At 59.4% G+C, this 55,931-nt stretch carries 55 protein-coding genes, 1 other RNA gene and 1 riboswitch (1 of these 57 cut by a window edge); of the genes, 31 read left to right on the forward strand and 25 right to left on the reverse strand.

All coding sequences use genetic code 11. The annotated features are described in order from the left end of the window. Positions 1–104: 104 nt before the first annotated feature. On the forward strand, positions 105–647 hold the full coding sequence (locus AC2TEL_RS16600; protein WP_480841449.1) for an NADPH-dependent FMN reductase: 543 nt from the start codon (positions 105–107) through the stop codon (positions 645–647). Between the two features lie 43 nt (positions 648–690). After that, positions 691–1,497, forward strand: coding sequence for an HTD2 family dehydratase (locus AC2TEL_RS16605; RefSeq protein WP_480841191.1), 807 nt, complete (start codon positions 691–693; stop codon positions 1,495–1,497). Here AC2TEL_RS16605 and AC2TEL_RS16610 read toward each other — a convergent pair. Then, positions 1,489–2,523, reverse strand: coding sequence for an NAD(P)/FAD-dependent oxidoreductase (locus AC2TEL_RS16610; RefSeq protein WP_480905457.1), 1,035 nt, complete (start codon positions 2,521–2,523; stop codon positions 1,489–1,491). The two genes, AC2TEL_RS16605 and AC2TEL_RS16610, sit on opposite strands and share 9 nt — an antisense overlap. Before the next feature lie 55 nt (positions 2,524–2,578). On the opposite strand from AC2TEL_RS16610, the gene mnmC2 reads away from it, so the two are divergent. Both mnmC2 and AC2TEL_RS16620 read left to right on the forward strand, forming a co-directional pair. Beyond that, complete coding sequence (mnmC2, locus tag AC2TEL_RS16615) at positions 2,579–3,244, forward strand: tRNA (5-methylaminomethyl-2-thiouridine)(34)-methyltransferase MnmC2 (protein WP_480841188.1); 666 nt, start codon at positions 2,579–2,581, stop codon at positions 3,242–3,244. Continuing rightward, entirely contained in the window at positions 3,241–4,110 is an 870-nt protein-coding gene (locus AC2TEL_RS16620; RefSeq protein WP_480905460.1) for a DMT family transporter, read from the forward strand. The genes mnmC2 and AC2TEL_RS16620 overlap by 4 nt, the downstream gene beginning before the upstream one ends. Here AC2TEL_RS16620 and AC2TEL_RS16625 read toward each other — a convergent pair. Continuing rightward, positions 4,084–6,057: a lytic transglycosylase domain-containing protein gene (locus AC2TEL_RS16625; protein WP_480905462.1), complete on the reverse strand. Its 1,974-nt coding sequence runs from the start codon at positions 6,055–6,057 to the stop codon at positions 4,084–4,086. The two genes, AC2TEL_RS16620 and AC2TEL_RS16625, sit on opposite strands and share 27 nt — an antisense overlap. Positions 6,058–6,191: 134 nt before the next feature. On the opposite strand from AC2TEL_RS16625, the gene dapA reads away from it, so the two are divergent. Then, positions 6,192–7,064 (forward strand): 4-hydroxy-tetrahydrodipicolinate synthase, encoded by an 873-nt coding sequence (dapA, locus tag AC2TEL_RS16630; RefSeq protein WP_480905465.1) that lies wholly within the window; start codon positions 6,192–6,194, stop codon positions 7,062–7,064. 35 nt (positions 7,065–7,099) lie between these two features. Here dapA and AC2TEL_RS16635 read toward each other — a convergent pair whose 3' ends face one another. The 7 genes from AC2TEL_RS16635 to pdxR form a co-directional block, all read right to left on the reverse strand. Next, the gene (locus AC2TEL_RS16635; RefSeq protein WP_480841180.1) at positions 7,100–7,981 is read right to left on the reverse strand and encodes a sigma-70 family RNA polymerase sigma factor; all 882 of its coding nucleotides are present in this window, start codon (positions 7,979–7,981) and stop codon (positions 7,100–7,102) included. After that, positions 7,978–8,439 carry a carboxymuconolactone decarboxylase family protein gene (locus AC2TEL_RS16640; RefSeq protein ID WP_480841178.1) on the reverse strand — a complete coding sequence of 154 codons (462 nt, stop codon included), beginning with the start codon at positions 8,437–8,439 and terminating at the stop codon, positions 7,978–7,980. Before AC2TEL_RS16640 ends, AC2TEL_RS16635 begins: the two co-directional genes overlap by 4 nt. 107 nt (positions 8,440–8,546) lie before the next feature. Beyond that, complete coding sequence (locus tag AC2TEL_RS16645; RefSeq protein WP_480905468.1) at positions 8,547–9,419, reverse strand: dimethyl sulfoxide reductase anchor subunit family protein; 873 nt, start codon at positions 9,417–9,419, stop codon at positions 8,547–8,549. After that, a complete protein-coding gene (locus tag AC2TEL_RS16650) occupies positions 9,419–10,168 on the reverse strand; it encodes a 4Fe-4S dicluster domain-containing protein (RefSeq protein ID WP_480905471.1) in 750 nt (249 codons plus the stop codon). Before AC2TEL_RS16650 ends, AC2TEL_RS16645 begins: the two co-directional genes overlap by 1 nt. 102 nt (positions 10,169–10,270) lie before the next feature. Beyond that, complete coding sequence (locus AC2TEL_RS16655; protein WP_480905473.1) at positions 10,271–13,087, reverse strand: molybdopterin oxidoreductase family protein; 2,817 nt, start codon at positions 13,085–13,087, stop codon at positions 10,271–10,273. A gap of 167 nt (positions 13,088–13,254) precedes the next feature. Further along, the gene (xsc, locus tag AC2TEL_RS16660; protein ID WP_480905476.1) at positions 13,255–15,024 is read right to left on the reverse strand and encodes a sulfoacetaldehyde acetyltransferase; all 1,770 of its coding nucleotides are present in this window, start codon (positions 15,022–15,024) and stop codon (positions 13,255–13,257) included. A 122-nt stretch (positions 15,025–15,146) separates the two neighbouring features. Continuing rightward, a complete protein-coding gene (gene pdxR, locus AC2TEL_RS16665) occupies positions 15,147–16,607 on the reverse strand; it encodes a MocR-like pyridoxine biosynthesis transcription factor PdxR (protein ID WP_480841168.1) in 1,461 nt (486 codons plus the stop codon). 133 nt (positions 16,608–16,740) lie between these two features. Here pdxR and AC2TEL_RS16670 point away from each other — a divergent pair, with 133 nt between their 5' ends. Both AC2TEL_RS16670 and AC2TEL_RS16675 read left to right on the forward strand, forming a co-directional pair. After that, complete coding sequence (locus AC2TEL_RS16670; RefSeq protein WP_480841166.1) at positions 16,741–17,049, forward strand: ArsR/SmtB family transcription factor; 309 nt, start codon at positions 16,741–16,743, stop codon at positions 17,047–17,049. Then, positions 17,042–18,073, forward strand: coding sequence for a permease (locus AC2TEL_RS16675; RefSeq protein ID WP_480841164.1), 1,032 nt, complete (start codon positions 17,042–17,044; stop codon positions 18,071–18,073). Before AC2TEL_RS16670 ends, AC2TEL_RS16675 begins: the two co-directional genes overlap by 8 nt. 57 nt (positions 18,074–18,130) lie before the next feature. Here the strand turns inward: AC2TEL_RS16675 and AC2TEL_RS16680 are convergent, their stop codons facing one another. Next, on the reverse strand, positions 18,131–18,520 hold the full coding sequence (locus AC2TEL_RS16680) for a hypothetical protein (RefSeq protein WP_480841162.1): 390 nt from the start codon (positions 18,518–18,520) through the stop codon (positions 18,131–18,133). A 52-nt stretch (positions 18,521–18,572) separates the two neighbouring features. Continuing rightward, positions 18,573–19,334 carry a DUF1013 domain-containing protein gene (locus AC2TEL_RS16685; protein ID WP_480841160.1) on the reverse strand — a complete coding sequence of 254 codons (762 nt, stop codon included), beginning with the start codon at positions 19,332–19,334 and terminating at the stop codon, positions 18,573–18,575. A gap of 130 nt (positions 19,335–19,464) precedes the next feature. On the opposite strand from AC2TEL_RS16685, the gene AC2TEL_RS16690 reads away from it, so the two are divergent. Next, positions 19,465–20,106 (forward strand): ribonuclease T2 family protein, encoded by a 642-nt coding sequence (locus AC2TEL_RS16690; RefSeq protein ID WP_480905479.1) that lies wholly within the window; start codon positions 19,465–19,467, stop codon positions 20,104–20,106. On the opposite strand, the gene AC2TEL_RS16695 is transcribed toward AC2TEL_RS16690, so the two are convergent. The 5 genes from AC2TEL_RS16695 to AC2TEL_RS16715 form a co-directional block, all read right to left on the reverse strand. Further along, positions 20,103–20,591 carry a hypothetical protein gene (locus AC2TEL_RS16695; protein ID WP_480905481.1) on the reverse strand — a complete coding sequence of 163 codons (489 nt, stop codon included), beginning with the start codon at positions 20,589–20,591 and terminating at the stop codon, positions 20,103–20,105. The two genes, AC2TEL_RS16690 and AC2TEL_RS16695, sit on opposite strands and share 4 nt — an antisense overlap. A gap of 576 nt (positions 20,592–21,167) precedes the next feature. After that, complete coding sequence (gene recR / locus AC2TEL_RS16700; protein WP_480841154.1) at positions 21,168–21,761, reverse strand: recombination mediator RecR; 594 nt, start codon at positions 21,759–21,761, stop codon at positions 21,168–21,170. A 65-nt stretch (positions 21,762–21,826) separates the two neighbouring features. Further along, entirely contained in the window at positions 21,827–22,171 is a 345-nt protein-coding gene (locus AC2TEL_RS16705; protein ID WP_480905483.1) for a YbaB/EbfC family nucleoid-associated protein, read from the reverse strand. Positions 22,172–22,400: 229 nt separating this feature from the next. Beyond that, positions 22,401–23,270, reverse strand: coding sequence for a TauD/TfdA dioxygenase family protein (locus tag AC2TEL_RS16710; RefSeq protein WP_480905485.1), 870 nt, complete (start codon positions 23,268–23,270; stop codon positions 22,401–22,403). An 89-nt stretch (positions 23,271–23,359) separates the two neighbouring features. Continuing rightward, positions 23,360–25,117, reverse strand: a complete 1,758-nt coding sequence (locus tag AC2TEL_RS16715; protein ID WP_480905488.1) for a DNA polymerase III subunit gamma/tau — start codon at positions 25,115–25,117, stop codon at positions 23,360–23,362. 138 nt (positions 25,118–25,255) lie between these two features. On the opposite strand from AC2TEL_RS16715, the gene AC2TEL_RS16720 reads away from it, so the two are divergent. Then, complete coding sequence (locus AC2TEL_RS16720) at positions 25,256–25,759, forward strand: protein-tyrosine phosphatase family protein (RefSeq protein ID WP_480841146.1); 504 nt, start codon at positions 25,256–25,258, stop codon at positions 25,757–25,759. Position 25,760: 1 nt separating this feature from the next. Here AC2TEL_RS16720 and AC2TEL_RS16725 read toward each other — a convergent pair whose 3' ends face one another. Beyond that, positions 25,761–26,168 (reverse strand): hypothetical protein, encoded by a 408-nt coding sequence (locus AC2TEL_RS16725; protein WP_480841145.1) that lies wholly within the window; start codon positions 26,166–26,168, stop codon positions 25,761–25,763. A 91-nt stretch (positions 26,169–26,259) separates the two neighbouring features. Further along, a riboswitch (cobalamin riboswitch) is annotated at positions 26,260–26,482 on the reverse strand. Positions 26,483–26,647: 165 nt separating this feature from the next. On the opposite strand from AC2TEL_RS16725, the gene AC2TEL_RS16730 reads away from it, so the two are divergent. Next, entirely contained in the window at positions 26,648–27,508 is an 861-nt protein-coding gene (locus AC2TEL_RS16730; RefSeq protein WP_480841143.1) for an alpha/beta hydrolase family protein, read from the forward strand. A gap of 29 nt (positions 27,509–27,537) precedes the next feature. Here the strand turns inward: AC2TEL_RS16730 and rsgA are convergent, their stop codons facing one another. The 3 genes from rsgA to AC2TEL_RS16745 form a co-directional block, all read right to left on the reverse strand. Further along, the gene (gene rsgA, locus AC2TEL_RS16735; protein ID WP_480905491.1) at positions 27,538–28,566 is read right to left on the reverse strand and encodes a ribosome small subunit-dependent GTPase A; all 1,029 of its coding nucleotides are present in this window, start codon (positions 28,564–28,566) and stop codon (positions 27,538–27,540) included. 161 nt (positions 28,567–28,727) lie between these two features. Then, positions 28,728–28,826, reverse strand: an RNA gene (gene ffs / locus AC2TEL_RS16740) — signal recognition particle sRNA small type. 39 nt (positions 28,827–28,865) lie between these two features. Next, entirely contained in the window at positions 28,866–30,746 is a 1,881-nt protein-coding gene (locus AC2TEL_RS16745) for a bifunctional 2',3'-cyclic-nucleotide 2'-phosphodiesterase/3'-nucleotidase (protein ID WP_480905494.1), read from the reverse strand. Positions 30,747–30,924: 178 nt separating this feature from the next. On the opposite strand from AC2TEL_RS16745, the gene nudC reads away from it, so the two are divergent. The 3 genes from nudC to AC2TEL_RS16760 are packed head-to-tail and all read left to right on the forward strand — an operon-like array spanning position 30,925 to position 32,911. After that, positions 30,925–31,908, forward strand: a complete 984-nt coding sequence (gene nudC, locus AC2TEL_RS16750) for an NAD(+) diphosphatase (protein WP_480841137.1) — start codon at positions 30,925–30,927, stop codon at positions 31,906–31,908. Between the two features lie 42 nt (positions 31,909–31,950). Further along, positions 31,951–32,418 carry an SRPBCC family protein gene (locus AC2TEL_RS16755; RefSeq protein WP_480841135.1) on the forward strand — a complete coding sequence of 156 codons (468 nt, stop codon included), beginning with the start codon at positions 31,951–31,953 and terminating at the stop codon, positions 32,416–32,418. A gap of 22 nt (positions 32,419–32,440) precedes the next feature. After that, positions 32,441–32,911 carry an N-acetyltransferase family protein gene (locus AC2TEL_RS16760; protein WP_480905497.1) on the forward strand — a complete coding sequence of 157 codons (471 nt, stop codon included), beginning with the start codon at positions 32,441–32,443 and terminating at the stop codon, positions 32,909–32,911. A gap of 9 nt (positions 32,912–32,920) precedes the next feature. Here AC2TEL_RS16760 and AC2TEL_RS16765 read toward each other — a convergent pair whose 3' ends face one another. Then, a complete protein-coding gene (locus AC2TEL_RS16765; RefSeq protein ID WP_480905499.1) occupies positions 32,921–33,754 on the reverse strand; it encodes a prephenate dehydratase in 834 nt (277 codons plus the stop codon). Positions 33,755–33,873: 119 nt separating this feature from the next. Here AC2TEL_RS16765 and AC2TEL_RS16770 point away from each other — a divergent pair, with 119 nt between their 5' ends. The 5 genes from AC2TEL_RS16770 (at position 33,874) to AC2TEL_RS16790 (ending at position 40,241) form a co-directional block, all read left to right on the forward strand. Then, a complete protein-coding gene (locus tag AC2TEL_RS16770) occupies positions 33,874–34,383 on the forward strand; it encodes a c-type cytochrome (protein ID WP_480841447.1) in 510 nt (169 codons plus the stop codon). Between the two features lie 170 nt (positions 34,384–34,553). After that, positions 34,554–36,464, forward strand: a complete 1,911-nt coding sequence (locus AC2TEL_RS16775) for an extracellular solute-binding protein (protein WP_480905502.1) — start codon at positions 34,554–34,556, stop codon at positions 36,462–36,464. Between the two features lies 1 nt (position 36,465). After that, positions 36,466–37,560 (forward strand): microcin C ABC transporter permease YejB, encoded by a 1,095-nt coding sequence (locus AC2TEL_RS16780; protein ID WP_480841128.1) that lies wholly within the window; start codon positions 36,466–36,468, stop codon positions 37,558–37,560. Further along, positions 37,561–38,667, forward strand: coding sequence for an ABC transporter permease (locus tag AC2TEL_RS16785; protein WP_480905505.1), 1,107 nt, complete (start codon positions 37,561–37,563; stop codon positions 38,665–38,667). Beyond that, entirely contained in the window at positions 38,664–40,241 is a 1,578-nt protein-coding gene (locus AC2TEL_RS16790) for an ABC transporter ATP-binding protein (protein ID WP_480905508.1), read from the forward strand. The genes AC2TEL_RS16785 and AC2TEL_RS16790 overlap by 4 nt, the downstream gene beginning before the upstream one ends. A gap of 24 nt (positions 40,242–40,265) precedes the next feature. Here the strand turns inward: AC2TEL_RS16790 and AC2TEL_RS16795 are convergent, their stop codons facing one another. Continuing rightward, positions 40,266–42,191 carry an elongation factor G gene (locus AC2TEL_RS16795; RefSeq protein WP_480905511.1) on the reverse strand — a complete coding sequence of 642 codons (1,926 nt, stop codon included), beginning with the start codon at positions 42,189–42,191 and terminating at the stop codon, positions 40,266–40,268. Between the two features lie 215 nt (positions 42,192–42,406). Then, positions 42,407–43,762, reverse strand: a complete 1,356-nt coding sequence (gene hemN, locus AC2TEL_RS16800) for an oxygen-independent coproporphyrinogen III oxidase (protein WP_480905514.1) — start codon at positions 43,760–43,762, stop codon at positions 42,407–42,409. 61 nt (positions 43,763–43,823) lie between these two features. Between hemN and fnrL the strand changes: the two genes are divergently transcribed. After that, entirely contained in the window at positions 43,824–44,567 is a 744-nt protein-coding gene (fnrL, locus tag AC2TEL_RS16805) for a transcriptional regulator FnrL (protein ID WP_480841118.1), read from the forward strand. A gap of 45 nt (positions 44,568–44,612) precedes the next feature. After that, positions 44,613–44,867, forward strand: a complete 255-nt coding sequence (locus AC2TEL_RS16810) for a GlsB/YeaQ/YmgE family stress response membrane protein (protein WP_480841116.1) — start codon at positions 44,613–44,615, stop codon at positions 44,865–44,867. A 50-nt stretch (positions 44,868–44,917) separates the two neighbouring features. On the opposite strand, the gene AC2TEL_RS16815 is transcribed toward AC2TEL_RS16810, so the two are convergent. Beyond that, positions 44,918–45,757, reverse strand: coding sequence for a universal stress protein (locus AC2TEL_RS16815; protein ID WP_480905517.1), 840 nt, complete (start codon positions 45,755–45,757; stop codon positions 44,918–44,920). 195 nt (positions 45,758–45,952) lie between these two features. Between AC2TEL_RS16815 and ccoN the strand changes: the two genes are divergently transcribed. From ccoN to ccoP, 4 genes are read left to right on the forward strand one after another with little or no spacing between them, the layout of a single operon-like run. Then, positions 45,953–47,560, forward strand: a complete 1,608-nt coding sequence (gene ccoN / locus AC2TEL_RS16820; RefSeq protein ID WP_480841112.1) for a cytochrome-c oxidase, cbb3-type subunit I — start codon at positions 45,953–45,955, stop codon at positions 47,558–47,560. Between the two features lie 14 nt (positions 47,561–47,574). Continuing rightward, the gene (ccoO, locus tag AC2TEL_RS16825; RefSeq protein WP_480841109.1) at positions 47,575–48,303 is read left to right on the forward strand and encodes a cytochrome-c oxidase, cbb3-type subunit II; all 729 of its coding nucleotides are present in this window, start codon (positions 47,575–47,577) and stop codon (positions 48,301–48,303) included. A 10-nt stretch (positions 48,304–48,313) separates the two neighbouring features. Then, positions 48,314–48,499 (forward strand): cbb3-type cytochrome oxidase subunit 3, encoded by a 186-nt coding sequence (locus AC2TEL_RS16830; protein ID WP_480841107.1) that lies wholly within the window; start codon positions 48,314–48,316, stop codon positions 48,497–48,499. Continuing rightward, positions 48,496–49,359, forward strand: coding sequence for a cytochrome-c oxidase, cbb3-type subunit III (gene ccoP, locus AC2TEL_RS16835; protein ID WP_480841105.1), 864 nt, complete (start codon positions 48,496–48,498; stop codon positions 49,357–49,359). The genes AC2TEL_RS16830 and ccoP overlap by 4 nt, the downstream gene beginning before the upstream one ends. 146 nt (positions 49,360–49,505) lie before the next feature. Here the strand turns inward: ccoP and AC2TEL_RS16840 are convergent, their stop codons facing one another. Beyond that, positions 49,506–49,664, reverse strand: coding sequence for a hypothetical protein (locus tag AC2TEL_RS16840; RefSeq protein WP_480905520.1), 159 nt, complete (start codon positions 49,662–49,664; stop codon positions 49,506–49,508). Positions 49,665–49,764: 100 nt separating this feature from the next. On the opposite strand from AC2TEL_RS16840, the gene AC2TEL_RS16845 reads away from it, so the two are divergent. The 7 genes from AC2TEL_RS16845 to nusG all read left to right on the forward strand — a co-directional run. After that, positions 49,765–50,640, forward strand: a complete 876-nt coding sequence (locus AC2TEL_RS16845; RefSeq protein WP_480905522.1) for a LysR family transcriptional regulator — start codon at positions 49,765–49,767, stop codon at positions 50,638–50,640. Between the two features lie 100 nt (positions 50,641–50,740). Continuing rightward, positions 50,741–52,168, forward strand: a complete 1,428-nt coding sequence (ccoG, locus tag AC2TEL_RS16850; protein ID WP_480905525.1) for a cytochrome c oxidase accessory protein CcoG — start codon at positions 50,741–50,743, stop codon at positions 52,166–52,168. Between the two features lie 2 nt (positions 52,169–52,170). After that, the gene (locus tag AC2TEL_RS16855; protein WP_480905528.1) at positions 52,171–52,629 is read left to right on the forward strand and encodes a FixH family protein; all 459 of its coding nucleotides are present in this window, start codon (positions 52,171–52,173) and stop codon (positions 52,627–52,629) included. Between the two features lie 4 nt (positions 52,630–52,633). After that, entirely contained in the window at positions 52,634–54,811 is a 2,178-nt protein-coding gene (locus tag AC2TEL_RS16860; RefSeq protein ID WP_480905530.1) for a heavy metal translocating P-type ATPase, read from the forward strand. A 5-nt stretch (positions 54,812–54,816) separates the two neighbouring features. Continuing rightward, on the forward strand, positions 54,817–54,975 hold the full coding sequence (gene ccoS, locus AC2TEL_RS16865; RefSeq protein WP_170335604.1) for a cbb3-type cytochrome oxidase assembly protein CcoS: 159 nt from the start codon (positions 54,817–54,819) through the stop codon (positions 54,973–54,975). Positions 54,976–55,055: 80 nt separating this feature from the next. Beyond that, positions 55,056–55,253, forward strand: coding sequence for a preprotein translocase subunit SecE (gene secE / locus AC2TEL_RS16870; RefSeq protein ID WP_480841093.1), 198 nt, complete (start codon positions 55,056–55,058; stop codon positions 55,251–55,253). 188 nt (positions 55,254–55,441) lie between these two features. Further along, positions 55,442–55,931 carry the 5' portion of a transcription termination/antitermination protein NusG gene (gene nusG / locus AC2TEL_RS16875; RefSeq protein WP_039539910.1) on the forward strand. 44 nt of this gene lie beyond the right edge of the window, so 490 of the gene's 534 nt are visible here — the first part of the coding sequence; it begins with the start codon at positions 55,442–55,444; its stop codon lies beyond the right edge, outside the window.

The raw sequence follows: 55,931 nt of genomic DNA on the forward strand, positions 1-55,931 counted from the left end.
CATCGACGGCCCCTTTTTTGCACATTGACTGCGCGTCAGGCGGGCTATGGTTTCGTTCCGAATTCGGTAAATTGACCCTGATCTGAATGACGGAGTTTTCCCTGATGTCCGAACCGATCCTTCTGGCCCTGTCGGGTTCGCTGCGCCAAAACGCGACCAACCGCAAACTGCTGCGCGAGGCTGCGCGGCTGTTCGACCCCGGCACCTTCATCGAGGCCGATCTGAACCTGCCTCTGTATGATGGGGATCTGGAAGATGGTGAGGGTATTCCGGAAAAAGTGCAGGCGCTGGCAGATCAGATTGCGCGGGCGCATGCGGTGATCATCTCGACGCCGGAATACAACAAAGGGCCATCGGGCGTTTTGAAGAACGCGCTGGATTGGGTCAGCCGCACCGAGGGGCGCCCCTGGGCCGACAAGCCGGTCGCTGTGATGTCGGCTGCGGCAGGCCGGGCCGGTGGCGAACGTGCTCAGATGGTGTTGCGGGCTTACATGGTGCCGTTCCAGCCGCGCATTCTGCAAGGCCCCGAGATCCATCTGGCCAACAGTTCCAACGAGTTCGACGATCAGGGCCGTTTGGCGAGTGCCCGCTACGAAGCAGCCCTGCAAACCCTGATGCAGAAACTGCGGACCGAGGCGGGGTATTGAAAGCCAGCTTGTTCCTGCGCTTCGGCGGCCATAGGCTGCCGGGATGAAGCAGGAAACTCAGGTCGATATTCAAACTGACATGATGGACCCGGCGCGCGCTGCTGCATGGCAAACGGCGCTGGGGCACGAACAGACGATTACAGGTGGGTCGGACCTGCCGCCGTTTTTCCATCAGCTCTATTTCTGGTCGCCGCAGCCACCGGATGGATTGGGGCGCGACGGACATCCCTTGGTTGGCAAAGGTCTTATCCCGGATATGGGGCTGCCGCGCCGGATGTGGGCCGGTGGGCGGTTGGAGTTTCACGCGCCATTGATCGCCGGTCAGGACGCAGAGCGCCGATCGTTCCGCGAGACGGCAACCGCCAAGGCCGGGCGCACCGGACCGCTGGCCTTTGTCACCCTGCGCCATGAAATCTGGCAAAACGGCGCGTTGTGTCTGACCGAATGGCAGGATCTGGTCTATCGCGAAGACCCCTCGCCGGATGCCATCGCGCCAACACCTCCAACAGCCCGAACCGATGAGACCGACCTGCGTGAGGCCCGGTTCGATACAACGTTGCTGTTCCGTTATTCCGCGCTGACCTTCAATGGCCACCGTATCCATTATGATCTGGACTATGCACGCGATGTCGAAGGCTACGAGGGGCTTGTCGTGCACGGCCCCTTGCTGGCGCAACACTTGATGTTGATGGCTGAAGACTTGATCGGGCCGCTGACGCAGTTTTCCTTTCGGGCCTCATCGCCGCTTATGCATTTCGAGACGGCAATCCTGTGCCGGAACGGTCAGGATCTGTGGGTGCGCGGACCGGACGGGCGGCAGTGCATGCAGGCCGTTGCCGTGTCAAAGTGAAGCTTCGGGTCGGAAATCGTCGGGGATCAAGTCGCGCCCATCCAGAACCAGATCGGCCATAACCTCGGCCACTTTCGGGGCCATGCCGAAGCCGATCTTGAACCCGCCATTGGCGATGAACTGTCCCTTGTGCAAGGGATGCTTGCCCAGCATCGGCGCGCGGCTCTTGCTGCGGGGGCGGACACCGGCCCAACGCTCGATCACCTCGGCCCCATGCAAAACCGGAACGGCGCGCATGGCCCGGTCGATCACGTCGTCCAGCGCGGCGTCCGTGCTCGTGGGGTCATCGTATTCGCGTTCCGAGGTCGAACCGACGGCCAATGTACCGTCCGCATGTGGGACGATATGGATGGCGTCGACAAACAGTTGTGGCACATCGCCTGCGTCGAACCTCAGCAAAGCGGCCTGACCTTTGACACCATTGCCCACCGTTTTTCCAAAAGCCTGACTGAGTTCCTGCAGCCCGGCCAGCCCCGTCGCGTGAACGACCAGCCCAGCGTCGGGCGCATCAGCCACAACTTCAACTCCCATAACTGCAAGGGCCGAGACCAACGCCGCGCACGCGCGCCGCGGATGCATCCGGGCCGTCAGCGTGTCATGGATCACAAATCCGGTGGGGCTGGGCGGACACCACGCGCCAATCTCCGCGACCGGTACCACGCGCCAATCCGCGCGCCCGTGCCACAGCTCTGCGGCTGTGCTTTCCCGCGATCGTGCCAGTTCAAGGCTGCGGTCATCTGTTATGGGCTGCAAACGACCCAGTCGCGCATATCCCGGTGAGACACCGCCTGTGGCCTCGACCTGGCTCCAGAATGGCTCGGCCATGATCAGGCTGTCGAACTGAAACGCTTTCTTGGCATTCCAGTTCTCGGGCACATGCGGGGCAAGCGCGCCCACAAGGCCGCCGCTGGACCCGGCGCCTGCACCAAAGGGATCGACAACCTGCACCTTCGCGCCGCGCCGGGCGCAGGTCCAGGCGATGGACAGGCCGAAGATACCTGCGCCCCGCACTGTCACATCGACCATTGCCAATCCCCTTTTCCTTGTTCAGTGTCGCGCCGCTTAGCTACAGGATAACCCGATGGCAGACCAGCGCGCCAAATTGACCTGGAAGGACGATCAGGTTCCGGTCTCGGACCGCTTCGACGATCCCTATTTTTCGTTGCAGAACGGGCTGGAGGAGACGCGCCATGTGTTTCTGGCGGGCAATGATCTGCCCGCGCGCTTTGCCCCCGGCTTTCATATTGCCGAGCTGGGTTTCGGAACCGGACTGAACATGCTGACCGTCTGGTCGGAATGGGAGAGATCAGGCCAGACATCTCCGCTGATTTTCACCAGCTTCGAAGCCTTCCCGATGGCTTCGGCCGACATGGCACGCGCCCTGGCCGCTTTCGCCGAGCTGGCACCATGGGCTGATCGGTTCCTTGCAGCGTGGCAGGGCGGATCCTGCAACCTAGGGACTCTGCATCTTGAGGTGATTGCAGGAGATGCTCGCGACAGTTTGCCAAAATGGTCGGGGCAGGCCGATGCATGGTTTCTGGATGGATTTTCGCCAGCAAAAAACCCGGAATTGTGGGAGCCCGACCTGCTGCGGCAGGTTGCGGATCATACCGCGCCCAATGGAACCGCAGCGACCTACACCGCCGCCGGTTTCGTGCGTCGAGGGCTCGAGGAGGCCGGGTTCACGGTGACCCGCACTCCGGGCTTTGGCCGAAAGCGGCACATGACGCGGGCGGTCAAGGCATGACGCAACAGAATAACAGTCGTGCTGGTATCGCCCTGATGATCGCCGCAACCGTCGTCTTCGCGCTGCAGGATGGAATCTCGCGCCATTTGGCCGGTACCTACAACACCTACATGGTTGTGATGATCCGATACTGGTTCTTTGCAGCCTTCGTCGTGGCCCTTGCAGCACGCGCCCCGGGCGGGCTGAAGGCTGCAACGCAATCAAGCCAGTTGGGCTTACAGATTCTACGCGGCGTGCTGCTGGCAGCCGAAATCTGCGTTGCCGTGTTCAGTTTTACCATCCTCGGTCTGATTGATACGATGGCGGTCTTTATCTGCTATCCGCTGATTGTCGCGGCACTTAGCGGTCCGGTGCTGGGGGAAAAGGTCGGTTGGCGGCGCTGGTCCGCGATTTGCGTGGGATGCGTCGGCGTTCTGATCATCCTCGAGCCGGGTGCGGGCGTATTCAACCCCTGGGCCATCATACCGCTGATCTCGGCGCTGATGTTTGCCGTCTACGGGTTGCTGACCCGATACGTTGCACGGCTTGACAGTTCAGCCACCAGTTTTTTCTGGACCGGCATTGCCGGTGCGGTGGCGATGACGCTGGTAGGTATGTGGTACTGGGAGCCGATGGCACGCCCGGATTGGCTGTGGATGGCCCTGCTCTGTGTCAGCGGGGTATTGGGACACTGGTTGCTGATCAAATGCTACGAGATGGCCGAGGCCAGCGCGGTGCAGCCCTTTGCCTATTTCCATCTGGTGTGGAGCGCTGTTCTGGGATTGCTGATATTCGGCGAGGTGCTGCGCCCGGCGGTGGTTGTGGGCGCAGCGCTGGTTGTTGCCGCTGGTCTGTTCACCCTATGGCGCGAACGACGCCAGGGTTGAGCCGGTCAGCTCCTGCGAAAACGGTATTGGCAGGGCTGGCTGTCCCAGTCTGGCGCGGTAGACTGGCAGGCTTTCGGCGACACGCATGACGTAATTTCGGGTTTCACTAAAGGGGATCATCTCGATCCAGTCGACCACATCGACTTCGCCTGCGCGCGGGTCACCGAAACGGTCCATCCATGAAATCGGGCGCCGCGGCCCGGCATTATAGCCCGCCGCCATCATGACCACGTTACCGTTGAAATCAGAGGCCAATCCGGCCAGGTAATTCGATCCCAGCTTGGCATTGTATTTCCAGTCCGAGGTCAGTCGGGCCGTCTTGTGCCCGCTGAGAAGACCCAGCTCACCAGCAACCAGTTTGGCGGTGGCCGGCATCACCTGCATCAGCCCGCGCGCACCCGCACCACTGACGACAATCGGGTCAAACTCGCTTTCGCGCCGCGCAATGGCCAGGGTCATTTCCCTGGCCATCGGCAATCCCAGATCGGCGACAGGATGTACCGGATAATAAGCCGCCGGAAGCACGACACCGGTACGTGCCGCCCGCTTGGCAATCATCACTGCCAGATGCGGTTCCTTCAGTTCCAGTACCAGGTCACCCAATTGCCCAGCCTCGACCGGATCGAGGCCTTCGACCAGATGGGTCAGAAACCTTTCTGACAGGTTGTCCTCGCCTGCGCGCAGCAACAGCAACCCGGCCTCAAGCACGCTTGAATCGGCGAAACTGGCCTGTTTCCAGTGCGGTGCACGCCTAGGATTCGCCAGTTCGCTGTCAAAGGGGCGTCCGATGCGCTCGGCAGCCAGCAGACCATAGAATGAAGTCTGGTAGTCCGCACCCATCGCGTAAGCTTCATACGCCTTGTCTGCGTTACCCACTGCGGCATAGGCACGGCCCAGCCAATACCCCCCGCGGCCCTTGGAAATGGGCGATTGCACCGCCCCCGAGAAGTTCTGGAAATGCCGCACGGCTGTTGCCGGGTCATCCAGACGCCGCAGGGCGAGAAATCCGGCCAGCCATTCGAGATCGGCATAGGCATATCCCATTTCCGGTGTCATGTGGTGACTGGCCGCGATCTGGTAAGCGCGGGTGGCGCTGCCACCCCGCATCTCGAGCCGCGCCAGACGACGGCGACCTTCGGCCCATTTGTCCGGTTCGCCCAGCGCCTCCGGTCCCGTCGACCGCGTCAACATCAGATCGATGGCGCTGTCATCGAGCTCTTTCCTGTCACGCCAGACAAACCGGTCAAAGGCCAGGCCCGGCGACGAGGCCAGCGACTTCGGAACGGCAGCAACCTTGCCATCCACACCCGGCTGGCGCTTTTGCAAGGCAATCCGAGCTTCGGCCAGCTTGCGGTAATCCGGGCCCACCAGCGGCAGCATCTGCCCGGCGCTGACCAGATGTCCATCCCACAGCATCCTGTCCAGACGCGCTTCGTGGTGTGGTTTCAGCAACTTGCTGAAGTTCTCAAGGTAGTTTTTCTGCAGCCCGGACCCCATCGGCATCGTGCGCCATGCGGTCACGATATCGGCTTCGGCCTCGCCATTGCGGCCTTTGGCCATCAGAGCGATGGCATAGTTCAATGCGCCCTCGGCTGTCTGTGGCGGAGAATTGTCGTAGAATTTCAGGATCCGGTCCGTCTCTGCACCGGTAAACGCGGGTTCGCTTTTGCGACGCAGCCATGCCAGGCCGGGCCAGTCCGGGCGTCGGTCGAGAAATACCAGTACATCGCCGGAACTGCCGAAACCCTCGCGCAGCCAATGCCACACGATAACGTCGCGCGTAACGGACCCGCGCGCTCCGGATACCCGCAGTGCTTCGTTCCAGTCCCCTTTGCGCATTTCCGCCATTCCAGCCCGCAAATCCGCAGCGGCATCGGCGCGAGCGGTCTCTACCTGGACGGCAGAACACAGAATCACAGTTGTCAAAAAGGCCAGAAGGCGTGTCATCCCTTGCATTTCCTAACCAACCGAGGATACAGCCATTCAGGATAAACCGTGCGTCGTCGGGATCAACTCACAAACCAAACATCGTGACGGACCGATGCGCAAAAACCAGCATATTGCACCCTAAGGAGTGTTCCATGTTCAAAGGCTCGATGCCAGCCCTCGTCACCCCGTTCCGCAACGGCGAGTTGGACCTGGATACGCTCAAACACTTGGTGGAATGGCAGATTCAGGAAGGGTCGACCGGTTTGGTTCCGGTGGGAACGACCGGTGAGAGTCCGACGCTGAGCCACGAAGAGCACGAGACCGTGGTCGAAGAGGTCGTCAAGGCTGCGGCAGGACGCGTGCCGGTGATTGCCGGTGCGGGGTCAAACAACACAGTCGAGGCGATCCGGTTCGTGCGATTCGCCCAAAAGGTCGGCGCTGCGGCTGCGCTTGTGGTGACACCGTATTACAACAAGCCAACCCAGAAAGGCCTGATCACGCATTTCCGCGCTCTGCATGACTGCGCCGATATTCCGATCATCATCTACAACATCCCTGGCCGTTCGGTGATCGACATGACACCGGCAACCATGGGTGAACTGGCAAAACTACCCCGTATCATCGGCGTCAAGGATGCCACTGGTGATCTGGCGCGCGTCAGCCAGCAACGCGCCAGCTGCGGTGCAGATTTCTGTCAGCTTTCGGGCGAGGATGCGACCGCGCTGGGTTTCAACGCGCATGGCGGTGTCGGCTGTATCTCGGTTACGGCAAATGTTGCTCCAAAACTCTGCGCGGAATTCCAGCAGGCGACGCTGGATGGCGACTATGCGACGGCGCTGGAATACCAGGATCGCCTGATGCCCCTGCATGAGGCGATTTTTATCGAGCCGGGTCTCGTCGGCGCAAAGCATGCGCTCAGCAAGCTGGGCCGTTGCAGCGAGGAAGTCCGCTCGCCGCTGACCATGCTGGAGGACACCACAAAGTCCGCCATTGATGCAGCCATGGCTCACGCCGAATTGATATGATGCCAAATTGCAGGGCCTGCGACCGGCAGGCCCGACTAGCTTAGCAGCTTTTCCAGATGCCGGGTTTTCTCGGGGTTGCGCACCATGTAGATGGCCGCAACCCTGCCGTCCTCGATCTTCAGCGACGTTGCCTGCAATGAGCCTCCTGGTTCGCGGTTTAGGATTGCCGGTAAACCGTTCAGCCAGCAAAAAACCCACTGGTACGAACGGGGCGCTGTCGGCTTTCGAGCAAGCCCGACGAAAAAGCGTGTAACTTTGTCCCGGCCGTAAATTGGGTTCAGTGTCGCGATAATCCTGCCGCCGCCATCCGAATGCAGCTGGACGTCACGGGCAAGCAGGTCGGACAAGTGTTTCGTGTCCCCGCTTTTGGCGGCATTGAAAAACGCTTTCGCCAGTTCCTCGCCATGTTCGCGTTCTATTCGGGTACGTGGGTTGACGTCCTCGACATGCTTGCGGGCGCGGCTGACGAGCTGGCGGCAACTGCTTTGGCTGCGCTTCAGTGTCTCGGACAGTTCGTCATACGAATGCTCGAACACATCATGTAGAAGGAATGCCGCACGTTCCAGCGGTGACAACCTTTCCAACGCCATCAAAAGCGCGACCGAGACATCACGGTCCAGCCGTTCGGTCGCATCATCGGTTATCAGGGGTTCCGGCAACCACTCTCCGGGATAGACTTCACGCATGGCCTGCGCGGCTCTCAAGTGGTCGAGGCACAGCCTGGTGACAATGCGGATCAGGTAACCTGTCTCATCGTGCACCTGATCAGAATCGACGCGCCGCCAGCGGAGATAGGCGTCCTGTACGATATCCTCAGCGTCACTGACTGAGCCGAGCATGCGGTAGGCAACCGCGAACAGGCGCGGTTGCAGGTCGACAAAGGATCGATCATCGGGCTGTGAATCGGACCGGGTCACGCGGCAGAGGCCTTGCTGGATACCGGGTGTGGAATAGCAAATCCGATGGCCAGTCGGTTCCAGGCATTGATCGTTGTAATCACAAGGGTCAAGGCCACCTGATCCTTTTCCGAAAACTGCGCAGCCATCGTCTGGTAGACATTGTCAGACACACGGTGTGTTTCGATACGCGTCAGCGTCTCGGCCCATGCAAGCGCGGCGCGCTCGCGTTCGGAATAAAGCGACGATTCATGCCAGGCATTCAGAAGATGCAGGCGATCTTCGGTTTCGCCGCCCGTGCGGGCGTCGTGCGTGTGCATGTGGATGCAATAGGCACAACCGTTGATCTGCGAAACCCTGAGTTTGACGAGTTCGATCAGACTGTGTTCCAGTTCGGATGCGTGCAGACACTGCTCCATGTCCAGCATGGGCTGTAGCAATTCAGGTGCGATGGCAAAGTGATTGATCCGGGGGGACATTGGTTTCTCCTGTTTTGAGATAGAACAAAAACAGGACGGATGAGTCACCGGGTTTGTGACATGCCTCGGAAAAAAGAGCCGCGGATCGGAGGCTCCTTGAGGAGTGTTCAGCGTTTGCCGTAGTACAGCCCAACCACATGTTCGGCTTGCGCGAAAAACAACCAACGTGATGTGGCCACACCGGCCAGGTGTGACAGGACGGCCAACAGCGCAAAGAAGTGATTGAAAGGCAGAAGCAGCAGTATGACAGGCAGTACAAATGCAAGCACGAAGGAGATCATGCGCAGCTTTTCGGCGTGCTTTCGACCCACGACATGGACAAATTCCCGCAGCAGATAATTCGTGCCTGTATGCGGCGGTTCGAACGCGCGGACCGCGCCTCGGTGGTCCAGACCCGTTGCGGTGCCAAGGGTCGTGCCGGCCTCCTCAAAGGCCTTGTCGCCCTGACGCCAGTACAGAATTTGCACCAGAGCTGCGATCAGAAGCAAAGGCAGCGCTATCGCAGTCTGACCCGCCAACAGGGCACCACCCGCAAGACTGAAGCTGAGGAACATGGCCGGTGTCAGATTCATGTTCCATCGCGGGATGGTCCTGAGCTGCGTGTAGATCATTGATGTGGTGAACACAGTGGCCAACGCAAACGCTGCGCCAACAACTCCGAGAATGCCCCAGCGCTGGTCCAGAAAAACCACGCCGATGGCATAAAAGCCCATAATCATCAAGGCGATAACCGCGCACCAGCCTTCACGGCTGAGCCAACTGGTCTTCCATTGGGTAAACGCCTTCCACGCACGTTCCGGGTGTCCCAGATGAAAGGTCGATGCCAGCAATCCGCCCACGGCGAAAGCGTAGGCGATCACAAAGAACGCGAAGGCGATCCAGCCGGACACGTCGGGGAACCCGAGGCCCAGAAAAAACAGCAGGCCAAACCCGAGGCCCGAGAGGGTGGTAAAGATGATGACTGAGGGTGCCGGATGCATCAGAGTTTCTCCAACGTCTTGTCGAGCCAGCCAATGAACCCTTTGGGTTCTTCGGCAACCGGGGCGAGCAGAGGAGCCAGGATGTCGATCTGATCTTCAACGGTGTCCTTCGGGCGTGGAGGGAGGTATTTGTTGACGGGTTTGGTGCCCATTTCGGGCATCAGGTCCATTCCTTCTCGCTCGGCCACCAGTTTGCTGACATCGCTGTCCGGATCACTCAGATCGCCAAAATGCCGGGCGCCGGCGGGGCACGTTCGCACGCAGGAGGGAACGCGGTCCACCTCCGGCAGGTTTTCGTTGTAGATGCGGTCAACGCATAGGGTGCATTTCTTCATCACGCCCTCGGCCATGTCCAGCTCACGCGCGCCATAGGGGCAGGACCAGGCGCACAGTCCGCAGCCGATACAGTCGCTTTCGTTGACCAGAACGATGCCATCCTCGACCCGTTTGTAACTGGCCCCGGTCGGGCAGACGGTGACGCAGGGCGCGTCTTCGCAGTGCAGGCAGGATTTTGGGAAATGGATCAGCTGGGCATGGCCCTGCTCGGGCTGTACCTCGTAGGAATGCACGCGGTTGAGGAACGTTCCTGAGGGGTCAGCACCGTACGCATCCTGATCGGACAGGGGGGCGCCGTAATTCTCGGTGTTCCAGCCTTTGCAGGAAATCACGCAGGCGTGGCAACCGACGCAGGTGTCGAGATCAATCACCAGACCCAGCTTGCGCTCTGTGGATTGGGGAAGTTGGGTCATGTCAGCGCACCTCTGCTGCTGGGGAGGGGGCCAGCCCCCTCTTGAGCCTTCGGCTCAATTCACCCCCGGGATATTTTTGGCCAGATGAAGTGCGGATCCGGGTCATTTACCCACCTTCCATGCGATATCTTTCGGGCCGGTCCCAACCGGTGATTTGATGGGCCCGAATTCGGGCTGGCTTTCCGCGTCGCTTGGGGCCTCGGTCTTTTCGATTTTCACCTTGAGGTCGAACCATGCGGCCTGACCCGTAATCGGGTCGGAGTTGGCCCACCGCATACCGTCGCCTTTGGGGGGCAGAAGCTCGTGAATAAGGTGGTTTAGCAGGAAGCCTTTAGTGGCTTCTGGCGCATCCTCCTGCAGCGCCCAGGCTCCTTTGCGCTTGCCGATGGCGTTCCAGGTCCAGACAGTGTTGTCGTTCAGCGCCGCCATTTCCATGACCGGTACCGTGATTTCTCCGTGCGGAGAACTGACCTTGGCCCAGTCGCCGTCCCGCAGATCATGCTCGCGCATCAGTTTGGTCGGGACATAAAGCGGGTTGCGCCCGTGCAATTGCCGCAGCCAGGCGTTCTGGGTGCCCCAGCTGTGATACATGGCCATCGGGCGTTGGGTCAGAGCGTTGATGGTGAAGCCTTCGTTGCCCTGCTGATCCGTTTCGTACCAGATCGGCAGCGGGTCCATCGTGTTTTTGATTCGTTGACGCAAATGCTCGGGCGGTTGGCGGTCGCCATGACCTTCGGCGGCCAGCTGGAATTTGCGCATCGGTTCCGAGTAGAGCTGGAACAGGTAAGGCTGCGGGCTGTCATAGATACCCATGCCTACGGCCCAATCCTGATAGGCCTTGTTCCACGGTTTGTAGTAGTCGGCGCCTTCGGGGATATGCGCGATATAGAAACCGCCATTCTCGATATATCGGTTCAACTGGTCGGGATTGACTTCTCCACGCCCTTCCTTGTCGCCGTTTTCGCCCCGGAACCCGGCCAACGGGCCGATGCCCGGCTTACGCTGGTGGTTGACGATGTAGTCGGCGTAATCCTTCCACTTTGGGCTCCCGTCTTCGTTTGTGAAGCCGGGCAGGCTAATGCGGTTGGCGAGTTCGATCAGAACCGATTGGAACCCGCGCACGTCGCGGTCGGGTTCGATCACCGGCCAGCGGATCGCGTCAGCGGCTGCGTCGGCTTCGCAAATGGGACGGTCCAGCAGCGAGATACAGTCATGCCGCTCCAGGTAGGTCGTATCGGGCAGGATCAGGTCGGCATAGGCAACCATTTCCGATGAATAGGCATCGGAATAAATGATCTTGGGGATGACGTATTTGCCGTCTTCATTGCGAGCGGTCAGCATCTCCATCACACCCTTGGTGTTCATGGATGAATTCCACGACATATTTGCCATGTACATGAACAGCGTGTCGATCTTATAGGGATCGCCGGCTGCCGCGTTCGAGATCACCATATGCATGAGCCCGTGGGCGGACATCGGGTTTTCCCAGGTGAAGGCCTTGTCAATGCGTTGTGGGGTGCCGCAATCGTCTATCAGCAGGTCTTCGGGGCCGCGCGGGAAGCCCAGATGCGGGCCTTCCAGAGGGCGTCCGGGGCGCCGGTCGCCATGCGGGTTGGGGTGAGCCTCGACCGGTTTGGGGTAGGGTGGTTTGAAACGGAATCCCCCGGGAACCTCGACCGTGCCCAGCAGGATTTGCAGCACGTGCAGGGCGCGGCAGGTCTGGAAGCCATTGGCATGGGCCGAGATTCCGCGCATGGCATGGAAGCTGACCGGACGGCCGATCATTTTGTCGTGTTTTTCACCCCGGAAATCGGTCCATTCGCGGTCCAACTCGATGGCCTCGTAAAAGGCCACGCGGGCGATCTCGGCGGCGATGGCGCGGATGCGCTTGGCTGGGATGCCGCAGCGTTCGGCGACGGCCTCGGGCGCGTGATCGTCGGATAGGTATTTCGCAGCCATCAAATGAAAGACCGGGCGATGGGTGACGCCGTTGTTTTCATAGGTAGCTGACAGGTCGGGGCGGACGCCGGGTTTGTCAAAGGCAGCCGGTTCACCCGTCACTCGGTCGATGACAAGCGGCTTGCCATCCGCATCGCGCAGGAACAGACCTTTTTCAGGTCCCTCAACCGCATTCACCAGAACCGGCGCGTTGGTGTAACGGCTAAGGTAATCCAGATCGATCTTGCCCGCTTTCATCAGCACATGGATCAGAGACAGAATGAACAGCCCATCCGTGCCCGGTGTGATACCGACCCAGTCATCGGCGACGGCGTTATACCCTGACCGGATCGGGTTGACCCCGATCACCCGTGCGCCGCGCGCCTTGATCTTGCCGATGCCCATCTTGATCGGATTGCTGTCATGGTCCTCGGCCACGCCGAACAGCATGAACAGCTTTGTGTGATCCCAATCGGGCTGGCCGAATTCCCAGAACGCGCCGCCCATCGTGTAGATGCCGCCCGCCGCCATGTTGACCGAGCAGAACCCGCCATGAGCCGCGTAGTTCGGGGTGCCGAAATTCTGTGCCCAAAAAGAGGTGAAGCTCTGGCTCTGATCACGACCGGTGAAGAAGGCCAGTTTCTGCGGGGCGGTCTCGTGCAGTTCGTTCAGCCAGCCGACGGCGGTGCTGATCGCCTCGTCCCATTCGATCTCGCGGAATTCACCCGACCCACGCGGACCGACCCGGCGCAGGGGCTTGCGCAAGCGCGACGGCGCGTTGACCTGCATGATCCCGGCGCTGCCCTTGGCGCAGAGCACGCCCTTGTTGACCGGGTGGTCACGGTTGCCTTCGATATAGGCAACCTTGCCGTCTTTCATGTGAACGTTGATCCCGCATCGGCAGGCGCACATGTAGCAGGTGGTGCGCCGGACCTCGTCCGAAACCTTGGGCGAAAGGTCGATCTTCGGCTGATGCGTCACGTTAACTCTCTCCCCGTGGCCGATTGCTTTGGCACCTGAACGTTCCGGTTATTCTTAGAATTTATATTCCCGGCTCAAGCATTAGTATTGATTTTCGGCTGTCGCCCCGACGTTCTGGTGCGGCATCCCGGCAGAGGCCGGACCCGATGGGACCGGCCGTCTTCGGTTTATTGAGGACGCATATCTTTTGCGTCAACGCCGGCGACTTCGACGGGTTTCTTCATCGCGTCACGGCGGAAAGGCTCGCCCAGTTCCTGGTTGATCATGGCCTCGATCAGGGTGGTGATGCCGTTTTTCTGGTCCTCGATGGCCTGGTTCAGCGCCGCCGTCAGTTCGTCCTGGGTACGAGCCACCACACCCTTCAAGCCGCAGGCCTGCGCGATACCGGCGTAAGAGACCTGGGTGTCCAGTTCCGTGCCCACGAAGTTGTCATCGAACCATAGGGTCGAGTTGCGCTTTTCCGCGCCCCACTGGTAGTTGCGGAACACGATCTGGGTCACCGCGGGCCATTCCTCACGCCCGATGGCGGTCAGTTCGTTCACCGCAATGCCAAAGGCGCCGTCACCGGCAAAGCCCACCACCGGTGTGTCCGGGCAACCGATCTTGGCGCCGACGATGGCCGGCAGGCCGTAACCGCAGGGGCCGAACAGGCCGGGGGCCAGGTATTTGCGGCCCGCCTCGAAGGACGGATAAGCGTTGCCGATGGCGCAATTGTTGCCGATGTCGGAGGAGATGATCGCCTCTTTCGGCAGCGCGGACTGAATTGCGCGCCACGCCATGCGCGGGCTCATCCAGTCGGGCTTGGCATCGCGGGCACGCTGGTTCCAGGTGGTGCCGGGGTCGTCATCCTCGTGGTCCATGCTAGACAGCTGCTGCGCCCAGCGGGACTTCTTCTCGGCGATCTTCGCCTTGCGCGCCTCGCGGCCGTCGTCACCGGCGGTGTCGCTCAGCTGCGCCAGGACACCTTTTGCTACCTTGGCAGCGTCACCAATGATGCCGACGCTGACTTTCTTGGTCAGGCCGATGCGGTCGGGGTTGATGTCGACCTGGATGATCTTGGCGTTGGCGGGCCAGTATTCCATGCCGTAACCGGGCAGGGTCGAGAACGGGTTCAGACGGGTGCCGAGGCACAGAACCACATCCGCCTCCGAGATCAGCTCCATCCCCGCTTTCGAGCCGTTATAGCCCAGAGGGCCGGCAAACAGAGGGTGCGAACCGGGGAAGGCGTCGTTGTGCTGGTAGCCGACGCAGACCGGCGCATCCAGACGCTCGGCCAGCGCTTTCGAGGCGTCGATGCCGCCTTCGGACAGAACCACGCCGGCGCCGTTCAGGATCACCGGGTTCTTGGCGTTGGACAGCAGCTCGGCCGCCTGCGCCACGGCACTCTCACCGCCCGAGGGGCGCTCGAATTCGACAACAGCGGGCAGATCGACATCGATGACCTGGGTCCACATGTCGCGCGGGATGTTCAGCTGGGCCGGGGCGCTGGCGCGCTTGGCCTGCATGATCACGCGGTTCAGAACTTCGCAGACACGGGTCGGGTCGCGGACTTCTTCCTGATAGGCGACCATGTCCTCGAACAGCTTCATCTGCTCGACTTCCTGGAAGCCACCCTGACCGATGGTCTTGTTCGCCGCCTGCGGGGTCACCAGCAGCAACGGAGTGTGGTTCCAGTAGGCGGTCTTCACTGCGGTCACGAAGTTGGTGATGCCGGGGCCGTTCTGCGCGATCATCATCGACATCTTGCCGGTGGCGCGGGTGTAGCCATCGGCCATCATGCCGGCGCTGCCCTCATGCGCGCAGTCCCAGAACATGATCCCCGCTTTCGGGAACAGATCCGAGATCGGCATCATCGCCGATCCGATGATCCCGAACGCATGTTCAATCCCGTGCATTTGCAGCACTTTGATAAAGGCTTCTTCGGTCGTCATTTTCATCTGGGTTTCTCCGGGCTGGGTGGTCGTGGCCGGGCAATTGGCCGCAGCAGTTCTTTGCGGTTTTGGCGCATGGGTGCGTGCGACGTTAGGGCCAGAACTGATGGCGGAATAGGTCCAGTCGGTTAATGGTTTTGGATTGCATCGGCGATCTGCTCGATTCCCGGGGCGATACGTTCAGGTGCGATCGAAGAATAGCCCAGACGGTAATAGTTCCTTGGCCGCTTGGGACCGGAAAAGAACTGCTCGCCGGGCTCGATGTGAACGCTGCGTTGCTGCAGTTGTTGCGCCAGCTGCTTGGTATCAATGTCACGAGGCGCTTGCATCCACATGGATGAACCACCCAAAACGCCGCGCCCGGCAACGGTCAGGCCGTGGTTTTCGATTGCTGCCTCAATCGCCTCTCGCCGCAGTTGCAACGCCTTGGACATGCGTCTGATCTGTGCGTCGTAGTGGCCCAGAGACAGAAAATAGGCAGCTGTGCGCTGTATGTGCCCCGGCGGGTGGCGCAGGACCAGCGAGCGTAACGCGCGTGCCTCGCGAATAAATGCCTCGGACCCGACCATGTACCCGAGACGAAGGCCGGGAAACAGCGACTTGGAAAAACTGCCGACGTATACAACCCGGCCATCCCGGTCGAGGGATTTCAGCGCCGGTGAAGGGGCACCCAGAAAGGCCATCTCGAATTCGTAATCGTCTTCGACGATGATCGCGTCCAGCTCTCGTGCCCGAGCCAACAGGGCATTGCGGCGACTCAGAGGCATCGTCGCCGTGGTCGGGCTCTGATGGCTGGGCGTCGTGAAGATCACGTCGGTCTCGTCAGGGATGCTGTCCGGTGGCAAACCGTCCTGATCGACGCGCAGCGGGGTCACATTGCATTCGGAATGGATAAGAAGATTCCGCAGGGCGTAGTAACAGGGATCTTCTATCGCTGCAGTCCGGGAGCGGTTCAGAAGCACCCGGGAGGCCAGCCAAAGCGCGTTTTGCGCGCCCAGAGTTATCAAAATTTCTTCGGGGCGGGCCGCGATGCCGCGACGGGGCAGGGTGTGGCGCGCGATGAACTCGATCAAAAGCTGATCGTCCTGATCGACGTAGTCCCCCGTCAGCGAGTCAAAGTCCTTGTGCCCAAGCGCCCGCACGGCACAGAGCCGCCAGTTGGCGTGGTCAAACAGGGATCTGTCGGCTTGCCCGTAGATGAATGGATAGCGGTAATCGCGCCAGTCGCTGGGTTTTTGCAGGAAATCTCCGCCGGAGTAGTGCCGGGCCAGCGCGGCGCTCCAGTCAACAGATTCATCTCCGCGCTGCAACGGCGTGTATTTAGGCGGCACCGGGGCGTTCTGGGATACGAAATACCCTGACCGCCCCTTGGCTGTCAGGTAATCGTTGGCCAAAAGTTCGGTATAGGCCAGTGTGACGGTAATCCGACTGACCCCCAGATGCGTCGCCAATTTGCGGGATGAGGGCAGCTTTTCCCCCACATGAAAACGCCCCGACAGAATGCCTTCGGCGATCATCTGCTGGATGCGCGCCTGCAAGGTGCCCTGACCGTTGGGATCGAGAAAAAAGGTGTCCACCGAAATGCTCATATCCGCTTATAGGCTGGACCTAAGGTGGCGGCAATCTGGACTTAAGTGAAATCCCGACAAAACCGCTTCCGTGGTTGACGCGCGCTCGCAAATAAACTATATAACCAGAAAATTAGTTTAATGGAGAAATGAGATGTGGGAAACCGCCGCTGCAGGATTCTCGGCCATGGGTTCGGAAGCCCGGCTGAAGGTCCTGAAAACTCTGGTTCGTGCGGGCGAGGCTGGATTGACTGTCGGTGAAATCCAGAACCGAACCGGCATTGCGCCTTCGACTCTTGCGCATCACCTGCGGTTTCTGGCCGCTGGTGGAGTGGTCGAGCAGGAAAAGGTCGGTCGAAGCACGATCAACCGGGCGTGTTTCGATGAGCTGAGAAACCTGGCGCAGTTCATCCTCAGCGAATGCTGCGCAGACGAAATTGGAAAGGCCGCGAACGATGGCTGAACTCTCACAAAACCCGAAGGTCCCGGCCAGAGGTGTCGTGGATCTGATCAAAACGCCATGGGCCTTGATCATCGTGATCCTTGCAGCCGTGGCTGTTTTGGACCCGGGCAACTGGACCGAAGTTGTGGCCTTTGCCGGCAAGGCGCTGGCCCATACAGGGCAGTATATCCTGTTTGCCGTTTTGTTGCTGTCCTACCTGAAGGCGACCGGAGCCGAGGTCATGGTCGCCCGCGCTTTTGAAGGGCGCGAGACGCGTATGATCTTTCTTGCAGCCCTATTTGGCGGGCTCGCACCGTTCTGTAGTTGTGAAGTCATCCCTTTCATCGCCGGTTTGCTGGCTCTTGGCGCACCCCTGTCGGCCGTCATGGCGTTCTGGCTCAGTTCACCGCTGATTGACCCGCCGACTCTGTTGATCACCGCCGGAGCGTTGGGCTGGCCCTTTGCCATCGGCAAGGCCGTTGCTGCCGTGGCGTTGGGGTTGTTTGGTGGATTCACAGTTCGCGTCATGATGCAGGGCGGGGCATTCGCCAACCCTTTGCGCGAATACAAGCCTGCCGGATGCTGCGGCTGTGGACCCAAACAGGACGACAAGCCTGTGTGGAAGTTCTGGCAGAAGCCCGAACGCCGCGCACGGTTCCGCAGTGAGTTCGTGCACAATGGTGTGTTTCTGCTGAAATGGCTGGCCCTGGCCTACGTGCTTGAGGCGCTTCTGGTCAACTACGTGCCCGCCGACCTGATCGCCCGAGCGGTAGGTGGAGAAGGGGTCGTGCCCATCGTGGTGGCCGCCCTGGTCGGAATGCCCGCCTATCTGAACTCCTATGTTGCTCCGCCGCTGCTGGCTGGCCTGATGGAGCAGGGGATGAGCGCAGGTGCCGCGATGGCCTTTATGGTGGCGGGCGCCGTCAGCTCAATCCCGGCGATGGCGGCAGTCTGGTCGCTGGTTAAACCGCGCGTGTTTGCCACCTATTTGGGGCTGGGCGTCGGCGGGGCAATTGTCACCGGCATCCTGTTCCAGATGATCTGAAATGATTAAAGCCGCCCGGCAGCAATGCGGGGCGGCTTATTATCTAACGGTTTCAGCTTAGCTGGCTTCACAAAACTTCGGTAGCTTGAACCTGTAACGAGGTTCCCCGCTTTCGACATAGACCCTTTTTTCGATACAGGCGCTGGTGCCGACTGTCTGAGAAACCGGAGCTTCGGTGGATGTGATCGATGCTGCAGTTCCATCCGGCAACCGAACCGAAGCGATGACGCCATTTTTCAGGTCACCGTTTATTGGGGTCGCTGACAAAACCGGCACCGTCATGAAGGAATGGTGTTCATGCTTACCGTCACCGCCCCAAAAAGACAGGGCAGCGACAATTGCGATCATGACCACACCACCCGCCAACGCCAAGCCCCACGTTTTCAGAAAGGCATAAACAGTCACAGCGCGATGCGGGCCAACGAGGGCAGACAATACGTTCAGCATAGGTATCCTGTAGAAATCGCCCCGGACCGTTCAGACCGGGGCCATCAGTACATCAGGTGCGCGGATCGTCTTCTTCTTCGTCCGCGGCATCGCCTTTGGGCAGGTTGAAGAAGCTGTCTGCATCAACAAGCGGCTCTTCATCCGATTTCTCGTCGCTATCATCGGACAGCGAGAAGGTTTCCAGACCTTCGATGGCGGTCGGGATCTTCGGTGCGGCGTCCATTTCCAGCGACTGCTCGGTCGACACCAGTTTGCGGCGCTCGTCATCGCTCATGACGCCACCTTCCGCCGCTTTCTTAGCGGCTGCCTTCTGCACGATCGCGTCCAGCTCGGATTGTTTGCAAAGACCCAGAGCAACAGGGTCAATCGGCTGCATATTCGAAATGTTCCAGTGGGTGCGCTCGCGGATCGACTGGATGGTCGGCTTGGTGGTGCCTACCAGCTTGGCAATCTGACCATCGCTGAGTTCCGGGTGGAACTTGACAAGCCACAGTATCGAGTTTGGACGGTCCTGACGCTTGGACAGCGGGGTGTAGCGCGGCCCACGGCGCTTTTCCTCGCCCGATGCCGCCGGGTTGAACTTGAGCTTCAGCTTGTGCAGCGGGTTGTTCTGCGCCGACTCGATCTCTTCCTGCGTCAGCTGGTTGTTGGCAATCGGGTCAAACCCTTTGACCCCAACGGCCACATCGCCATCTGCGATGCCCTGCACCTCAAGCTCGTGCATGCCCACGAAATCCGCGATCTGCTTGAAGCTGATCGTGGTGTTGTCCACCAGCCATACGGCTGTTGCCTTGGCCATAAGCGGTTTTGCCATCAGCCCGTCTCCTTTGAATACATCTGTCCCGTCGCCGGAATTCGGCGGCCCCGTGGTCTTGGGGCAGGTTTCCGTTGTCGGGGAACTTGGGCTGTATATAGTCGCGGCAAGGCAAGAAGGGAAGAGGCGAATGCGCCGAGGGATTTTGGGGTTGGTATTGTCGGCGTTCAGCGCGACGACGGCGCTGGCCGATGGGGAAAAGGCGGGCGAGTTCGATTACTATGTCCTGTCGCTGAGCTGGTCACCCAACTGGTGCGCCCGAGAAGGCGACGCGCGCGGTTCGGACCAATGCGATGCACGGCATGACCACGGCTGGATACTGCACGGCCTTTGGCCGCAATACCATCAAGGCTGGCCTGCGTTCTGTCGCACAGCCGAAGCTCCGCCCACCCGACGCATGACCAGGCAAATGGTCGATATTCAGGGCAGTTCCGGTCTCGCCTGGCATCAATGGAAAAAGCACGGCACCTGCACGGGCCTCAGCGCGCCCGACTACTTTGCCCTGTCACGAAAAGCCTATGAGCGGGTCGAACGCCCACAGGTGTTCCGAAAACTGGATGCGTCGGTCAAGCTGCCTGCCTCGGTCGTGGAAGAGGCCTTCCTCGAAGCCAACCCCGAGCTTGAGCGGGACATGGTCACCGTCACCTGCAAACAGGGATACATCGAAGAGGTTCGTCTATGCCTGTCTCGTGACCTTGAACCGGTGCCGTGTGGCCGGGACGTTATCCGGGACTGCATGGCCCAGGACGCGTTGTTCGATCCGATTCGTTAGAGTTCCCGGTTCTGGCATTCGCGGGCGTATTCCAGCGCCTTGGCGGTGCCCTTGAGGTCAATTGCCATCACCACCTCGCCTGCCGGGTTATAGACGGTCAGGGTCTTGTTCTGCGCAATCGCATTGACGAAGCTGCGGTCGGTGAAGAAAACCGTCGCGCCGGGCACGTCGCGCTGATTGAAGCCTATGGCTGTTGCGTCAAAGCTCTTGCCGTCCAGCTCGAACCGGATCGGATAGCTCTCACCCTGTTTAATGTCGCCCCAGGCCTTGTTGTAGACGGCGAAATACCCGCGATTGCCCAGCGCGTCATAGCCCAGCCTCACCACAGAAAGGTCTTGATACACCGTCTGGATCAGGCACCCATTGCCAAGCGCGGGGTCCATCATGATGTTCCAGCCTTCGACAAAGCCTTTGTCGATCAGTTCCTGTGCGAGGGCAGAGGTGGCGGTGAAGGCAGCGAGGGTGAGGGCGAGAAGGCGGGTCATATAGTGTTTCCGGAAAAAAGACTGTGGAATGGCATCCACGTTACTGAATTAACAGGCGCAGCCAAGAGTATTCTCCTGTCGTGATCCAGCTATTTTCTACGGCTTCCGGCATTCGCTTATTGAAAAAAGAGTTTAGAAACCTGATGGCTCTGGGTTAAGAGAGCCTGGCGCTTCTACTGTCTCTATAAACATGACCCCCCGTACCTCGCCGACAATACCGTTACAATTCCATCCTGAGCTTTCCAAAAAACGCGCCAGAAAAGTAAGCAGGGAAATGATTGTTTCTCAAAAAAGGCATAGTCGTTGCCGCTGGAGATAGAAAACCCGCTGCGTTTCAAACTTTGGATTAGTTCCTGCTCGTCCAATGGCAGGAGGAATTCAGAGGCAATCCTCGGCCAATCTCTGGCGGAACAGGAAACGGTGGATAAAGCAGCAAGTAGAAAACGACCACAACGCCGATGAAGGACGCAGCCCCTATCGTTAAGAACTTCCGCATAAAACGCCCTTATTGCTAAATGCCAAAGTAGAATAATGGTGGCTTGCGGGAAGGCTTGTAACGCTTACTCGGGCGCAAACCTACAACTCTTTCCGCGCCCTCAACGCTGCCGTAATCGTCCCATCATCCAGATAATCCAGCTCCCCCCCAATCGGCACACCCTGCGCCAGCGAGGTCAGGCGGACCTGCCCCTCCAACTGATCGGCGATGTAATGGGCAGTGGTCTGGCCATCGATGGTGGCGTTCAGGGCTAGGATGACCTCAGAAATCCCTTCGGCCATCACCCGGTCCTTGAGCCGGGGAATGCGCAGCTCATCCGGCCCGACTCCGTCCAGTGCCGACAAAGTGCCGCCCAGAACGTGATAGCGGCCCTTGAACACTCCGGCCCGTTCCATCGCCCAGAGGTCGGCGACGTCTTCGACCACGCAGAGTTCTCCGGTCGCGCGAGCCTCGTTGTCGCAGATGTCACAGATATCGGTGGTGCCGACATTGCCGCAGTTCAGGCATTCGCGGGCGGTGACGGCCACTTGCTGCATGGCGTCTGACAGAGGCGTCAACAGCAGGGCGCGTTTGCGGATCAGGTGCAGCACGGCGCGGCGGGCCGAGCGGGGGCCGAGGCCCGGCAGCTTGGCCATCAGGTCGATCAGATTGTCGATATCGCTGTTCGAACTCAAGGCGCGTGCTCCTGCAAATGGGCCGGGCAATTTGCACCCGGCCAAAGATCCGTCAGGAGCTTGTATCAGAACGGAAGCTTGATGTCTTTCGGCAAGCCCATGCTTTCCGTCAGCTTGGTCATTTCTTCCTGCGCGCGTTCGGCCGCTTTGGATTGCGCGTCTTTGATGGCGGCCAGGATCAGGTCCTCGACCACTTCCTTGTCGTCACCGTTGAAGATCGAAGGGTCAATATCCAGACCTTTCAACTCGCCCTTTGCGGTTGCGGTTGCCTTGACGAGCCCGGCCCCGGATTCGCCGACAACCATCATGTTGTTCAGTTCTTCCTGCATGTCGGTCATCTTTGTCTGCAAATCCTGCGCGGATTTCATCATCTTGGCCATATCGCCCAAGCCGCCAAGTCCTTTGAGCATCGATCGTCTCCTGTAAATCGGTTTGAGGCCTAAATACGGATGCCATCGGCGCGGCACAAGGGGCGAGGGTGCTCCCGCCTGTCGTCAAGGTCTTTTGCAAGACCTTTCCTCCCCTTGGGCCCGGCAGCGCGGGCTCTGCCCGCGCTGCCGGGCCCAAGGCCGCTCAGGGGAATCGGCGTCAGCCGATGGCCCGTGGCGGACGCGGGAGGGTTTGGTTTTCGGAATGGGTTCATACCACACGAACAGAATTCAATCCGTCGGTCGCTGTCACCGAACAGCAGATGGATTTGAGCGTGCGTGGGTGGCCATAATCCCACGGGCGGCCCCGGTGCAGGGTTGCGCGCTCATCCCAGATCAGAACGTCGCCCACGGCCCATTGGTGCGAATACACATATTCCGGTCGCGTGCAGAAGGCCAACGCGTCCTCGAGTATCGTCTGGCTTTCCTCATGCCCCAGCCCCTCGATCGCGAAGGCATGAGAGGCGATGAACAGCGCGTCTTCGCCCGTGACGGGGTTGGGCCAGATCGCGCGCCAGGGGCGGTCGGGCCATCGGGTCATGAAGGGCAAAGCCGCCAAATCGGTCGAGATTTTCGACCGGGAATGTGACAGGCGATGCCAGACGATCGCGTCCTTCAGGGCGGATCGCAGACGCTCCGGCATGTCGGCCCAGGCGGCTCGGGTCGAGGCTAGCTCGGTCTCACCGCCGCTGGGCGGTACGATCTTGGCGGTCAGGATATTGATCAATGCGGGGGTTGGAAGAAATGTGCTGTCGGTATGCCACAACATGTTGGCCTGCAGGTCCAGCAGGCGCAGGTCATCCTTTGCGCGCAGCCCGTCCTTGGTCTGGTTGGTGAGTTCGGGAACCTCAAACTCAAGAGGACGGCCTGCTGCCATGGCCTCGCGATTTTCCAGTGGGCCGAAAAGCTCGGCCAGTCGAATGTGATCCTCGTCCGAGATCGATTGGGCAGGGAACAGAAGCGCCGAATGGGTCTCGAATGCCTGCCTGATCTCCGGGTACAAATTATCTTTGGTGACTGCGCGCAGATCGACATCGTGAACGGTCAACCCGAAACGGGGGTGCAGCGGTGTTGTGTGCATCAAGTTCCTCCATCATCTGCGTAATGGCAGGGTCCGATCGTCCGCTGGAACAATCTGCCTCATTTGCGACACATGGCGCGCGCGCCGGGTCAATCCTCTTCGAACGGGTCCCACTCGTCTTCGACCTCGGGCAGCGCTTCGGTCTCGACTTTGGCGGCGCGTTGCTCGGGCGTTTCGATTTTGGTGATCTTGGCGTTCGGGAACTGAGCGAATACGGCCTGCACAAGTGGATGCTCTTTGGCTTCGCTCTTCAGCGCTTCTTCGGCGGCGTTCTCTTTCTCATAGATCGTCTCGCCGCCGCCTTCGTTCACAACGGTCACGGCCCATCTATTCCCGGTCCACCTTTGCAGCGCGGTTCCGAGCCGTTGAGCCAGATTGGCCGAGGCGCGTTCGGTGGGTTGGAACTCGATCCGGCCCGGTTGGTAAGCCACCAGCCGGAGATAGCTTTTGACTTCTTCAAGCAAGACCCCATCCCGGTTCGCGCGGATCAGTTCGACCACATGATCGAACGTGGGATAGCGTGCCAGCGCGGCCTGAACGTCCTGTGCCAGAGCTGCCGTGGGTCCTCCGCTGTTTCCGGTCGTCGATGCAGCATAGGCAGGTTGCCCCGTGTGTTGGGTCACAGGCGCGGTATTCCCAGTTGCGGAAACACCGCCGCCGGGCCCACCACTGGGCGGCGGAGGCACGTCTTGCAGGCGTTTCAGCAGTTCCTGCGGGCTTGGCAAATCCGCGACATGGGTCAGGCGGATAACTGCCATTTCCGCGGCCATCATGGCGTTTGGCGCGGCGGAGACTTCTTCCAGTGCCTTCAGCAGCATCTGCCACATCCGCGTGAGGACACGCATCGGCAGGGCCTCTGCCATCTGCTGGCCACGCGCGCGTTCATCGGGAGAAACCGTCGGGTCTTCGGCAGCGTCGGGTGTGATCTTGACGACCGACACCCAGTGGGTGATCTCGGCCAGATCGCGCAGAACGGCCAGCGGATCCGCACCTTCGGCATATTGAGCGCCCAACTCGGTCAGGGCGCCCGCCGCATCCCCACGCAGGATCATGTCCATCAAGTCCAATACCCGGCCCCGATCGGCAAGCCCCAGCATGGCGCGGACCTGATCGGCGCTGGTTTCTCCTGCTCCATGGGAAATGGCCTGATCCAGCAGCGAGGTTGCGTCGCGTGCGGACCCTTCCGCAGCGCGGGTGATCAGGGCCAGCGCGTCCTCGGCAATCTGCGCACCTTCTGCATCCGCGATCTTGCGCAAAAGGCCGATCATGTCTTCGGGTTCGATCCGGCGCAGATCAAATCGCTGGCACCGGGACAGAACCGTCACCGGAACCTTGCGAATTTCGGTTGTGGCGAAGATGAACTTCACATGTTCGGGCGGTTCTTCCAGCGTCTTGAGCAGCGCGTTGAACGCGCTGGTCGACAGCATGTGAACCTCGTCGATGATATAGATCTTGTAGCGGGCTGAAGCCGCGCGGTAGCGGACGCTGTCGATGATCTCGCGGATGTCGTTGACACCGGTGCGACTGGCAGCGTCCATCTCCATCACGTCGACATGGCGGCCTTCCATGATCGCTACGCAGTGTTCGCATTTTCCGCAGGGTTCGGTCGTGGGGCCGCCATTTCCGTCAGGACCGATGCAGTTCATGCCTTTCGCAATGATGCGGGCGGTCGTTGTCTTACCGGTCCCGCGAATGCCGGTCATGACGAAGGCCTGCGCGATCCGGTCCGCCTCGAACGCGTTTTTGAGCGTGCGCACCATGGCATCCTGGCCAACCAGGTCTGCAAAGGTTTCCGGGCGATACTTGCGGGCGAGAACCTGATAGGCGGGGCTGGGCGTGTCGGTCATGTCTGCTCTGGCGGATTCGAGTTACGCCGCAGCGTAGAGCGCCCCGACCTCCGCGTCCACCGCAGGGCGGAACGAAATTTGTTTTGAATGTCGCCGGGTCGGGATAGAACCTGCCGGCAAGGTGAAATTGGAACCCCGATGGCTCAGTTTGAAATCTACGACTTGCCGCTTGGCGGCGGCACGTTGGCGTTGTCACCCCTTCCGGGGCGCGGTGGAGACTACGCCGCCGATCTGGACACGCTCAGAAACTGGGCGCCGGACATCGTAATCTCTATGACCTCTGCGGCCGAGTTGACGCAAGGAGGAGCTGGAAGTTTTGGCCAGGACGTCAAAAGCAATGGGGTCCGGTGGGTTCATCTGCCCATCGAGGATTTCGGATCACCACCAGCCGAAATAGTCGAGCGATGGCCGGTAGTTAGCAAGACCGTGCTGAGGACTTTGTCGCACGGAGGTCGGGTCCTGGTGCATTGTCGTGGCGGGTGTGGTCGATCCGGAATGGTGGTTCTGCGATTGATGGTGGAAAACGGTGAAGCGCCCCAGGCGGCGCTGTCCCGACTACGCGCAATTCGCCCCTGTGCCGTCGAAACTGACGGGCAGATGCGCTGGGCCGTGGGAGCCGCCCGCGCACCTTATTCGCAATAGGTCAGGCCGTTGCGAAGGCTTCCGCCTGCACCGGATGGCTGGGCGCCAGCGCTACCGCTTCCAGTAATGCGCAGGGCGGGTTGCTGATCGCCTGAGAGGGCAGGGACGTCAGCTCTGTTCCAAACATCAGCTCGGCGTAATCATCCAACCTGTCAGAACTGGTTTCGGGATCCGCGCCGCAATAAATTCTCACCTGGTCAGGTCGCGCGCGAAAGCGGGCGGAACATCCTTGCGGGCAGTGTGTCAGGTCCGAACTGCCTTCGATTTCGAACTCATTCGTGGTCGAATGCCCTGCTGCTGCAACGGCTTGAACCATGGCGCGCGCCATGCGGGCGAGCGCGGGGCAGGTTTTGCCGGTGCGCTGGCAAATGGTAGCTGTGAATTGATGTGTCTCGGTCTTCCAGATCATGCTGCGCCCTCCGCGCGTGGGACGAAGGGTGAGAGATCGGGAAAGGCTGCATCCTGCGACCAAACCCCGCCCGGACACCCCGCCCGAGTTTCGGTTTCAAGTTCTGATGGCAGGTCTCCTGACTTGCGGGTCGCTGCTTTGCCGACCTTCCCAACCTTTCGGTCAGTGGTGTTTCGGCATCGCTCTCCGCTTACAGTTGCGGGGGCAGTCGCGGACTTGGTCCCAACCGGATCAACCGGGGTGGACCGCACCGCGTTCCCTTTTCATCCCGGCCATCGTGAGAGGGCGCGGGAACCATCACCGCATCGCTAGCGGTTGCAGTGTGGCCGAGTCAAGCAGATTGGCCATTCAATGGTTCGCGAGACTTTTTCAGCGCGGTAAGTGGACGTTTGGTCACCTTAATCCGGCCTTGACTCGGAGGGGTGGATAGGGCCGATTGAGCGAGTGAACTGATCGGTTCAGTTAGGGCTGGAGAACAGATGTTGGACGCTCGGTATACGGTGATTGCCGAAGATATTCGGTTCCCTTCGGGGCCGGCCATGCTGTCGGGGCGTTTGTATTTACCGCATTCCGACCCGCAAACCGTTGTTGTGCTGAACAGCGCGACCGGGGTGCCAAGGGATTATTATCGGCATTTCGCGCAGTGGCTTGCAGCCGAACGGGGTATGGCCTGTCTGACATATGATTATCGGGATTTCGGCCATTCCCTTTCGGGCCGATTGAAGGAATCGACAGTCACAATGGCAGATTGGGCACTGGTCGATATGCCCGCGGCCCGGGCCGAGATGCGACGACGGTTTCCGAACGCGCAACACTGGACAATCGGCCACTCGGTCGGTGGAATGCTCGGTCCTTTGCAGCCGGATATCGAGATGATCGACCGAATGATCTGCGTTTGCTCGGGCTTGGTCACGTTGTCAGATCACCCGTGGCCCTATCGCGGGCTGGCCGGGTTGTTCTGGTATGGCCACGCGCCGTTGGCCGTGCATATGCTGGGCTATCTGCCCGGCAAGGCGCTTGGCTTCGGCTCGGATCTTCCGCCGCAAGTGTATTGGCAGTGGCGCAAGTGGTGCACATCACCATCCAGCTATGTGCCCGAGACCGGTTCCAGCCTGCCCGCGGTAGATTGGTCCCGGGCCGGAGGACCGGTTGATCTGTTCGCATTCACCGACGATCAAATGGTTCCGCCCAACGCGGTCTGGAGGCTGGCTGATCTTTATGGACCAGACGCCAATCGCATCCTCATCGACCCGCAGGACACTGGGCTGACCGGCATTGGTCATATCGGGGTCTTTGCGCGCCGAAGTGCGGCTGTCTGGCCCCGATTGATCGAGAAGTAAGGGACGCCGGGTCTCGGCGCCCCATCTTGTCAAAGCCCGGTGCGCGAGGGTTTGCCGCGCGTCGCATTGCGCACCATTTTCCCGAATGCCTTATCACGGGCACGGGCTTGCGCCACGGTATCGGAATTGCGCATGTCCTCTCGCCGCAATTTGCGCCATCGAACCAGCCGGTCAGGGTTCAGGGTGCCTTCGTCCACTGCGCCGAGGACGGCGCAGCCGGGTTCGGTCTGGTGTTCGCAATCGGAAAAGCGGCAGTTCTGTGCCAGCTCAACAATGTCGGAAAAGACCTCATCCACGCCATCTTTTGCGTCCAGCAACCGAAGGGCACGCATACCCGGCGTGTCGATCAGCCAGCCACCATTTCGCATCCGGTACAGGGCTCGTGCTGTTGTGGTGTGCCGACCGCGCGCGTCGTCCTCACGAATATCGGCGGTCGAGTCCTGCGATCCGGTCATGACATTCGCGAGCGTCGTTTTCCCAACACCGGAGGACCCAACCAATGCAGCCGTTTGACCGGACGGGCACCAATCCAGCACGCGGTGTACGTCTTGCGCGTTCAACGAGTTCACTGACAACACGGTCTGAAGTGGGGACAGCGCTTGCGCCTGATCCACGTATTGCTCAGCGCTTTCACAGATATCCGCCTTGGTCAAAACGATGACCGGGAAACACCCCGCCTGATGGGCCAGTGCGAGGTAACGTTCCAGCCGCGCAAGGTTGAAATCTGCGTTGCATGAGCTGACGATGAACAGAACATCCACATTTGCAGCAATCAATTGCGTGTCAGCCCCGGTTCCGGCGGCACGGCGCTTCAGAAGGCTGCGACGATCCAGCAGACGCTGAACGCGGTTTTGCGCATCGCACAGCACCCAATCGCCGACCGCGAAATCGCCCGTCTGGCGGCCTCCGGTCAACAAAGCTGCTTCTCTGTTCGGGTGGTGCCCAAACAACCGATCACGATGAACCGCCGTTACGCGGAATGGATTCAACTTAGGGTGTGCCGCTTGCTGCGCGGCGAAATGAGAGGACCATCCCAGGTCCGAAAGGGTAAATGACATTGGTCTGCCTGTGTTCAGGTACAGAAAGCCCAGCAAATGGCGAACGCGCATCTGCGGGCGATGTGTTCAGGCAGTCGAGTTGATGGGTGAAATCAGAACCGCGTTGCCTGAAGGGTCATTGCTACAATCATAAACGCCCTCCTGCGGCTGATGGTTCGGATAAGTGAGAGGTTGGACATCGACCCAAGCGGGGCTCGTTGTGGCTGCTTCCTTCCGGACCTGACCAGGTTGGCGAGGCGCTCGCCCGCGCCAACCTCTCATCGATGGATATAGGCGCACAAACCGGAAATGACAACCCGTCAGAGCGTCAGTTCGATTTGAAGAAACCCCGTGGCGTTCAGGCCCAGAACTCGGGGCGCAAAGCCTGACAACTCGTCCAAATGAGCTTCCGCGGCCGTGCCGGTTTCCAAAATGGCATTTGCACCACCAAGGGGGGTCAGACTGAATGGCTGTGGCGCGCCGGCCAAAAGCTCGTCGGGCAGTTGTTTCGCCAGATAGTCCCGAAGGATGTCCTGAACGCGCAGGGGGGGCAGTTCGATTGAAATCGTTTGTGCAATCATCGGAAAATGCCCACCACCATTTGCGCGGTAGTTATTCGTTGCGACGACAAACTTTTGGTTTCCAGGGACAGGGCGACCTTTCATCGTCAAGTTGCGTATGCGCCCGCCCGACGAACCCGTCAGCTTTCCACCCAAATCATACTTCGCAGGTTGAGACAGATCGATCTGATAGCGCAACCCGTGCAGTACGTCGAAATTGTGACCTGCCCGCAGCGGATTCGTCAGAACGGTGCTGCGATCCGCCCCGACCTGATTAAAGATCCCTGCGGACATTTCGAGCCAATCACGGATTTGAGCCCCGGTCGCCACGACAGCGCGCAGTTCATTTGGGAAAACGTGCATATCGGCGACATGACGCATCGAAATCTCGCCTGCAGGGATGTTTGTGTAATATCCCGGCCCGGCCCGACCGCCGAACTTGGCGGGCGCCGTAGCCGACAGGAGTGGAAGTGTTTCCAATTCGGTCCCGGCCAGAAACGGACGAAGCGCCGCCGCCTGAGCTGCCGCCAGTAACGCAAGACCGCGATCAGGGGCGCAAAAACTGAAAAAGCTGTGAACCGGTGCAAACAGGCGGCCAACCGGTTCAGCGGCGCGCGCGCGCGTGGCTTTGTGACCTTTGGCAAACAGGCGAACCATCTCGGGGTCTTCCGACACAGGGGCCCGGTGGCTTTCAGAGTAGATAGGCCGAAGTTCGACATGGGGTTTGACGACACGCCAACCTTTGGTGCCGTTCCGGGAAAGCGTCAGATCGATGACGCCCAGATGAGAGCCGGCAAAGCCGGGCATCACCACCGGTTTACCGTGTACCAGCCCTGCGGAATTGTCGACATGGGCGACGCCTTCATGCGCGTCGCCCGGTAAGGTCAGATGTGTGTGACCGGCGATGACAACGTCGATGTGCTTGAGTGCCGCCAACGGAACGACGGCGTTTTCCAGCCCTGGAGCAGCATCCGTTTCGGCAATCCCCGAATGGGCCAGCGCAATGATGACGTCGCAACCTTGCCGGCGCAATGCGCTCGCCGTGTCCCGTGCAGTGGTAAGGATGTCGTCGACCTGAGCCATCCCTTCCAGCTTGTGCGCCTCCCATTGCGCGGTTTGGGGCGGCAAAACGGACAACACGCCGATGCGGATCGGCAATTCGGCGCCGTCACAAGCAACGCTTCGTTGCAGTACGGCACTTTGTTGCGGAATTCGGGCATTGTCGTTGCGCAGCAGATTGCTGCAGATCACAGGGCAAGAGACTTGTTCGGCCAGACGGTCGATCAGTTCAAGGCCATAGTTGAAGTCGTGGTTACCCAATCCCACCGCGTCGTAGTTGAGTGCATTGAACGCCATTGCAATGGGATGGGTTTCGGCAACGTTCTCGGCGGCCCAGTCTCCCAACGGGGTTCCCTGCAAAAAGTCGCCATTATCAAACAACAGACTTAGTGTCCCCATTTGCCGGGCCTGTTTCCGCGCTGCACGGATCAGGTTTGCCGTGCGAGTAAACCCAATTCGGGGGTCTGCGCGATCTGCGTAATAGTCAAAACCCATCAGGTGCATGTGAAGATCGCTTGTCGCCAAAATCTGAATATGCGCGACCGGCTCTGGCTTCTGGCCCGGCGATGTATTGGGTGTCAAAACTTCAGCTTCTGGATGTTGTTGTATGCATGATTTCACTGATTGGTGGAATTAGTGCAAATTCCGGGGCAATCCTGCGGCCATTCAACGACAGCGCTGTTTTGCCGCGCGGTGGAATTCCGTTGCGCCCAAGACGAAGACGTGGCAGCCCTTTTGCCGGCAGTCTGGGAAGGCAGGAATGAAACGCGCGGAACAAGTGACATTTGGCGGATCCGGCTTGGATCGGGCGGCCCTGCTGCGGGGCGACAAAGACAGGCTATTGGCGGCGCAGTCCGACCCCTCTGCGCGTTGCGTGTTGTTGTGGCGCGGCAAGGTGTTGGTTCAGGGTGAACAACTGGACCGGCTGGCATTGATCCCGATGAGTTATGATCTGTTGCACAACGGACCGGGTGGAGTGATTGCCTCGCCGGTTTTTCTCGGGAAGACCGATGGCGACGTGCCGGTTTTTGCCATGGATATTTCGGGATGGGCGGCAGAGGGGCTGGATTTGTCCGGTGTTGGCGCATTCGTCGATCGCACCGAACAGCAACACCCGGACCTACCGGATGGTCACGTTTTTGCAGAATTGCGCCGCATCATGACGCGCCTGTCGCCACGCGACGCGGAAATGGCTGCAACTGCAAAAGCCATCATCGGATGGCACGAGACGCACAAGTTCTGCGCCCGGTGTGGGGAACGCAGCGAGATGTCTCAGGGCGGGTGGCAGCGTAGCTGTCCGGAATGCGGCGGGCAACACTTCCCGCGCACCGATCCGGTGGTTATCATGCTGATCACGCACGGCAATTCCGTACTTATGGGGCGATCCCCCGGTTGGCCCGAAGGGATGTTCTCCTTGCTGGCCGGGTTTGTCGAGCCCGGCGAAACGCTGGAAGCCGCCGTACGGCGGGAAGTCATGGAAGAGGCGGGTGTACCCGTGGGTGCCGTGAAATATTTGTCCAGCCAACCCTGGCCATTTCCGGCGTCGCTCATGTTTGGTTGCGCGGGTGAGGCGTTGTCGCGCGATATCCGGATTGACCCGGTCGAAATCGAAGAAGCGATGTGGGTCAGCAAGACCGAGATGATGCAGGCCTTTGCCGGAGATCACCCGAAACTGTTGCCAGCCCGCAAAGGGGCGATTGCCCGTTTTTTGTTGCAGCACTGGCTTGCGGATACGTTGGACTGACGAAACACTGGAACGAAAGACGAGGACGATCGGAACACCGAAATGCAGTTTTCAGCGCAGGAAGATATCCAGGCTCCGATCAACACCGTCTTCGACATGGTTGCCGATTTCGAGCGGTTTGAGCGGATGGCCATGCGGCGCGGTGCCGAGGTGCGGCGTGCGCCTGGTCCCCTTCAGCCGGGCGCAGGAACCACATGGGAAACCACGCTCAAGATCCGAGGCAAGCCGCGTCATATCACTGTGGAAATGACAGATTGCGACCGTCCTTCGCTGATGCGGTTTCACGCCAGCAGCAAGGGTATGAATGGGGCCACGACGATCGAACTTCTGGCCTTGTCCCAACGCCGTACGCGTCTGATCATCGACATGTCGCTGGCAGCAAAAACTCTGCCAGCCCGGCTGTTGCTGCAGTCACTGAAGCTGGGGCAATCGCGTTTCCGCCGCCAGTTCCAGATACGTCTCAGCGATTTTGCACGAGAGCTGGAAGAGCGTCATTTGCACGGGGCGTGAAGGTGTAACCGATAGGAGGAATATGGTGGATGAGCTAACTTTCAGAGTTGCCGGGAACACGGATGCCAGCGGGATTTCAGAAGTTTTGCAAGACCTTGTCGAAGCCGGAAAACGACGAAAGGACAGCGGCGCTGACTTCGTGTTGAGCCATTACATCCACCACCCTGACCAAATTCAGTGCACAATCGCTGTCGACAAGGTTGGACGTGTCCTGGGGTTTCAATCTCTGAAAAAGGCCGTTGAAAACAACCTCTATGGCGCGCCGATTGGTTGGGGTGTAATTGGCACGCATATTCGCCCCTCGGCAGCGAGGCGAGGTATTGGGCGCGCATTGTTCAAATCAACTTTGGCCGTTGCCATAGACCAAAACCTGCCGGCAATCGATGCCACGATCGGTTCTGGAAACGACGATGGTCTGGCCTTTTACGAGGCCATGGGAATCAGAGACTATCGACAACTGGATGGTGCTGTATCCAAGTCCTACGCGATCTGACCAGTTCCGTCAGCCACGTGGTCGCGCCGCCGGGTAGACGCCCAGAATCTCGACATTCGTCGTGAAATGTTCCAGCTCATCCATTGCCAACTGGACATTCCGGTCCTCGGGGTGGCCGACGACATCCGCGTAGAACTGCGTGGCGGTGAACGAGCCATCGAGCATATAGCTTTCCAGCTTTGTCATGTTGACGCCATTGGTCGCAAAGCCGCCCATCGCCTTGTACAGAGCCGCCGGTATGTTGCGCACTTCAAACACAAAGCTGGTGATCATTTCATGCTCCCCCCGCCGCGATTCGTCGGCCTCGCGCGACATGACCAGAAATCGGGTGGTGTTGTCGCCATGGTCTTCGATATGGCGCGCCAGCACGTTCAGGCCATAGATTTCGGCTGCCAGTTCGCTGGCAAGCGCGGCCGAGTGCCTGTCCCCAACTTCGGCCACTTCGCGGGCCGCACGCGCGTTGTCGGGGCTGACCCGACCACGAATTCCGTGCTCTTTCAGGAAGCCCGCGCACTGCGGCAGAAGAACCAGGTGGGAATGTGCCTCGGTGATGTCGGACAGAGTAGCGCCAGGCACGCCCAGAAGGTTGATATGCACGCGCACAAAAGCTTCTTCGATGATGTGCAATCCGCTATGCGGCAGCAGACGGTGGATGTCGGCGACACGACCGTAAGTGGAATTCTCCACCGGAAGCATCGCCAGGTCGGCCGCGCCGGAACGTACTGATTCGATTACATCCTCGAACGTGCGGCAGGGCAGCGCGTCCATATCGGGCCGAGCATTACGGCAGGCCTCGTGGCTGTAGGCGCCGGGTTCTCCCTGAAATGCGATGCGTTTGGTCATTTGGTCGATTCCGTGCAACAAGTTCGTGAATTGGGCGTTTAGTCGCGGTGTCTATACCTTGCCTCTTGCAAGGGGAAGCCTTAGACACCCCGCAGACAGCTGAAATGGACTCGCGATCAATGTTCGACACGATGACAGTTACCAAGGCCGCAGCCGGCCTGTTTGGCACCTTCCTGGTGCTTCTTCTCGCCAAGTGGGGGGCTGATACCCTCTATTACGTGGGTGGGCATGGTGCCGAAGCCGCCTACGTCATTGAAACCGAAAGCTCTGGCGAAAGCGCCGATGGCGAAGAAGTGGTCTTCGAGGATATGCTGGCCGCAGCCGACCCGGAAAAAGGCGCGCGCGTGTTCCGAAAGTGCACCGCCTGCCACAAGCTGGAAGACGGCGCGAACGGTACCGGGCCCTATCTGTACGCAATTGTGGATCGCCCTGTTGCTTCGGCCAAAGGGTTCACCGGCTATTCTGCGGCGATGCAGGCCCATGGCGGCAACTGGACGCCCGAAGCCCTGGATGCCTTCCTGACGCGCCCCAACGCCTACATTCAGGGAACGTCCATGAGCTTTGCCGGTCTGAAAAAACCACAAGAGCGTGCCGACCTGATTGCGTATCTGCAGACCATCGGCAACTGATCCTTCGGTCAGAAGTGAAAATTCCAAGGCCGCTGCCCAGAGCAGCGGCTTTTTTTGTCTAAGAAAAACTTCACAAAGCGTTCACGCATTCTAAACTTGCAACTGACAGTGCTGGCCATTTAGCTGGCCTGCACGCCATAAAGAGCCAAACGAACCAGAGGATGAGCGATATGAAACCCCTCCTGCCCGCAACGCGCGTTTCGACTGTTCGGTCCTGGGCGGGGGTTTTGGGGATAACGGTGGCAATGGTTCTGGCCAGCGGTGGTCTGGTTGCCGCGACCGAGGATAACATCACCCGCAGTCATGGATATTCCTATTTCGGCAATCTGGACTACCCGGCGGACTACCCTCACCTCGATTACGTCAACCCTGACGCGCCAAAGGGCGGCGAACTGTCATTGGCCGGATCGGGGACGTTTGATTCTCTAAACCCCTACTCTCGAAAAGGGCGGGCCGGTGCGCTGACGACTTTGCAATATGACCCGCTGATCGACAGTACGGCGGACAGTGTCGGCCAGTATTACGGCGTTCTGGCCGAAAGTATGGAATATGACGAAGGGCGGAATTACGTGATCTTTCACCTGCGCCCCGAGGCGACATTCTGGGATGGCACCCCGGTCACTGCCGAAGACGTGGTGTACAGCCACCGATTGTTCATCGAACAGGGATTGCCGTCATACGCGCAAGCCGTGGGGCGGATGGTTACGGGCGCCGAGGCGCTGGACGACAACACCGTAAAGTTCACATTCAGCCCAGATGTGACCCGGCGCGGTCTGATCGAAACCGTTGGGTCGACTCCGGTCTTTTCGAAAGCATGGTTCGAAGCCGATGACTCCCGTCGGCTGGATGAACCAAGGCTTGAAGTTGCCGTTGGATCAGGGCCTTACAAGCTGGACAGCTACGATATCAACCGCCGTATCGTGTACAAACGCCGCGACGATTATTGGGGGCAGGATTTGCCGATCAATATTGGGCGAAACAACTATGACACGATCCGCGTTGAATATTTCGCCGACCAGACCGCTGCTTTCGAAGGGTTCAAGGCCGGCGAATACACCATGCGGATCGAAAGTGATCCAAAGCTCTGGGCCTCGAACTACGATTTTCCGAAACTCAGTGATGGCCTTGTCGTTCGGGATGAAATACCGGACGGCAGTCCGCCGACACCTTCGGGTTTTGTCTTTAACCTGGGCAAGCCGCAATTTGCCGATAAGAACGTGCGAAAGGCGATAGCGCTGGCGTTCAATTTTGAATGGGCCAATGAGTCGCTGATGTTCGGATTGAATTCGCCCCGCGACTCGTTCGTTCAGGGTACTCATCTGGAAGCCAAAGGCGCACCCGAAGGTGCTGAACTGGCCTTTCTGGAAAGCCTCGGCGACGTGGTCCCCGCCGAAGTGCTCAGTGAACCGGCGCTTGTGACCCATGAATCGAACCCCGCCCGTCTGAACGACCGCCGCAATCTGCGTAAGGCGTCGAAATTGCTGGACGAAGCCGGTTGGCCCGTGGGTGAGGGTAATCTGCGCCGGAACGCGCAAGGCCAGACTCTCAAGGTTAACATCCCTTACGCGTCCAGCATTCCGACGTCGATCGCGACGATGATCGAAACTTTCGTGCAAAACCTGCAGTCCATCGGTGTCGATGCGTCTGCCGAAAAAGTCGACCCTTCGCAGTTCACCCTGCGCCGCCGTGAGCGGGATTACGACATGGTCTACACCACCCGGTACGGGGCCTTCCTGTCAACAGGCGGAGGGCTGAGTCAGATGTATGGATCCGAGGAAGCCGCGTTCAGTCTGTTCAACCCCGCCGGTTTGGCCAGCCCGCTGGTGGACGCTGTGATCGAGGCGTCGTTCGATACGACAAATCAGGCTGAACAGGATGCCGCACTTATGGCGCTGGATCGTGTTCTGCGTTATGAGTTCTTCGTCATCCCGGATGGCTATGTGGCGGATTACTGGACAGCCTATTACGACATGTACGAATACCCCGAAAACCTGCCCCCATTCTCGTTGGGTTATCTGGACCTGTGGTGGGTGAACCCCGAGAAAGAGGCGGATCTGAAAGCGAAAGGCGCGCTGCGGTAACATGGGCGCCTATATTCTAAGACGTCTGCTGCTGGTCATTCCGACCCTTCTGGGCATCATGATCGTCAACTTCACCTTGGTGCAGTTCGTGCCGGGTGGACCGATCGAACAGATCATCGCGCAAATCGAGGGCCAGGGCGACGTCTTCGCCGGGTTTGCAGGCAGCGGTGATGCCGGTGCGGGGGCCGAACCGGCCGGGGGCGCATTCGACGACAAATATGTCGGCGCGCGCGGTTTACCGCCTGAGTTCATTGCCGAGCTTGAAAAGGAATTCGGGTTCGACAAACCGCCGCTCGAACGCTTTTTAGGGATGATGGGCAACTACCTGACGCTGAACTTCGGCGAGAGCTATTTTCGCTCGATCAGTGTGATCGATCTGGTGCTGGAGAAGATGCCCGTCTCGATTTCGCTGGGCCTGTGGTCGACCCTGATCGCTTATCTGGTGTCCATCCCGTTGGGCATTCGCAAGGCAGTCAAGGACGGGTCCAAGTTCGACACATGGACCAGCGGCACGATCATTGTGGCTTACGCCATTCCCGGATTCCTGTTCGCGATTCTGTTGCTTGTGCTGTTTGCGGGCGGCTCTTACTGGCAGATTTTTCCGCTGCGTGGCCTGACCTCGGACAATTGGGACAGCCTCAGCCTTTTTGGTAAGATCACGGACTATTTCTGGCATATCACCTTGCCGATCATTGCCTTGACCATTTCGGCCTTTGCCACGCTGACATTGCTGACCAAGAACTCGTTTCTGGATGAAATCAAAAAGCAGTATGTCATGACGGCCCGCGCAAAAGGGTTGAGCGAAGGGAAGGTGCTGTACGGGCATGTTTTCCGTAACGCGATGCTGATCGTGATTGCGGGCTTTCCGGCGGTGTTCATCGGCGTGTTCTTCGGCGGCTCGATTATTATCGAAACCATTTTCTCGCTGGATGGCCTGGGTCGTCTGGGTTTTGAGGCCGCGGTGGCGCGCGACTATCCTGTGATCTTCGGCACTCTGTTCATCTTCGGTCTGATGGGGCTGGTCGTCGGCATCATCAGCGACCTGATGTATGTTCTTGTCGACCCGCGCATCGATTTTGAAAAGCGGGAGGGGTAAATGGCGCTGTCCCCACTTAACCAGCGCCGTTGGCGCAATTTTCGCCGAAATGGGCGGGCGTTCTGGTCGCTGATCATTTTCTCGGTGCTGTTCGGCCTGTCGCTGTTCGCCGAGTTCATCGCCAATGATAAACCGATCCTCGTGAAGTATCGGGGTGAGTTCTATACGCCGGTCTTCAACTTCTACGCAGAAACCGAGTTCGGCGGCGATTTCCAGACCGAAGCCATCTATCGCGACCCCGAGGTGCAGTGCCTGATTGACAGCGGCGGGCTTGAGGAGTGCTTTGACGATCCCGAAGGAATTATCGACGAGATCAAGGCAGGTACTTTCGCGGCCGAAGGGTTCGAGCGCGGCTGGGCCATCTGGCCCTTGATCCCATATTCCTTCAACACCAGCGTGGATCGGCCGGGGGCCGCGCCATTGCCGCCCAACGGCCAGAACCTGCTGGGCACGGATGACACCAAACGCGATGTGCTGGCCCGTGTGATCTATGGCTTCCGCCTGTCGATTGTGTTCACTCTGATCGTGACGAGTGTGGCCAGTCTGATCGGCATCTTTGCCGGTGCAATTCAGGGCTTTTTCGGCGGGTGGCTGGACCTGATCTTTCAAAGGATCATTGAAATCTGGTCTGCCACCCCCTCGCTGTACGTGATCATCATCATGTTCGCCATTCTGGGGCGAAGTTTCTGGTTGTTGGTCGCACTTATGATCCTGTTCGGCTGGACTGGACTGGTGGGCGTGGTGCGCGCCGAATTTCTGCGGGCCCGGAATCTGGAATACGTTCGCGCGGCCCGGGCACTGGGCGTCGGGAACATGACCATCATGTTCCGTCACATGTTGCCCAACGCGATGGTCGCAACGCTGACCTTCATGCCGTTTATCGTGACGGGAACCATCGGCGGTCTGGCCTCGCTGGATTTCCTGGGTTTCGGCCTGCCGTCGTCGGCGCCATCGCTGGGGGAACTGACCTTGCAGGCCAAGCAAAACCTGCAAGCCCCGTGGCTGGCTTTCACCGCCTTCTTCACCTTTGCCATCATGCTGTCCCTGCTGGTCTTCATCTTCGAAGGCGTGCGCGATGCGTTTGACCCGAGAAAGACCTTTTCATGAGCTTGCTGGATGTGAACAACCTCAAGGTTTCGTTCCGGCAGGACGGGCAGGTCAGCGCGGCGGTCAACGGAGTTTCCTTCACCGTGGACCGCGGCGAGACGGTTGCCTTGGTGGGCGAGTCTGGGTCAGGCAAATCCGTCACGGCCCTGTCGACCGTATCCCTGCTGGGCGACAGCGCGATTGTCGAAGGCTCGGTGCAATATGATGGGCACGAGATGATCGGCGCCTCGGAAGACAAGCTGATGGATGTGCGCGGCAACGATATCAGTTTCATATTTCAGGAACCGATGACTTCGCTGAACCCGCTGCACACGATCCAGAAGCAGATGGCGGAGTCGCTTGCACTGCATCAGGGCTTATCCGGCGACGCGGCGCGGGATCGGATCGTGGAACTGTTGACCAAGGTTGGCATTCGCGACCCGCAGGAGCGGCTGGACGCCTATCCCCATCAGCTTTCTGGCGGGCAACGCCAGCGTGTCATGATTGCCATGGCGCTGGCCAACAAGCCGGACATTCTGATCGCCGACGAGCCGACAACGGCCTTGGACGTGACCATCCAGGCGCAAATTCTTGAGCTTCTGGCAGAATTGCAGAAGTCGGAAAACATGGGGATGCTGTTCATCACCCACGACCTGGGCATCGTGCGTCGAATTGCGGACCGGGTTTGTGTCATGAAGGATGGCGAGATTGTCGAGACCGGTGTAACGTCCGAGATCTTCGACAACCCGCAACACCCCTACACACAAAAGCTGTTGGCAGCAGAGCCGTCCGGGCATCCTGATCCAGTCGCTTCGGACGCTGAAGAGGTGGCGCGGACGGAAAGCCTGAAAGTCTGGTTTCCGATCCAGCGTGGGTTCCTGAAAAGGACGGTCGGCTATGTAAAAGCGGTCAATGACGCCACACTGAGCGTGCGCGCAGGCGAGACGCTGGGCATCGTGGGCGAAAGCGGGTCGGGCAAGACCACGCTGGCGCTTGCGATCATGCGCCTGATCTCCTCGGAAGGCGAGATAACATTCCGCGACCAGGACGTGCGCCGCTGGTCCACGCGTGAATTGCGGCGGCTGCGCAAGGATATGCAGATCGTGTTTCAGGACCCGTTCGGCAGCCTCAGCCCGCGGATGACCTGCCAGCAGATCATTGCCGAAGGGCTGGCAATCCACAAAGTCGACCCCCATCGCGCCCCGCGCGAGCTTGTTGCCGAAGTCATGACCGAAGTTGGGTTGGATCCGGCCGCAATGGATCGTTACCCGCATGAGTTCTCGGGCGGTCAACGGCAGCGAATAGCCATCGCGCGGGCCATGGTGTTGCGACCCAAGCTGCTGGTGCTGGACGAGCCGACCAGCGCGCTCGACATGACAGTGCAAGTACAGATCGTCGACCTACTGCGCGATCTGCAGCGAAAATATGGTCTGGCCTATCTGTTCATCAGCCACGACCTCAAGGTCGTGCGGGCAATGTCTCACAATGTCATCGTCATGCGGAATGGCGATGTGATCGAAATGGGCAAGGCCGAGGATCTGTTTGAAAATGCTCAGACCGATTATACCCGCGAACTGATCGCGGCGGCGGGCTGAAACCAGCCCGCGTGCCTTAGTCGCCTAGGCGATTTCCTTGCGTTGTGTGGGCGTGGGTACCGGTCCTCGCAACTCTTCATAGTGATCGAATTGCAGCTTTACCCAACCGGTACCGCGCGTAGCGCTGGCGAGGGTGCGGTGCAGTTCGTCCTGAGCTACGGCAGGCAATTGCGCGTTGAAAATCTCCCAGCCCGAGGCGTTGGGATTTCCCTCGAATCCCAGCACCTGCCCTTGCAGCGAACTGATGGTTGGCACCAGATCCCCCACAAAGACAGAAGGCAGGTGGATTTCTGCATTCAGGATCGGTTGCAGGACAACCGGTTTGGCCTCTGGCAACGCCTCGCGCACGGCATTTTTACCTGCGGTGCGGAAGGCATAGTCCGAACTATCGACGTTGTGGTGCTTGCCGTCGCTGAGTGTGACCTTGACGTCCACCACGGGAAACCCCTCGGGCCCCTGTACCAGCGCATCCTTGGCACCATGTTCAACAGATGGGATGTAGTTCTTGGGCACCGCGCCGCCCTTGACCACCTCTTCGAACTGAAAGCCTGAACCGCGCGGCAATGGTTGAACCGTGATAACCACATCCGCGAACTGGCCTGCGCCGCCGGACTGCTTGCGGTGACGGTGACGGTGTTCGATTTTCGAACGGATGGTTTCACGATACGCCGTTTCGGCAGCTTCAGCTTCGATCTCGATCCCGAAATCTTCGGCCAGTTTTGCAGAGACGCGGCGCATATGCTGTGGCCCTTGCGATCCCAGAACCGCGTGGCCGCTCAACTCGTCCTGCTCCAGATGCAAGCCAGGATCGATCTCGACCAGGCGAGAAAGGGCATTGGACAGCCGCACGTCGTCCCGTTCATGGGCAGGCGATACGACCTGACGGTGTGCCGCCGGGTGCGAAGCCGCCCATTCCGGAAGCGGTGTCGCCGAGTTGCTGTCATACAGGTAGCCGGGGTTCAGGTGGTCGGACTTCACCGCCAACCCGATCTGACCGGCCTCAAGAGCGCCGATTTGGGTTTTGGCATCCAGCGTCGTCAGGTTTCCGACCGTTTCGCCGCCCAGGGGCTCATGTGCTTTCACGCCGTCGCCCAGACCGCGCAGGACGATGATCTTGCCGATATGTTTCTTGACGTCTGCGAATCCGGCAATGGCCCGCGCGTTTTCCGCGGCTTCGTCCCGTCCCGCGGCAATGTCGAACTCGGGCGCTTCATGGCGCAGGGCCTTCATCAGACGGGTCAGACCGTTCCCGTGGCTCGCCGCGCCCAGACAGGCCGGTATCAACTGATGGTTTTGCAGCACCTGTGCGGCCAGGTCATAGATTTCTGCGCTGGGTGGCTGTTTGTCTTCGATCAGCTGTTCCAGCAGGTTGTCGTCGAAATCGGACAGTGTTTCCAGCAACTCGGTGCGGGCTTCCTGCTCGCGGTCTTCCACCGACTGCGGCAGTTCGATCAGGGCCGAGGGCTGTCCTTCCTGATACTTCCACGCGCGCTCCGAGATCAGGTCGACGGCACCGATGATCGTGTCCCCCTCGCGGATCGGCACCTGACGCAGGGCGATATGATGGGTGCAATAGGTTTGCAGGGCCGAGATTATGTCGCGAATCCGCCCGTTGGGGTTGTCCATGCGGTTGATGAACAGGAAACAGGGAATGCCGGCCTCTTCGACCAGCCGCAGATAGGGTGCGCACAGGACGGCTGCGTCCGGGTCGGGGGGCACGACCACGACAGCGGCGTCCGAGATGGCCATTGCGGGCCCGACATAGGCCAGCGCATCGCCGCCGCCATCCACGTCAATTGCGCACCAGGGCTCGTCCAAGTAAGAAAAACCGTGCAAATGCACGGTCCCGGATACGTCGAATGTTGTTGGGCGGCTGTCGAGGCGGCTGATGGCCTCGACCAGGGTGGATTTGCCCGATTGGCTGGGGCCGAGGACGGTGAAAACGCGCATGAGTGCTGTCCCTCTTTCAGGTTGCAGAATGGCTGCACGAAAAGGGCTGTCGAACGCGTTTGCGCCGGCAAGAACTGTCTGCGATTTCGCCTGCCTCAGAGTGCGAAGAGGCGGGCCTCTCCACCCCTAGAGTGTGGAGAAAACCGAAGGCGTGCGTCAAGCCCCCGTGCCGTTTTAGAAGGGGACGGGCCGAATACCGGCCCGTCAAACAGATCTTAGATCGCCGAACTGTGCCCGGCCTTGCTCAGGTCATAGGCGTCAAAGTTGCGGGCAATCATGCGGGTCAGAGCGCGCGCTTCCGGCGGTATGAACAGACCCCTCTCGTCAATCTGCAGCAATCCGTCGAACGCGGCGTTTGCGCTCTTGTACATCTGTTGCAACTCCGGCCGGGAGACATCGTGATCCCGAAGAATCTCGGCCGTGTCGATCCGGAAATCGCACATCAGCGCCTCGATCAGGCGCGCGCGCAGTATGTCTTGACCTTTGAACAGGTGTCCGCGCGAAGTTGAGAAGCGACCGTCGCGGATGGCCTTGGTGTGCGCCGAGGTCGCCGGAGCATTTTGCGCATACCCCTGAGGAAACCGTGAAATCGAGCTGGCGCCCACTCCGATCAGAACCTCGGCCTGATCATCCGTGTAACCCTGGAAGTTCCGCTTCAGCCGCCCGGCCTTCAGCGCATGGGTCAATCCGTCATCCTGCGTTGCAAAGTGGTCGATACCAATCTCGGCGTAATTGTCCCACAGGAACAATCGACGTGCGGTTTCGAACAGCTCCAGCCGCTGTTCCGGCGTCGGCAGTGCATCCGAAGGGATCAATTGCTGGCGTTTTGCCATCCACGGCACGTGCGCATACCCGTAAAGCGCAACGCGATCCGGCGACAGAGACAGCAGCTTTTGCACGCTTTCGGTCATGCGCGCCTTTGTCTGGTGGGGCAGTCCGTAAAGGATATCGGCGTTCAGGCTGGATATCCCGCGGGCACGGATCATTTCGACGGCGTCACGCGTAACGTCATAACCCTGAATGCGTCCGATGGTCTTTTGGATTTCGTCATCGAAATCCTGAACACCGATCGAAGCGCGGTTCATGCCGGCCTCGGCCAGCGCGTCCAGTCGTTCCTCGTCGATTTCATTCGGGTCGATCTCGACCGAAAATTCGGCATCGGGGCCAAGGGGGACGGTGTCAAGGATACGGGCAGCCAGTTCCCGCATCAGATCGGGGTTCAGCAAAGTTGGCGTTCCGCCGCCCCAGTGCAGGCGCGACAGCTTCACGCCTTCGGGAAGGCGGGCCGCCAGCAGGTCCAGTTCTGCCTTCAGAACATCGACATAAGCGATGACGGGGTTGTCTGTCTGTGTGCCTTGCGTTCTGCAGGCGCAAAACCAGCAAAGTCTGCGGCAGAAAGGCACATGGATATAGAGCGAAATGGCGCTGCCCGGAGCGATGCCGGATACCCAGTCGCCAAACAGATCTGACCCTACGTCATTATTGAAATGCGGGGCTGTGGGATAGCTTGTGTAACGCGGTACTTTCGCGTCAAAAAGTCCAAGCCGTGCCAGTTGCGGTTTTATTGTCATAACGATACGGCTATACCGGGAGAGGCTCAGATACTTTGACCGAGATCAAGTGGAAACGCGAATGACACTCAAGGCTTTGTATGAGCACACCAACTGTGAAGAATGTCCGATCCGGCATCGGGCAGTGTGTGCGCATTGCGAAAAAGACGAGCTGGAAGAGCTTGAGAGTATTAAATATTATCGTAGTTTTGAGGCCGGACAGACCTTAATCTGGTCCGGCGATCCGATGAATTTCGTTGGCTCTGTCGTGTCCGGAATTGCGTCACTGACGCAAACGATGGAAGACGGGCGGACGCAGATGGTCGGCCTTTTGCTGCCCAGCGATTTCGTCGGGCGACCGGGGCGCGAATCTGCGGCTTACGACGTGATCGCCACGACCGATCTGGTAATGTGCTGCTTCCGCAAGAAACCATTTGAAGAGCTGATGGGAAGGACACCGCATATCGCCCATCGTTTGCTTCAGATGACGCTGGACGAGCTGGATGCCGCGCGGGAATGGATGCTGGTGCTGGGGCGCAAGACCGCGCGCGAGAAGATAGCCAGCCTGCTGTCGATCATTGCGCGCAGGGACGCATCAATTCATCGTAAGGGCATGTCGGGGCCGATCGTGTTCGATCTGCCGCTGACCCGCGAGGCGATGGCCGATTATCTTGGTCTGACGCTGGAAACGGTCAGCCGGCAGATTTCGGCCCTGAAAAAGGATCAGATCATCACTCTGGAAGGCAAGCGCCACGTAACGATCCCCGATATGGGGCGCCTCATGGAAGAGGCGGGCGATGACACGGACGGTGGTTTCCTAGTGTAACGGTTGGCCGGACGGGCCCTTGCCAGTCAAGATCAGGAGCGGGATATGGAATTCAGCAGCGTATTGGCGATGATCTTCATCGGCGCGATTGCCGGTTGGCTTTCGGGCAAAATCATGGAAGGGCGCGGGTTCGGCCTGATCGGAAACGTGATTGTCGGTATCGTAGGAGCCTTTTTGGCCGGGACGATCTTCCCGGCCCTGGGTTTTGCTGTCGGCGGAGGGCTGTTTTCCTCGATCTTCTTTGCGACGGTCGGCGCGGTGATCCTGCTGTTTCTTATCGGATTGGTGCGCAAGACGTAGACGTCATCTGACACTCCGACCCGTGGCCGGGGCACCAAACAATCCAGCGTTCAGTGGGCCAGAAAAACCGGTACTTCCGATTGTTCCAGCATATTCCGTGTCGCGCCGCCCAGAATGGCTTCGCGGAAACGCGAATGACCATATGCACCCATGACGATCAAATCGGCTTCGGTATCTGCGGCGTGGCGATTCAGGATGTCTGATACGCGTGTCATTGTCTTGCTGAGGACGTCGATCTCGCACTTCACACCGTGCCGGGCCAGCATTTGCGATAGCATCCCGCCGGGATCCGAACGGTCAGGTCCGTGTCGGGGTGGGTCGATGACAACGATCCGCGCCAGATCGGCTTGTTTCAGAAGCGGCAGGGCCCGGCGAATGGCCCGCATAGCCTCAGGGCTTTCATTCCAGCCAATCATCACGGTCTTAGGCGTTGTTATCGGCTTTGCCTCGTCGGGGACCAGCAGCACCGGGGCGTGGCCTTCGAACATGGCAGCCTCGACAATCGGTTCAGCCTCGGCATCGCGGTCTTTGCCGTAGGGGCGCGGCAGGATGATCAGATCGGAGAACATTGCCCGACGCGCCACGTGACGTCCGAGATCGGCAATCTGGGCAACCCCGCTTTCGGTCGACCAGCGGACGTTCGACTTACCCAGAATATCTTTGGCGAGGGCCTGTATTGCATCGGCCTCGGCATTCGCGCGGCTCAGGGTTTCCTGCAGAATCAATGCGTTTGCACCTGCGTAATAGTATCCTGTCTGGCTGCGGTCGACGCCAAGGCACAGGGCTTCGGCGTGGGCATCCTGTACTTCGGCCAGGGCAATCATCTGGTTTAATGCGATTTTTGCCAGACTGGTTTCTGTCATGACCGTCAAGAGTGATTTATAAGCCATGTCGTCCTCTTGTTTCGAGGTGCTGGCCGGATCAGGGCCTGCACCTGCCTCTGCGAAAATACCTGTCACAGAAAACAGCCACTTGTCTTGACACAGATCAAAGCAAGATTACCAACCTCACTGCATTAAAACACGCAGTCAAACGGGTTTCGTGCGGCACCAAGAATCGCGCGAGGCATGGCAAAGGGACGCAATATGTCAAATTACATCAAGCTGATCGTGCTTGGTCTGGTCGTGGTGTTTGCCGCGATAGGGTCCAATTACGCACGAGATTTGGCGTATCAGGTGCACGCGATACTGGTAATGCTGATTGCCGGTGGTCTTTTCATCTGGACGCTTAGAAACACAGACGAGCCAGATATTCTTGTAGACCGTTCAGGTGAATACATGGATGGGGTGATCCGCTATGGCGTGATCGCGACCGCGTTTTGGGGGGTTGTCGGGTTCCTGGCAGGGACCTTCATCGCGTTCCAGCTGGCCTTTCCGGCGTTGAACTTCGAATGGGCGCAGGGATATCTGAACTTTGGCCGTTTGCGTCCGCTGCACACCTCGGCGGTGATTTTTGCCTTTGGCGGTAACGCGCTGATCGCGACTTCGTTCTACGTCGTTCAGCGCACCAGCGCCGCGCGCCTGTGGGGCGGAAACCTCGCATGGTTCGTGTTCTGGGGCTATCAGTTATTCATCGTACTGGCCGCGACCGGTTATCTGCTGGGCGGCACGCAATCCAAGGAATACGCCGAGCCCGAGTGGTACGTCGACCTTTGGCTGACGGTTGTCTGGGTCGCCTATCTGGCCGTTTATCTGGGCACGATCGTCAAGCGGAAAGAGCCCCACATCTATGTCGCAAACTGGTTCTATCTGGCCTTTATCGTCACCGTCGCCATGTTGCACCTGGTCAACAACATGACCATTCCGGTCAGCGTCTGGGGTTCGAAATCGGTCATCGTCTGGTCGGGCGTCCAAGACGCCATGATCCAGTGGTGGTATGGTCACAATGCTGTGGGCTTCTTCCTGACTGCCGGTTTCCTGGGCATGATGTACTACTTCATCCCGAAACAGGCCGAGCGTCCGGTGTTTTCGTATAAGCTGTCGATCATTCACTTCTGGGCGCTGATCTTCCTGTATATCTGGGCCGGTCCGCACCACCTGCACTATACCGCGCTGCCCGACTGGGCCTCGACGCTGGGCATGGTGTTCTCGGTGATCCTGTGGATGCCGTCCTGGGGTGGTATGATCAACGGTCTGATGACCCTGTCGGGTGCATGGGACAAGCTGCGCACCGACCCGGTGATCCGGATGATGGTGATCTCGGTCGGCTTCTACGGCATGTCCACGTTCGAGGGTCCGATGATGTCGATCCGCGCGGTGAACAGCCTCAGCCACTACACCGACTGGACCATTGGTCACGTGCACTCGGGTGCTCTGGGCTGGAATGGCATGATCACCTTTGGTGCGCTGTACTTCCTGGTACCTGTCCTGTGGAAGCGTGAGCGTCTGTATTCGCTGCAAATGGTCAGCTGGCACTTCTGGCTCGCCACCATCGGCATCGTGCTCTATGCCGCATCGATGTGGGTCACCGGTATCATGGAAGGCCTGATGTGGCGTGAAGTGGATGCCAACGGCTTCCTGGTGAACTCGTTCGCCGACACCGTGGCCGCCAAGTTCCCGATGTATGTGGTGCGTGCTCTGGGTGGCGTTCTGTTCGTCGCTGGCGCTGTGATCATGTGCTACAACCTGTGGATGACTGTGCGGAAAGCGCCGGCCAAAGAGGCCAGCCTGACCGTCGCGGTCCCGGCTGAATAAGGAGGGCCGGAGCAATGGCAATTCTCGACAAACATAAGATCCTCGAGACCAACGCGACCCTCCTGCTGGTGTTCAGCTTTCTGGTCGTGACCATCGGTGGCATCGTGCAGATCACCCCGCTGTTCTATCTTGAGAACACCATCGAGAAGGTGGAGGGCATGCGCCCTTACACCCCTCTCGAAATGGCCGGGCGCGAGATCTACATCCGCGAAGGCTGCTATGTCTGCCACAGCCAGATGATCCGCCCGATGCGGGATGAGGTCGAACGCTATGGCCACTATTCGCTGGCGGCCGAGTCAATGTATGATCACCCGTTCCAGTGGGGATCGAAGCGGACCGGGCCTGATCTGGCTCGGGTCGGTGGCCGGTATTCGGACCAGTGGCAGATGGACCACCTGCGTGATCCGCAGTCGGTTGTGCCTGAATCGGTGATGCCGAAATACGGCTTCCTTGAGCATCGCAAGCTGGATGGCAAGTATATCGGCGACATCATGGCTGCGAACGCTCTGGTCGGTACACCTTATACCGACGAGATGCTGGAAAACGCGGTTGCGGATTTCCGCGCGCAGGCTGATCCGGACAGCGACTTTGACGGTTTGCTGGAACGCTATGGCGACAAGGTCAACGTGCGCAACTTCGACGGTCAGCCCGAACTGACCGAAGCGGACGCCTTGATTGCCTATCTGCAGATGCTGGGTACGTTGGTCGACTTCTCGACCTTTACCCCAGATCCGAGCCGCTAAGGAGGGTGTGATGGAAGAATACACATTCCTCAGGCAGTTCGCCGACAGCTGGATGCTGCTGCTGCTGTTTGCCTTTTTCATTGGCATCGTCATTTGGGTTTTCCGTCCCGGTGCCAGCAAGGAATACAAGGACACAGCCAACATCCCGTTCCGGCATGAAGACAAACCCGCCACATCCGAGGAGGCGCGGAAATGAGTAAGACACCTGAAAAACTACCGGGTGATCCGCAGACAACCGGACACTCCTGGGATGGACTTGAAGAATTCGACAACCCGATGCCGCGCTGGTGGCTGTGGACCTTCTACGCCACGATCATCTGGGGCGTGATCTACACGATCATGTATCCGGCCTGGCCCTTGGTCCAATCGGCAACTGCCGGTGTGCTGGGCTGGTCCTCGCGCGAAATCGTACAGCAGGAAATGGTCGCGTTCGAGGAAGCGAACGCGCCATGGAACGCCAAGCTGGTAGAGACGCCGCTGGAGGACATCTCCAAGGACGCCGAATTGCAGCAATACGCTGTCAACGCGGGTGGCGCTGTGTTCCGCACCTGGTGCGCTCAGTGTCACGGCTCGGGTGCGCAGGGCGCGCCGGGCTTCCCGAACCTGCTGGATGATGCATGGTTGTGGGGCGGTGCGCTGGAGGACATCGAATACTCTGTCGCCTACGGTATCCGTAACGAGGAAAGCGACGATGCGCGCTACTCCGAGATGCCGGCATTCGGCGAAATCCTCGAACCCGAAGAGATCACTCAGGTGGTTCAATATGTGATGTCGCTGACCAATGCTCAGACTGACGATGCCGCGGCGCAGGCGGGCAAGGTTGTCTTTGAAGACAACTGTGCGGCCTGCCACGGTGAGGACGGCACAGGCGACGTCTTCCAGGGCGCACCGAATCTGACCGACGCGATCTGGCTATATGGCGGCAGCGAAGAGGCTTTGACTGAGACGGTCACCAACAGCCGCTTTGGCGTCATGCCTGCGTGGGAAAACCGTCTGACCCAGGCGCAGATTCGCGCTGTGTCGGCCTATGTCCACCAGTTGGGCGGCGGTCAGTAAGGTCCAGGGAACACCTCCGGGCGGTCTCCCGCCCGAAGGTTGAGGCACCGGCTGTTCCATCTGTTCGCGCGTTTCCTGAACAGCCGGTGCCGCTTTTGCAACGTACAAACTTGCCGTGTTCCGGTCCAGATGGGTCGCCAGGCAGATCACGGTGTGCGGACACTGCCTTCCTTTTCTTTTTCCTTCCACCAATGGCCGTCCGGCAGCCATACCCCTTTGGGCGCGTCTTTGGTTTTACCGGCACGAACTCCCGGGTCGTGAACCCCGGAGGCGATCATGAATGTTCTGGCAAAGATCGAGAGCATGGGATCTCTCCTGTATCTGGTTTCGATTAGGTAAAGGATTGATCTTTGGGGTCGGAAATGCGACTCAATTGCCATTCCAATATGTAAGCAGGAGTTACATATGGATTGGCTGAGTCTTCCGCCTCTGGCGTCTCTCAGGGCCTTTTCGGCCTTTGTCGAAAAGGGAAATGTAGTTCAGGCTGGCGCGGCGCTGAATGTCAGTCATGCTGCAATAAGCCAGCAGTTGCGGGCGCTTGAAAGGCACCTGGGTGTTGCTTTGCTGGATCGATCGGGTAAGTCCCTGTCGCTGACGGCTGAAGGCGAACAGTTTGCACGCGCCTTGCAGCTTGGCTTTGGCGCGATCAGAACGGCTGTGGACACCTTGAGGCAGTCCGGCGAGGAGCGTCCGGTGCATGTCTCGCTGACGTCATCCTTTGCGGCGTCTTGGCTGATGCCACGGTTGCCGGCATTCCAGGCGGCGCACCCCGAAGTCGACCTGACACTTGATCCGTCGCCGAGCCTGGTCAGTCTTGATCCTGGCGGAGTGGATGTTGCCATCAGGTACGGTGCAGGAGACTGGCCCGGCGTCGATGTGCAAATGCTTCTGAAAACACCCGTGGTCATCGTCGCTGCGCCCAAGTTGTTGGACGGCAAGACCAACTGGACCCCGGAAGAACTGGGGCGATTGCCCTGGCTTGAAGAGCTGGGCACAACCGAAGCTACTACATGGCTGGCCGAACACGGCGTTGATCACGGGCCAAGCGCCGGACGTATCGAGCTGCCCGGCAATCTGGTGCTGGAAGGATTGCGCGCGGGGCAGGGCGTGACCGTGACCGTGCGACATTTCGTCGAGCATGACATCCGATCAGGGCGGCTCGTCGAGCTCTATACCGAGCCAAATGAACGCGGATACCATATTTTAACGGCAAAAACCGCACTCCGGCCGTCCGTAAAGACGTTTGTTCAGTGGTTGATACGGCAATCCCCGGAAGTGTGATAAAAGGTATTTGCTCGATGCGCATTTTGACCCATGTCAAAGTTTGAATGCCTGTGATCTGGAATTAGTCCTCAGCAATAGCCACACCCGGAGCCAACCCGTGAGCGCACCCGATCCTGCCCCCAGTCTTTATGCCGCCCGAGAACCAATCTTTCCGAGACGGGTATCTGGACCATTCCGCAATCTGAAGTGGATCATCATGGCGATCACGCTGGGGATCTATTACGTGACGCCATGGATCAGATGGGACAGGGGGCCGAGCCTGCCGGATCAGGCGGTGCTGCTGGATCTGGCAAACCGGCGCTTCTATTTCTTCTGGATAGAAATCTGGCCGCACGAATTCTATTTTGTCGCCGGTCTGTTGATCATGGCGGGGCTGGGCCTGTTCCTGTTCACGTCCGCCTTGGGGCGGGTCTGGTGCGGCTATGCCTGTCCACAGACTGTGTGGACCGATCTTTACATCTTGGTCGAGCGCTGGATTGAGGGCGACCGGAATGCCCGATTGCGTTTGCATCGACAGAAGAAGCTGGACTTTCGTAAGGCCCGGTTGCGACTGACCAAGTGGGCGGTCTGGTTGCTGATCGGATTGGCGACAGGCGGAGCCTGGGTTTTCTATTTCGCCGATGCGCCGACGCTTGCGCGTGATCTGGTGACTGGCAACGCTCACCCGGTGGCGTATACCACCATACTGATCCTGACCGGCACAACCTTCCTGTTCGGCGGGTTCGCACGCGAGCAGATCTGCATTTATGCCTGCCCCTGGCCGCGGATCCAGGCTGCAATGATGGACGAAGACACTCTGGTCGTTGGTTACCGCGAATGGCGCGGAGATCCGCGCGGAAAGGGCAAGCGAACTGAAGAGTCCGAGCTGGGCGACTGCATTGACTGCATGGCATGTGTGAATGTCTGCCCGGTGGGTATCGACATTCGTGACGGTCAGCAGTTGGAGTGCATCACCTGTGCCCTGTGTATCGACGCCTGCGACGACATGATGGCCAAGATCGGGAAGCCGCGCGGTCTGATCGACTACATGGCGCTGAGCGACGAGACGCGCGAACGCGAAGGGAAACCGCCCAAGAGTGTGTGGAAACACATCCTGCGTCCACGGACCATCATGTACACGGCGCTGTGGTCGCTTGTCGGATTTGCATTGCTGTTCGCACTCTTCATCCGGTCCGATATCGATCTGACCGTGGCACCGGTTCGCAACCCGACATTTGTGACCCTGTCCGATGGGACGATCCGAAACACTTATGATGTCCGTCTGCGCAACAAGCATGGCGAGGATCGGCCGTTCAGGCTGTCGCTGGCCGGAGATCCGGCAATGCGGATCGAGATTGAGGGTATCGAAGGCGAGACTGTCAATGTGTCTGCGGATACGGCACAATTGACGCGCGTTTACATCGTTGCGTCAAAGGAAACGGGACCGGCAGCCGCAGGCGCGACTCCGGTGCGCATCTGGGTCGAAGACTTGACCAATGGTGAACGGGCGTACAAGGACACCACCTTCAATGGACGAGGGAACTGATCATGTCGGAACGTCAATTCACAGGGAAACATGCGCTGGCGGTGTTTGTCGCTGCCTTTGGGGTGATCATCGCCGTGAATCTCGTGCTGGCTTACAGTGCCGTCAAGACTTTCCCGGGGCTCGAGGTCAAGAACTCCTACGTTGCCAGCCAGGAGTTCAATGAACGTCTGCAAGAGCAACAGGCCTTGGGTTGGGAGATCCGCGCCGAAGTCTCGGGTGGGTTGCTGATCCTGCACATCACGGATCAGACCGGCACCCCGGTTGAAGTGGCAGAATTGCAAGCCGTCGTCGGTCGTGCAACGCACGTCAAAGACGACTTTTCCCCGGACTTCACATTTGACGGTACCGCCTATTCAACTCCGGCTGCATTGGGCATAGGCAATTGGAACATCCGTCTGGTTGCCAAGGATCGTGATGGGGCAGAATTTGCGCAGCGTGTTCCGCTGTATGTAAGGGGCTGATGCAATGACGGTGCAGATATCTCCGGGCACGGCGGCTTGCCCCGGATGCATCGCTGCACCGGCAGAACCCGCTCGCCCCACGCCCGAGGACGTGCAGATCGCTTTGTCATTGCCGGGCATCCATTGCTCGGCCTGTATCGCTACGGTCGAGCGTGAGCTGAATGCCCAGCCAGGTGTCGAGGATGCGCGGGTCAACCTGACGCTCAAGCGTGCGATGATCAAAGCCGCGCCCGATATCCGCGCCGCCGACCTGATCCCCGTGCTGGAACGCTCAGGCTATGAGGCGCACGAGCTGGATCCGGGTGCCTTGTCGGCAACGCAATCCGACAAGGCCGGGCGCGACCTGTTGATGCGGCTGGCAGTGGCCGGGTTTGCCTCGATGAATGTGATGCTGCTGTCGGTTTCGGTCTGGTCAGGTGCCACTGACGCCACGCGGGATATGTTCCACTGGATTTCGGCGGCCATCGCGTTGCCCGCAATCGCGTTTTCCGCGCAGCCGTTCTTTTCCAACGCCTGGAGCGCACTGCGTGTGCGCCGCCTGAACATGGATGTGCCGATCGTTTTGGCCATCCTGTTGGCACTGGTCACGTCGCTTTGGGAAACGGCGTTGAGTGGGGAACACGCGTATTTCGACGCCGCGTTGACGCTGACCTTCTTTTTGCTGGCCGGACGGTACCTTGATTACCGAACCCGGGCCGTCGCCCGGTCCGCAGCCGAAGAACTGACGGCGCTAGAGGTGCCCCGCGCGATCCGGATTACGGATGGCGTCGAAGAAGAGGTAGCCGTTTCCGCATTGAATGTCGGTGACCAGATCCTTGTTCGTCCCGGTGGCCGGATGCCCGTCGATGGTCAGATTGTTTCGGGGCAATCCGAGCTGGACAGATCCCTTTTGACCGGCGAAACGCTGCCCGTTTTCGCGCAGGAAGGGCTGTCTGTCAGTGCCGGTGAGGTAAATCTGACCGGTCCACTTACCATTCGCGCCACTGCGGTGGGTGAAGATACGTCGCTGCACCGAATGGCCGACCTCGTGGCAATCGCGGAATCCGGTCGTTCGCGCTATACCTCGCTGGCCGACAAGGCAGCCAAGCTCTATGCGCCCGGAGTGCACATTCTGGCAGCGCTCAGTTTTCTGGGGTGGTATATCTATTCCGGCGACATCCGAATCGCGCTGAACATCGCTGCGGCAGTTTTGATCATCACATGCCCCTGCGCATTGGGACTGGCTGTACCTGCAGTGACAACAGCGGCGTCAGGTCGGTTGTTCCGAAGCGGGATGCTGATCAAGCACGCAACCGCGCTGGAACGTCTGGCCGAGGTGGACACCGTTGTTTTCGACAAGACCGGAACCCTGACATCAGGCACGCCCGAACTGACTAATCTGGGCGACCATTCCCGGGCTGAACTTGAAGTCGCACTGGCACTGGCCGAAGCCTCTGCCCATCCGCTGTCAGTTGCGCTTGCGCGTGCGGCGCGCGCGGCGGGGATCAGACCGGCTGCGCTCCGAAACATCATCGAGGTGCCGGGTTACGGTACCGAAGCTGTGTATCACGATCAGCGCGTCCGGTTGGGTCGGGCGGCCTGGGTTGGCGCAGAAGACAGCGACCAAACCTCGGCCTGGCTGGCAATCGGTACGCAACAGCCTGTGGCGTTTACCTTCTCGGATTCCTTGAGAGCCGGAGCCGCCGAGGCGGTGGAAACGTTCCGGAAATCTGGCAAAGAGGTCATTCTGATTTCTGGTGACACACAGGGCGCGGTCGAATCTTTGGCCGACAAGCTGGGTATTCAGACCTGGATCGCGCAGGCGCTGCCGCAGGACAAAGCGGCCCGCGTTCAGGAACTGAGCGAGCAGGGGCGTCATGTTCTGATGGTCGGGGACGGCCTGAATGACACGGCGGCTCTGGCGGCGGCGCATGTATCGATCTCTCCGGCTTCGGCGCTGGATGCGGCGCGGGTGGCGTCGGATATCGTTCTGCTGGGCAACGACCTGGCCCCAATCGCGGATGCCTGCGACACAGCCGTCAAGGCGACCAGACGGATTCGCGAGAACTTCCGCATCGCGACCGTTTATAATATAGTTGCCGTGCCGCTGGCCGTGGCCGGGCTGGCCACACCGCTGATTGCGGCGCTGGCGATGTCGACGTCGTCGATAACCGTGTCCCTGAATGCATTGCGCCTGAGGTAGCTGATATGGAAGTACTGGCCTATCTGATACCGATTTCCCTGCTTTTGGGCGGCGTTGGCCTGGTCGCGTTTATCTACACGGTCCGATCGAACCAGTATGACGACCCAGAAGGTGACGCGCGTCGCATCCTGAGTGATGAGTGGGACGATAAGCCCAAGCCCTGAGTTAAGCCTCACGAGCCCTTGAAATTGCCGCAATGCCCGGCTATGTCCGGCCCATCCGCTAGCAGAGAGATTGAAGCCTCATGGCCACCACAAACCCGATCCAGTTCATTCAGCAGGTCCGTGCCGAAGTCGCAAAGGTCGTCTGGCCGACCCGGCGTGAGGTGCTGTTGACCACGGTCATGGTGTTCATCATGGCGGCTTTGACAGCGGTGTTCTTTGCACTGGTTGATCTGGGTATTCGTGGCGGTTTGCAACTGATCCTTGGCGCGTTCAGCTAACCCGGATTGGGCAGGTGTAAACGCCACTGCCCCCTTGCACAGCGTGCGATGTCGGAGTAGGTGACATGACTATTCGGAATGGGCGTGCGGCGAATCAGGTTGCGCGCCGCTTTTTATTCCGGGTCACGCGATAGAATTTCAATGAAGGGCGCTCAGCCGCCCTGACGGTAAACAAGGACGACAGGTTCATGGCGAAACGGTGGTACTCGGTCAGCGTTCTTTCGAATTTCGAAAAGAAGATCGCAGAGCAGATCCGCACGTCGGTGGCTGAACAGGGCCTTGAGGACGACATCGACGAGGTTCTGGTGCCCACCGAAGAGGTGATCGAAGTGCGCCGGGGCAAGAAGGTTACCACCGAACGCCGCTTCATGCCGGGTTACGTGCTGGTGCATATGGAAATGTCCGACCAGGGCTACCACCTCATCAACTCGATCAACCGCGTCACTGGTTTCCTGGGCCCGCAGGGCCGCCCGATGCCAATGCGCGACGCCGAGGTGAACCAGATCCTCAACCGCGTTCAGGAAGGTGAAGAAGCGCCCAAGCTGATGATCACCTTCGAGGTGGGCGAGAAGGTCAAGGTCAACGACGGCCCGTTCGAGGATTTCGACGGCATGGTCGAAGGCGTGGACGACGAAAACCAGAAGCTGAAGGTCTCGGTCTCGATCTTCGGTCGGGAAA

It is taken from the genome of Ruegeria sp. HKCCD9138 (assembly GCF_057220975.1).

Coding starts and splice junctions, on each gene's coding strand:
- AC2TEL_RS16600 (WP_480841449.1), top strand. CDS start 105: ATGTCCGAACCGATCCTTCTGGCCCTGTCGGGTTCGCTGCGCCAAAAC.
- AC2TEL_RS16605 (WP_480841191.1), top strand. CDS start 691: ATGAAGCAGGAAACTCAGGTCGATATTCAAACTGACATGATGGACCCG.
- AC2TEL_RS16610 (WP_480905457.1), bottom strand. CDS start 2,523: ATGGTCGATGTGACAGTGCGGGGCGCAGGTATCTTCGGCCTGTCCATC.
- mnmC2 (WP_480841188.1), top strand. CDS start 2,579: ATGGCAGACCAGCGCGCCAAATTGACCTGGAAGGACGATCAGGTTCCG.
- AC2TEL_RS16620 (WP_480905460.1), top strand. CDS start 3,241: ATGACGCAACAGAATAACAGTCGTGCTGGTATCGCCCTGATGATCGCC.
- AC2TEL_RS16625 (WP_480905462.1), bottom strand. CDS start 6,057: ATGACACGCCTTCTGGCCTTTTTGACAACTGTGATTCTGTGTTCTGCC.
- dapA (WP_480905465.1), top strand. CDS start 6,192: ATGTTCAAAGGCTCGATGCCAGCCCTCGTCACCCCGTTCCGCAACGGC.
- AC2TEL_RS16640 (WP_480841178.1), bottom strand. CDS start 8,439: ATGTCCCCCCGGATCAATCACTTTGCCATCGCACCTGAATTGCTACAG.
- AC2TEL_RS16645 (WP_480905468.1), bottom strand. CDS start 9,419: ATGCATCCGGCACCCTCAGTCATCATCTTTACCACCCTCTCGGGCCTC.
- AC2TEL_RS16650 (WP_480905471.1), bottom strand. CDS start 10,168: ATGACCCAACTTCCCCAATCCACAGAGCGCAAGCTGGGTCTGGTGATT.
- xsc (WP_480905476.1), bottom strand. CDS start 15,024: ATGAAAATGACGACCGAAGAAGCCTTTATCAAAGTGCTGCAAATGCAC.
- pdxR (WP_480841168.1), bottom strand. CDS start 16,607: ATGAGCATTTCGGTGGACACCTTTTTTCTCGATCCCAACGGTCAGGGC.
- AC2TEL_RS16670 (WP_480841166.1), top strand. CDS start 16,741: ATGTGGGAAACCGCCGCTGCAGGATTCTCGGCCATGGGTTCGGAAGCC.
- AC2TEL_RS16675 (WP_480841164.1), top strand. CDS start 17,042: ATGGCTGAACTCTCACAAAACCCGAAGGTCCCGGCCAGAGGTGTCGTG.
- AC2TEL_RS16680 (WP_480841162.1), bottom strand. CDS start 18,520: ATGCTGAACGTATTGTCTGCCCTCGTTGGCCCGCATCGCGCTGTGACT.
- AC2TEL_RS16685 (WP_480841160.1), bottom strand. CDS start 19,334: ATGGCAAAACCGCTTATGGCCAAGGCAACAGCCGTATGGCTGGTGGAC.
- AC2TEL_RS16690 (WP_480905479.1), top strand. CDS start 19,465: ATGCGCCGAGGGATTTTGGGGTTGGTATTGTCGGCGTTCAGCGCGACG.
- AC2TEL_RS16695 (WP_480905481.1), bottom strand. CDS start 20,591: ATGACCCGCCTTCTCGCCCTCACCCTCGCTGCCTTCACCGCCACCTCT.
- AC2TEL_RS16705 (WP_480905483.1), bottom strand. CDS start 22,171: ATGCTCAAAGGACTTGGCGGCTTGGGCGATATGGCCAAGATGATGAAA.
- AC2TEL_RS16710 (WP_480905485.1), bottom strand. CDS start 23,270: ATGCACACAACACCGCTGCACCCCCGTTTCGGGTTGACCGTTCACGAT.
- AC2TEL_RS16715 (WP_480905488.1), bottom strand. CDS start 25,117: ATGACCGACACGCCCAGCCCCGCCTATCAGGTTCTCGCCCGCAAGTAT.
- AC2TEL_RS16720 (WP_480841146.1), top strand. CDS start 25,256: ATGGCTCAGTTTGAAATCTACGACTTGCCGCTTGGCGGCGGCACGTTG.
- AC2TEL_RS16725 (WP_480841145.1), bottom strand. CDS start 26,168: ATGATCTGGAAGACCGAGACACATCAATTCACAGCTACCATTTGCCAG.
- AC2TEL_RS16730 (WP_480841143.1), top strand. CDS start 26,648: ATGTTGGACGCTCGGTATACGGTGATTGCCGAAGATATTCGGTTCCCT.
- rsgA (WP_480905491.1), bottom strand. CDS start 28,566: ATGTCATTTACCCTTTCGGACCTGGGATGGTCCTCTCATTTCGCCGCG.
- nudC (WP_480841137.1), top strand. CDS start 30,925: ATGAAACGCGCGGAACAAGTGACATTTGGCGGATCCGGCTTGGATCGG.
- AC2TEL_RS16755 (WP_480841135.1), top strand. CDS start 31,951: ATGCAGTTTTCAGCGCAGGAAGATATCCAGGCTCCGATCAACACCGTC.
- AC2TEL_RS16760 (WP_480905497.1), top strand. CDS start 32,441: ATGGTGGATGAGCTAACTTTCAGAGTTGCCGGGAACACGGATGCCAGC.
- AC2TEL_RS16765 (WP_480905499.1), bottom strand. CDS start 33,754: ATGACCAAACGCATCGCATTTCAGGGAGAACCCGGCGCCTACAGCCAC.
- AC2TEL_RS16770 (WP_480841447.1), top strand. CDS start 33,874: ATGTTCGACACGATGACAGTTACCAAGGCCGCAGCCGGCCTGTTTGGC.
- AC2TEL_RS16775 (WP_480905502.1), top strand. CDS start 34,554: ATGAAACCCCTCCTGCCCGCAACGCGCGTTTCGACTGTTCGGTCCTGG.
- AC2TEL_RS16780 (WP_480841128.1), top strand. CDS start 36,466: ATGGGCGCCTATATTCTAAGACGTCTGCTGCTGGTCATTCCGACCCTT.
- AC2TEL_RS16785 (WP_480905505.1), top strand. CDS start 37,561: ATGGCGCTGTCCCCACTTAACCAGCGCCGTTGGCGCAATTTTCGCCGA.
- AC2TEL_RS16790 (WP_480905508.1), top strand. CDS start 38,664: ATGAGCTTGCTGGATGTGAACAACCTCAAGGTTTCGTTCCGGCAGGAC.
- AC2TEL_RS16795 (WP_480905511.1), bottom strand. CDS start 42,191: ATGCGCGTTTTCACCGTCCTCGGCCCCAGCCAATCGGGCAAATCCACC.
- hemN (WP_480905514.1), bottom strand. CDS start 43,762: ATGACAATAAAACCGCAACTGGCACGGCTTGGACTTTTTGACGCGAAA.
- fnrL (WP_480841118.1), top strand. CDS start 43,824: ATGACACTCAAGGCTTTGTATGAGCACACCAACTGTGAAGAATGTCCG.
- AC2TEL_RS16810 (WP_480841116.1), top strand. CDS start 44,613: ATGGAATTCAGCAGCGTATTGGCGATGATCTTCATCGGCGCGATTGCC.
- AC2TEL_RS16815 (WP_480905517.1), bottom strand. CDS start 45,757: ATGGCTTATAAATCACTCTTGACGGTCATGACAGAAACCAGTCTGGCA.
- ccoN (WP_480841112.1), top strand. CDS start 45,953: ATGTCAAATTACATCAAGCTGATCGTGCTTGGTCTGGTCGTGGTGTTT.
- ccoO (WP_480841109.1), top strand. CDS start 47,575: ATGGCAATTCTCGACAAACATAAGATCCTCGAGACCAACGCGACCCTC.
- AC2TEL_RS16830 (WP_480841107.1), top strand. CDS start 48,314: ATGGAAGAATACACATTCCTCAGGCAGTTCGCCGACAGCTGGATGCTG.
- ccoP (WP_480841105.1), top strand. CDS start 48,496: ATGAGTAAGACACCTGAAAAACTACCGGGTGATCCGCAGACAACCGGA.
- AC2TEL_RS16840 (WP_480905520.1), bottom strand. CDS start 49,664: ATGCTCTCGATCTTTGCCAGAACATTCATGATCGCCTCCGGGGTTCAC.
- AC2TEL_RS16845 (WP_480905522.1), top strand. CDS start 49,765: ATGGATTGGCTGAGTCTTCCGCCTCTGGCGTCTCTCAGGGCCTTTTCG.
- AC2TEL_RS16855 (WP_480905528.1), top strand. CDS start 52,171: ATGTCGGAACGTCAATTCACAGGGAAACATGCGCTGGCGGTGTTTGTC.
- AC2TEL_RS16860 (WP_480905530.1), top strand. CDS start 52,634: ATGACGGTGCAGATATCTCCGGGCACGGCGGCTTGCCCCGGATGCATC.
- ccoS (WP_170335604.1), top strand. CDS start 54,817: ATGGAAGTACTGGCCTATCTGATACCGATTTCCCTGCTTTTGGGCGGC.
- secE (WP_480841093.1), top strand. CDS start 55,056: ATGGCCACCACAAACCCGATCCAGTTCATTCAGCAGGTCCGTGCCGAA.